At 71.6% G+C, this 55920-nt stretch carries 53 protein-coding genes (1 of these 53 cut by a window edge); 32 read left to right on the top strand and 21 right to left on the bottom strand.

Annotated features, from left to right (window positions below; translation table 11 throughout):
- Nucleotides 1-208 precede the first annotated feature (208 nt).
- The gene (locus H293_RS0100190; protein ID WP_020115862.1) at nt 209-964 is read right to left on the bottom strand and encodes a hypothetical protein; all 756 of its coding nucleotides are present in this window, start codon (nt 962-964) and stop codon (nt 209-211) included.
- A 73-nt stretch (nt 965-1037) separates the two neighbouring features.
- On the opposite strand from H293_RS0100190, the gene cobS reads away from it, so the two are divergent.
- Nucleotides 1038-1820: an adenosylcobinamide-GDP ribazoletransferase gene (gene cobS, locus H293_RS0100195; protein ID WP_020115863.1), complete on the top strand. Its 783-nt coding sequence runs from the start codon at nt 1038-1040 to the stop codon at nt 1818-1820.
- On the opposite strand, the gene H293_RS0100200 is transcribed toward cobS, so the two are convergent.
- Entirely contained in the window at nt 1817-2599 is a 783-nt protein-coding gene (locus H293_RS0100200) for an endo alpha-1,4 polygalactosaminidase (RefSeq protein WP_020115864.1), read from the bottom strand. The genes cobS and H293_RS0100200 overlap by 4 nt on opposite strands.
- Before the next feature lie 232 nt (nt 2600-2831).
- On the opposite strand from H293_RS0100200, the gene H293_RS0100205 reads away from it, so the two are divergent.
- The 3 genes from H293_RS0100205 to sucB all read left to right on the top strand — a co-directional run bounded on the left by H293_RS0100205 (nt 2832) and on the right by sucB (nt 7997).
- Nucleotides 2832-4367 (top strand): leucyl aminopeptidase, encoded by a 1536-nt coding sequence (locus H293_RS0100205; RefSeq protein ID WP_020115865.1) that lies wholly within the window; start codon nt 2832-2834, stop codon nt 4365-4367.
- Between the two features lie 380 nt (nt 4368-4747).
- The gene (gene lpdA, locus H293_RS0100210; protein ID WP_020115866.1) at nt 4748-6136 is read left to right on the top strand and encodes a dihydrolipoyl dehydrogenase; all 1389 of its coding nucleotides are present in this window, start codon (nt 4748-4750) and stop codon (nt 6134-6136) included.
- A 67-nt stretch (nt 6137-6203) separates the two neighbouring features.
- The gene (sucB, locus tag H293_RS0100215; RefSeq protein ID WP_020115867.1) at nt 6204-7997 is read left to right on the top strand and encodes a 2-oxoglutarate dehydrogenase, E2 component, dihydrolipoamide succinyltransferase; all 1794 of its coding nucleotides are present in this window, start codon (nt 6204-6206) and stop codon (nt 7995-7997) included.
- A gap of 58 nt (nt 7998-8055) precedes the next feature.
- On the opposite strand, the gene H293_RS0100220 is transcribed toward sucB, so the two are convergent.
- Nucleotides 8056-8727, bottom strand: coding sequence for a hypothetical protein (locus H293_RS0100220; RefSeq protein WP_020115868.1), 672 nt, complete (start codon nt 8725-8727; stop codon nt 8056-8058).
- Nucleotides 8728-8941: 214 nt separating this feature from the next.
- On the opposite strand from H293_RS0100220, the gene H293_RS0100225 reads away from it, so the two are divergent.
- The 4 genes from H293_RS0100225 (at nt 8942) to H293_RS0100240 (ending at nt 14162) form a co-directional block, all read left to right on the top strand.
- A complete protein-coding gene (locus H293_RS0100225) occupies nt 8942-9565 on the top strand; it encodes a GntR family transcriptional regulator (RefSeq protein ID WP_020115869.1) in 624 nt (207 codons plus the stop codon).
- Nucleotides 9566-9825: 260 nt separating this feature from the next.
- Nucleotides 9826-12528, top strand: coding sequence for a pyruvate dehydrogenase (acetyl-transferring), homodimeric type (aceE, locus tag H293_RS0100230; protein ID WP_020115870.1), 2703 nt, complete (start codon nt 9826-9828; stop codon nt 12526-12528).
- A gap of 84 nt (nt 12529-12612) precedes the next feature.
- Entirely contained in the window at nt 12613-13587 is a 975-nt protein-coding gene (locus tag H293_RS0100235; protein WP_020115871.1) for a helix-turn-helix transcriptional regulator, read from the top strand.
- A gap of 56 nt (nt 13588-13643) precedes the next feature.
- The gene (locus tag H293_RS0100240) at nt 13644-14162 is read left to right on the top strand and encodes a DUF4240 domain-containing protein (protein ID WP_020115872.1); all 519 of its coding nucleotides are present in this window, start codon (nt 13644-13646) and stop codon (nt 14160-14162) included.
- Nucleotides 14163-14209: 47 nt separating this feature from the next.
- On the opposite strand, the gene H293_RS0100245 is transcribed toward H293_RS0100240, so the two are convergent.
- On the bottom strand, nt 14210-14461 hold the full coding sequence (locus H293_RS0100245; protein WP_028807415.1) for a hypothetical protein: 252 nt from the start codon (nt 14459-14461) through the stop codon (nt 14210-14212).
- Between the two features lie 159 nt (nt 14462-14620).
- On the opposite strand from H293_RS0100245, the gene H293_RS0100250 reads away from it, so the two are divergent.
- Nucleotides 14621-15748, top strand: a complete 1128-nt coding sequence (locus tag H293_RS0100250; protein WP_020115874.1) for a lipid II:glycine glycyltransferase FemX — start codon at nt 14621-14623, stop codon at nt 15746-15748.
- A 20-nt stretch (nt 15749-15768) separates the two neighbouring features.
- Here H293_RS0100250 and H293_RS48850 read toward each other — a convergent pair whose 3' ends face one another.
- Complete coding sequence (locus H293_RS48850; protein ID WP_028807416.1) at nt 15769-16521, bottom strand: peptidoglycan recognition protein family protein; 753 nt, start codon at nt 16519-16521, stop codon at nt 15769-15771.
- A gap of 542 nt (nt 16522-17063) precedes the next feature.
- Between H293_RS48850 and H293_RS0100260 the strand changes: the two genes are divergently transcribed.
- Nucleotides 17064-18248: a MarP family serine protease gene (locus H293_RS0100260; RefSeq protein ID WP_020115876.1), complete on the top strand. Its 1185-nt coding sequence runs from the start codon at nt 17064-17066 to the stop codon at nt 18246-18248.
- A gap of 181 nt (nt 18249-18429) precedes the next feature.
- Here H293_RS0100260 and H293_RS0100270 read toward each other — a convergent pair whose 3' ends face one another.
- The gene (locus tag H293_RS0100270; protein WP_020115878.1) at nt 18430-18918 is read right to left on the bottom strand and encodes a GNAT family N-acetyltransferase; all 489 of its coding nucleotides are present in this window, start codon (nt 18916-18918) and stop codon (nt 18430-18432) included.
- A 74-nt stretch (nt 18919-18992) separates the two neighbouring features.
- Between H293_RS0100270 and H293_RS0100275 the strand changes: the two genes are divergently transcribed.
- Both H293_RS0100275 and H293_RS0100280 read left to right on the top strand, forming a co-directional pair.
- Nucleotides 18993-19886: a TIGR01777 family oxidoreductase gene (locus H293_RS0100275; RefSeq protein WP_199790115.1), complete on the top strand. Its 894-nt coding sequence runs from the start codon at nt 18993-18995 to the stop codon at nt 19884-19886.
- A 203-nt stretch (nt 19887-20089) separates the two neighbouring features.
- A complete protein-coding gene (locus tag H293_RS0100280) occupies nt 20090-21514 on the top strand; it encodes an NAD(P)/FAD-dependent oxidoreductase (RefSeq protein WP_020115880.1) in 1425 nt (474 codons plus the stop codon).
- A 98-nt stretch (nt 21515-21612) separates the two neighbouring features.
- Here the strand turns inward: H293_RS0100280 and H293_RS0100285 are convergent, their stop codons facing one another.
- Entirely contained in the window at nt 21613-23049 is a 1437-nt protein-coding gene (locus tag H293_RS0100285) for a hypothetical protein (protein WP_020115881.1), read from the bottom strand.
- 245 nt (nt 23050-23294) lie between these two features.
- Here H293_RS0100285 and lipB point away from each other — a divergent pair, with 245 nt between their 5' ends.
- The 4 genes from lipB to H293_RS0100305 all read left to right on the top strand — a co-directional run bounded on the left by lipB (nt 23295) and on the right by H293_RS0100305 (nt 26374).
- Nucleotides 23295-24095 (top strand): lipoyl(octanoyl) transferase LipB, encoded by an 801-nt coding sequence (gene lipB / locus H293_RS0100290; protein WP_028807417.1) that lies wholly within the window; start codon nt 23295-23297, stop codon nt 24093-24095.
- 74 nt (nt 24096-24169) lie between these two features.
- The gene (gene lipA, locus H293_RS0100295; RefSeq protein ID WP_020115883.1) at nt 24170-25135 is read left to right on the top strand and encodes a lipoyl synthase; all 966 of its coding nucleotides are present in this window, start codon (nt 24170-24172) and stop codon (nt 25133-25135) included.
- A 268-nt stretch (nt 25136-25403) separates the two neighbouring features.
- The gene (locus tag H293_RS0100300) at nt 25404-25604 is read left to right on the top strand and encodes an SCO2195 family GlnR-regulated protein (protein WP_007381532.1); all 201 of its coding nucleotides are present in this window, start codon (nt 25404-25406) and stop codon (nt 25602-25604) included.
- Between the two features lie 68 nt (nt 25605-25672).
- A complete protein-coding gene (locus tag H293_RS0100305) occupies nt 25673-26374 on the top strand; it encodes a DUF4191 domain-containing protein (protein WP_020115884.1) in 702 nt (233 codons plus the stop codon).
- A gap of 63 nt (nt 26375-26437) precedes the next feature.
- Here H293_RS0100305 and H293_RS0100310 read toward each other — a convergent pair whose 3' ends face one another.
- Nucleotides 26438-27694, bottom strand: a complete 1257-nt coding sequence (locus tag H293_RS0100310) for a lipase family protein (RefSeq protein WP_020115885.1) — start codon at nt 27692-27694, stop codon at nt 26438-26440.
- 171 nt (nt 27695-27865) lie between these two features.
- Complete coding sequence (locus H293_RS0100315; RefSeq protein WP_007381535.1) at nt 27866-28336, bottom strand: RDD family protein; 471 nt, start codon at nt 28334-28336, stop codon at nt 27866-27868.
- Between the two features lie 200 nt (nt 28337-28536).
- On the opposite strand from H293_RS0100315, the gene glnA reads away from it, so the two are divergent.
- The 5 genes from glnA (at nt 28537) to pspAB (ending at nt 33535) form a co-directional block, all read left to right on the top strand.
- Nucleotides 28537-29946, top strand: a complete 1410-nt coding sequence (gene glnA / locus H293_RS0100320; RefSeq protein WP_020115886.1) for a type I glutamate--ammonia ligase — start codon at nt 28537-28539, stop codon at nt 29944-29946.
- A gap of 131 nt (nt 29947-30077) precedes the next feature.
- Nucleotides 30078-30335 carry an SCO2583/SCO2584 N-terminal domain-containing protein gene (locus H293_RS0100325; protein WP_020115887.1) on the top strand — a complete coding sequence of 86 codons (258 nt, stop codon included), beginning with the start codon at nt 30078-30080 and terminating at the stop codon, nt 30333-30335.
- Between the two features lie 92 nt (nt 30336-30427).
- Nucleotides 30428-31903, top strand: a complete 1476-nt coding sequence (locus H293_RS0100330; RefSeq protein WP_020115888.1) for a hypothetical protein — start codon at nt 30428-30430, stop codon at nt 31901-31903.
- 121 nt (nt 31904-32024) lie between these two features.
- Nucleotides 32025-32948 (top strand): zinc metalloprotease HtpX, encoded by a 924-nt coding sequence (gene htpX, locus H293_RS0100335; protein WP_028807418.1) that lies wholly within the window; start codon nt 32025-32027, stop codon nt 32946-32948.
- A 2-nt stretch (nt 32949-32950) separates the two neighbouring features.
- Nucleotides 32951-33535: a PspA-associated protein PspAB gene (pspAB, locus tag H293_RS0100340; protein ID WP_020115890.1), complete on the top strand. Its 585-nt coding sequence runs from the start codon at nt 32951-32953 to the stop codon at nt 33533-33535.
- A gap of 10 nt (nt 33536-33545) precedes the next feature.
- On the opposite strand, the gene H293_RS0100345 is transcribed toward pspAB, so the two are convergent.
- Nucleotides 33546-33848 (bottom strand): hypothetical protein, encoded by a 303-nt coding sequence (locus H293_RS0100345; protein ID WP_020115891.1) that lies wholly within the window; start codon nt 33846-33848, stop codon nt 33546-33548.
- Between the two features lie 234 nt (nt 33849-34082).
- On the opposite strand from H293_RS0100345, the gene H293_RS0100350 reads away from it, so the two are divergent.
- Nucleotides 34083-35699, top strand: a complete 1617-nt coding sequence (locus H293_RS0100350; RefSeq protein WP_020115892.1) for an alpha/beta fold hydrolase — start codon at nt 34083-34085, stop codon at nt 35697-35699.
- A gap of 60 nt (nt 35700-35759) precedes the next feature.
- Here the strand turns inward: H293_RS0100350 and H293_RS0100355 are convergent, their stop codons facing one another.
- A complete protein-coding gene (locus H293_RS0100355) occupies nt 35760-37100 on the bottom strand; it encodes a DUF2252 domain-containing protein (RefSeq protein ID WP_020115893.1) in 1341 nt (446 codons plus the stop codon).
- A 256-nt stretch (nt 37101-37356) separates the two neighbouring features.
- On the opposite strand from H293_RS0100355, the gene H293_RS0100360 reads away from it, so the two are divergent.
- Nucleotides 37357-38550: a winged helix DNA-binding domain-containing protein gene (locus H293_RS0100360; RefSeq protein ID WP_020115894.1), complete on the top strand. Its 1194-nt coding sequence runs from the start codon at nt 37357-37359 to the stop codon at nt 38548-38550.
- A 48-nt stretch (nt 38551-38598) separates the two neighbouring features.
- Here H293_RS0100360 and H293_RS0100365 read toward each other — a convergent pair whose 3' ends face one another.
- Nucleotides 38599-38913: a hypothetical protein gene (locus H293_RS0100365; RefSeq protein WP_007381544.1), complete on the bottom strand. Its 315-nt coding sequence runs from the start codon at nt 38911-38913 to the stop codon at nt 38599-38601.
- A gap of 165 nt (nt 38914-39078) precedes the next feature.
- Here H293_RS0100365 and H293_RS0100370 point away from each other — a divergent pair, with 165 nt between their 5' ends.
- A complete protein-coding gene (locus H293_RS0100370) occupies nt 39079-39441 on the top strand; it encodes an arsenate reductase family protein (RefSeq protein ID WP_020115895.1) in 363 nt (120 codons plus the stop codon).
- 106 nt (nt 39442-39547) lie between these two features.
- Nucleotides 39548-40213 (top strand): RlpA-like double-psi beta-barrel domain-containing protein, encoded by a 666-nt coding sequence (locus H293_RS0100375; protein WP_020115896.1) that lies wholly within the window; start codon nt 39548-39550, stop codon nt 40211-40213.
- A gap of 2 nt (nt 40214-40215) precedes the next feature.
- Here H293_RS0100375 and H293_RS0100380 read toward each other — a convergent pair whose 3' ends face one another.
- A complete protein-coding gene (locus H293_RS0100380) occupies nt 40216-41106 on the bottom strand; it encodes an alpha/beta fold hydrolase (RefSeq protein WP_020115897.1) in 891 nt (296 codons plus the stop codon).
- A 67-nt stretch (nt 41107-41173) separates the two neighbouring features.
- On the opposite strand from H293_RS0100380, the gene H293_RS0100385 reads away from it, so the two are divergent.
- Nucleotides 41174-41623: a MarR family winged helix-turn-helix transcriptional regulator gene (locus H293_RS0100385; protein ID WP_020115898.1), complete on the top strand. Its 450-nt coding sequence runs from the start codon at nt 41174-41176 to the stop codon at nt 41621-41623.
- 198 nt (nt 41624-41821) lie between these two features.
- Here the strand turns inward: H293_RS0100385 and H293_RS0100390 are convergent, their stop codons facing one another.
- The 4 genes from H293_RS0100390 to glnII form a co-directional block, all read right to left on the bottom strand.
- The gene (locus H293_RS0100390) at nt 41822-42820 is read right to left on the bottom strand and encodes an NAD-dependent epimerase/dehydratase family protein (RefSeq protein WP_020115899.1); all 999 of its coding nucleotides are present in this window, start codon (nt 42818-42820) and stop codon (nt 41822-41824) included.
- 60 nt (nt 42821-42880) lie between these two features.
- Complete coding sequence (locus tag H293_RS0100395) at nt 42881-43435, bottom strand: winged helix-turn-helix domain-containing protein (protein ID WP_020115900.1); 555 nt, start codon at nt 43433-43435, stop codon at nt 42881-42883.
- A 77-nt stretch (nt 43436-43512) separates the two neighbouring features.
- The gene (locus tag H293_RS59765; protein WP_020115901.1) at nt 43513-43635 is read right to left on the bottom strand and encodes a hypothetical protein; all 123 of its coding nucleotides are present in this window, start codon (nt 43633-43635) and stop codon (nt 43513-43515) included.
- Nucleotides 43636-43778: 143 nt separating this feature from the next.
- Nucleotides 43779-44807 (bottom strand): glutamine synthetase, encoded by a 1029-nt coding sequence (gene glnII / locus H293_RS0100405; RefSeq protein WP_020115902.1) that lies wholly within the window; start codon nt 44805-44807, stop codon nt 43779-43781.
- 277 nt (nt 44808-45084) lie between these two features.
- Here glnII and H293_RS0100415 point away from each other — a divergent pair, with 277 nt between their 5' ends.
- From H293_RS0100415 to H293_RS0100425, 3 genes are all read left to right on the top strand, one after another.
- Complete coding sequence (locus tag H293_RS0100415) at nt 45085-46371, top strand: sensor histidine kinase (protein ID WP_020115903.1); 1287 nt, start codon at nt 45085-45087, stop codon at nt 46369-46371.
- Complete coding sequence (locus H293_RS0100420) at nt 46362-47015, top strand: response regulator (RefSeq protein ID WP_020115904.1); 654 nt, start codon at nt 46362-46364, stop codon at nt 47013-47015. The genes H293_RS0100415 and H293_RS0100420 overlap by 10 nt, the downstream gene beginning before the upstream one ends.
- Nucleotides 47016-47197: 182 nt before the next feature.
- Nucleotides 47198-48802, top strand: a complete 1605-nt coding sequence (locus H293_RS0100425) for a DUF1996 domain-containing protein (RefSeq protein ID WP_028807420.1) — start codon at nt 47198-47200, stop codon at nt 48800-48802.
- A gap of 59 nt (nt 48803-48861) precedes the next feature.
- Here H293_RS0100425 and H293_RS0100430 read toward each other — a convergent pair whose 3' ends face one another.
- Nucleotides 48862-49299 (bottom strand): hypothetical protein, encoded by a 438-nt coding sequence (locus H293_RS0100430; protein ID WP_007381552.1) that lies wholly within the window; start codon nt 49297-49299, stop codon nt 48862-48864.
- Nucleotides 49300-49392: 93 nt separating this feature from the next.
- Here H293_RS0100430 and H293_RS0100435 point away from each other — a divergent pair, with 93 nt between their 5' ends.
- The 3 genes from H293_RS0100435 (at nt 49393) to H293_RS0100445 (ending at nt 52699) form a co-directional block, all read left to right on the top strand.
- Nucleotides 49393-49929 carry a tetratricopeptide repeat protein gene (locus tag H293_RS0100435; RefSeq protein ID WP_199790116.1) on the top strand — a complete coding sequence of 179 codons (537 nt, stop codon included), beginning with the start codon at nt 49393-49395 and terminating at the stop codon, nt 49927-49929.
- Between the two features lie 49 nt (nt 49930-49978).
- Nucleotides 49979-51904 (top strand): hypothetical protein, encoded by a 1926-nt coding sequence (locus tag H293_RS0100440; protein ID WP_020115908.1) that lies wholly within the window; start codon nt 49979-49981, stop codon nt 51902-51904.
- A 78-nt stretch (nt 51905-51982) separates the two neighbouring features.
- The gene (locus tag H293_RS0100445; RefSeq protein ID WP_106968219.1) at nt 51983-52699 is read left to right on the top strand and encodes a TetR/AcrR family transcriptional regulator; all 717 of its coding nucleotides are present in this window, start codon (nt 51983-51985) and stop codon (nt 52697-52699) included.
- On the opposite strand, the gene H293_RS0100450 is transcribed toward H293_RS0100445, so the two are convergent.
- The 3 genes from H293_RS0100450 to pulA all read right to left on the bottom strand — a co-directional run.
- A complete protein-coding gene (locus tag H293_RS0100450) occupies nt 52696-53049 on the bottom strand; it encodes a 5-carboxymethyl-2-hydroxymuconate Delta-isomerase (protein WP_020115910.1) in 354 nt (117 codons plus the stop codon). The genes H293_RS0100445 and H293_RS0100450 overlap by 4 nt on opposite strands.
- A gap of 28 nt (nt 53050-53077) precedes the next feature.
- Nucleotides 53078-54697: a fused response regulator/phosphatase gene (locus H293_RS0100455; protein WP_028807422.1), complete on the bottom strand. Its 1620-nt coding sequence runs from the start codon at nt 54695-54697 to the stop codon at nt 53078-53080.
- A 73-nt stretch (nt 54698-54770) separates the two neighbouring features.
- A protein-coding gene (gene pulA / locus H293_RS0100460) for a pullulanase-type alpha-1,6-glucosidase (protein ID WP_028807423.1) crosses the window boundary here: on the bottom strand, nt 54771-55920 show its final stretch. It continues 4250 nt past the right edge of the window; the window shows 1150 of its 5400 coding nt (coding positions 4251-5400); the start codon falls outside the window, past its right edge; the stop codon is at nt 54771-54773.

Genomic DNA, 55920 nt, shown 5'->3' on the forward strand with positions numbered 1-55920 from the left:
CGCACCGTACCCGGCCACCCCCGCCCCCGATCAGCACCCGGCAGACGCCCGCAACCCGCCACCCCCACACCCCGCCAGCACCCGGCAGGCGCCTGCGGCTGACCAGGCCCCGCTCGCCCCTTCAGCATCCGAGCGTCCACAGGGGGACCGACTGCCAGGCCATCAGGCCTCGGGTGGGCTCAACCAGCCGAGAGAAAAGCCGAGCTGCTCAACGCCCGACCGGCCGTGCCGGGTCCGGTCTGCCGCCGATCAGGTCCTGGAATCTTCGGCGCGGGCCCGACCAGCGCTTGTCGTGGCGGTAGGAGCGCAGGGTGGCCCGGGCTCGGGCGCGCGGGCGGCGGCGGTAGAAGCGCCGGGCCCAGGGGGAGCCCGGGCGGGCCAGCCGGATGAGGCCGATCAGGCCGACGAGCGGGACGATCACGCTGAAGATCGCCATCCGGGTCTTGCCCTTGAGAAGGACGAGCATCGCGAAGAGGAAGTTGATGACCACGCTGGTGATGACGCCGCCGCGGTCCTGCGCCTCGCCCGTGGTCACGTCGTCGACGCCGAACGGCGAGAACCCGGCGAGCACCAGCCCGACCAGCGCCACGGTGAGGACGACGACCTCGACGCTCTTGCGCCCCTCCTCGCTCCAGTACACGTCGTCGAGATGCAGGATCAGCGCGAACTCGTCCAGCACCAGACCCGCGCCCATCCCGAAGACCACCGCGCACAGCCCCGCCCCGAAACCGTGCCGCCCGCTGGCGACCGCGCCGAAGCCGCCGATGACGGTGAGGACGACTCCCGGCACCACGTGGTGGATGTGCACACCGCCGGTACTGACGTTGCCGAAGGGCCCCTTGCCCGCCCGGATCAGCCGGGTGATGACCCGCGTGATCAGGAAGGTCAGCACGAACGCGGTCAGGGCGAGGAGCAGCGGCAGCTTGCCGGGTTCGACGATGTTGCGGTGCAGCCAGTGGCCCATGGACCCAGTGTCGGGTCGCGAGGGGTGGGCCGCCCGGCGGCTACGGCGTCCGGGCTACCCTGCCGACGTGTCCATGACCCCGCCCCCGCTCAACGGCCTCCGCTTCGCCTTCGGCACCCTCAGCGTGCTCCCCGTGAAGGTGACCCGCTGGGACCGTGAGGCGGCGCGCGGCGGAATGCTGTGCGCTCCGCTGGTCGGCGTGGTCCTGGGATGCCTGTCGGCGGCGGTGGGGCTCCTGCTCCAGTTCCTGGGCGCCTCCGCGCTGCTCGCCGCGGTGGCCACGGTCGCCGCACCGGCGGTCCTCACGCGCGGCCTGCACCTCGACGGTCTCGCGGACACCGCCGACGGCCTGGGCAGCGGCAAGCCCGCCGAGGACGCCCTGCGGATCATGAAGCAGTCGGACATCGGCCCGTTCGGGGTGATCGCCCTCGTCCTCGTGCTCCTCGCCCAGGTGGCCGCGCTGTCGCAGATGTACGGCGACTCATGGGCGCGGGGTGCGACGGCCGCGGTGGTCTCGGCGACGGCCGCGCGCCTGGCGCTGACCCTCGCGGCCCGCACCGGGGTCCCGCCGGCCCGGCCGGAGGGGCTGGGGGCCGCGGTGGCGGGGGTCGTCCCGGTCCGGGGCGCGGTCCTGACGGCCGCCGCCGTGACGCTGGGGGCGGCCGGGGCGGGGGCGCTCCTCGGGTCGTACGACATGGTCCGCGCGGTCTTCGCGGTCGCCGCCGCCGTGGGGGTGGCCGAACTGCTCCTGCGGCACTGCACGCGCCGCTTCGGCGGAGTGACCGGGGACGTGTTCGGAGGGCTGGCGGAGACGGCGGCGACGACCGCGCTGGTGGTCCTGTCGATGAACTTCTAGCAGGCCTCGCGCCACACCCCGAGCTCGTACTTCTTCAGCATCGAACTCAGCTTCAGCCGCCGGGACTCGGCGCAGAAGCGGCTGACAGGGAGTTCGTACTCGACGTGGAAGACCGCCTTGCCGGCCTTGACGAACGGTTCCATGTCCCCGCACTCGTCGTACTGCGCGCACTGCTCGTTGACCGCGAAGTCGAAGTCGCCCACCAGCTGCGGTATCTGGTCGAGGTCGTTCTTCAGGCCGACCGACATGCCGCGTTCGTGGGCCAGTCGCGCGATCAGGCGGTTGTAGCGGAGCTGGTCGGCCGCCGTCAGTGCGAAGCCCGTGCGGTTCTTGTAGCCGTCCATGTTGTCCGGCTCCACCGCGTCGAAGCCCTTCTCGCGGCACATGTCGAGGCGGTCCGCCATCAGCGGTTCCAGGACGTCGGTCGCGCGGATGTCGAGCCAGCGCTCCCCCTCCCAGCCGTTGCCGCGCCCGATCACCGACTTGGGGAACCTGCCGGCGTCGGGGCGCCAGTCCTCCCACGCGCCCGTGGAGAGGTAGCAGATGACCTTGCGGCCCTTGCCGTGCAGCGACGACACCACGGCCGCGGACTGGTCGAAGCCGTCGATGTCGTACACCGGCACGTCCACCGACGTGTCGACGCGGCCGGTCAGCTGCCACTGCCAGGCGATGCCGGGGCGCGGTCGCCAACGGGAGTCGGCGGACGGGGAGTCGGGGGTGGTCGTGCACCCCGTCACCAGGAGGAGCAGGCCGACGAGGAGGAGCAGGGGGCGTTTCAACGGACGGACTCCAAGGGGCGCGACGGGGTACCCCAGGAATGATCTCGCGTGCCGTAGCCGGAGGTACGCTCGGCCGACCCGAGCGTAGGCTCGTCCCGGGTGGTCGCCGACAGGGGTGAAGGCCCCGATCGGGATCCGGATCCGGACAAGAAATAGGGTCGGCCGTCGGGCCCGGTCGACCCCACCCCCCTCGACCCAAGCAACTTCACATCGGAAGCGAGAATTCACCACCGTGACTGCTCTCACTCTCAGCACCTCCGCGGCGCCCGGCCTGCGGGCCGACGCGATCGTGATCGGTGTCGCCAAGGGCGCGAAGGGCCCGGTCGTCGCACCGGGCGCCGAGGCCGTGGACAAGGCCTACGACGGCAGGCTCGCCGGTGTCCTGGAGACCCTCGGTGCCTCCGGGGCCGAGGGCGAGGTGACGAAGCTGCCCGCGCCCTCCGGGCTCAAGGCCCCTCTCGTCGTGGCGGTCGGCCTGGGCGCCGAGCCCGAGAAGGACTCCGCCTTCGACCCGGAGGCGCTGCGCAAGGCCGCCGGTGTCGCCGCCCGCGCGCTGACCGGCGCGAAGAAGGCCGCGTTCGTGCTGCCGCTGGGCGATGCCGCCGACGTCGGCGCGGTCGCCGAGGGCGTGCTGCTCGGGGCGTACTCCTTCACCGCCTACAAGGGGTCCGCGCCTTCGGAGAGCGCCGCCAAGGCCAAGAACGGCAAGGCTCCGCTGGCCGAGGCCGTGCTGCTGGGCGGCAAGCCGCGGGACGCCGCGTACAAGGCCGCGCTCGCCCGGGCCACCGCGGTCGCCGAGGAGCTCAACCGCGCGCGCGACCTCATCAACATGCCGCCCAACGACCTGAATCCCGAGTCCTTCGCCGCGATCGTGCAGACCGCGGGCAAGGAGCACGGCCTCAAGGTGCAGGTGCTCGACGTGAAGGCCCTGGAGAAGGGCGGCTACGGCGGCATCCTCGGCGTCGGCGCGGGGTCGGCGTCGGGGCCGCGGCTGGTGAAGCTGTCGTACACCTCGTCCAAGGCGAAGAAGCATCTCGCGCTGGTCGGCAAGGGCATCACCTACGACTCGGGCGGCATCTCCCTCAAGCCCGCGGGCCACAACGAGACGATGAAGTGCGACATGAGCGGGGCGGCCGCGGTGTTCGCGGCCGTGGTCTCGGCCGCCCGGCTCGGCCTTGAGGTCAACGTGACCGGATGGCTGGCGCTCGCCGAGAACATGCCGTCGGGGTCCGCCACGCGGCCCGGTGACGTGCTGCGCATGTACAGCGGCAAGACGGTGGAGGTGCTCAACACCGACGCCGAGGGCCGGCTCGTGCTCGCGGACGCGCTGTGGGCGGCGTCGGCGGAGAAGCCGGACGCGATCGTGGACGTGGCGACGCTGACCGGCGCGATGATGCTCGCGCTGGGCAGCCGGACGTTCGGGATCATGGCCAACGACGACTCCTTCCGTACGGCGGTGCACGAGGCCGCGGAGGAGGTCGGGGAGCCGGCGTGGCCCATGCCGCTGCCGGAGCACCTGCGCAAGGGGATGGACTCGCCCACCGCCGACATCGCGAACATGGGTGAGCGGTTGGGCGGCGGGCTTGTCGCCGGGCTCTTCCTGCGGGAGTTCGTGGGCGAGGGGATCCCGTGGGCGCACCTCGACATCGCGGGTCCCGCGTTCAACGACGGCGGGCCCTTCGGGTACACGCCGAAGGGCGGGACGGGGTCTGCGGTGCGGACGCTGGTGCGGCTGGCCGAGTTGACTGCCTCAGGTGACCTGGGCTGATGCCCGCCTAGGAGCTCGGCTCCCGAGGGGCGTGGGCGGCTGCGGGTCCGTTGTGGCTCGTCGCGCAGTTCCCCGCGCCCCTGGGTGTGTCACGGGGCCCTTCGTCCGCCTGTGAGCGTGGGGCTGGTCGCGCCCGCGCGGCGGAGCCGCACATCGATACAGCCCCGCGCCCCTGGGTGTCTCACCGCATCCCCCTTTCACATGTGAGCGTGTGGTGTCTCACACCCCGGCCCGGCGTCTCGTTCAGGGCCGACAAGTGCGAAGATGGGGCTCGGCAGGACAGGGCCCCCACCACAGGGCCGAAGAAAGAGCGGCCGGACACCAGCCGCCGCCCGGTCACTGCAGACCGGCGTACGGCGCACATGCATGGAGGACGTGACGTGGCGAACGACGCCAGCACCGTTTTCGACCTAGTGATCCTCGGCGGTGGTAGTGGCGGTTACGCCGCGGCCCTGCGCGGGGCGCAGCTGGGGCTTGACGTCGCCCTGATCGAGAAGGACAAGGTCGGCGGTACCTGCCTGCACCGGGGATGCATCCCCACCAAGGCCCTGCTGCACGCGGGCGAGATCGCCGACCAGGCCCGCGAGAGCGAGCAGTTCGGTGTGAAGGCCACCTTCGAGGGCATCGACATCGCCGGGGTGCACAAGTACAAGGACGGCGTGATCGCCGGCCTGTACAAGGGCCTCCAGGGGCTCGTCGCCTCCCGGAAGGTGCACTACATCGAGGGCGAGGGCCGGCTGTCGTCGCCGACCTCCGTCGATGTCAACGGCCAGCGCATCCAGGGGCGCCACGTGCTCCTCGCGACCGGCTCCGTGCCGAAGTCGCTGCCGGGCCTGGAGATCGACGGCAACCGGATCATCTCCTCGGACCACGCCCTCGTGCTGGACCGCGTTCCGAAGTCCGCGATCATCCTGGGCGGAGGTGTCATCGGCGTCGAGTTCGCCTCCGCGTGGAAGTCCTTCGGGTCGGACATCACGATCATCGAGGGCCTCAAGCACCTCGCCCCCCTTGAGGACGAGAACTCCTCCAAGCTTCTTGAGCGCGCGTTCCGCAAGCGCGGCATCAAGTTCAACCTGGGCACCTTCTTCTCGAAGGCCGAGTACACCCAGGACGGTGTCAAGGTCACCCTCGCCGACGGCAAGGAGTTCGAGGCCGAGGTGCTGCTGGTGGCCGTCGGCCGCGGGCCCGTCTCCGCCGGTCTCGGCTACGAGGAGCAGGGCGTCGCGATGGACCGCGGCTACGTCCTGGTCGACGAGTACATGCGCACCAACGTCCCGACCGTCTCCGCCGTCGGAGACCTGGTCCCCACGCTCCAGCTCGCGCACGTCGGCTTCGCCGAGGGCATCCTGGTGGCGGAGCGTCTGGCCGGTCTGAAGACCGTTCCGATCGACTACGACGGTGTCCCGCGGGTGACGTACTGCCACCCCGAGGTCGCCTCCGTGGGCATCACCGAGGCCAAGGCCAAGGAGATCTACGGCGCGGACAAGGTCGTCGCTCTGAAGTACAACCTGGCGGGCAACGGCAAGAGCAAGATCCTGAACACCTCCGGCGAGATCAAGCTCGTCCAGGTGAAGGACGGTGCCGTGGTCGGCGTCCACATGGTCGGCGACCGCATGGGCGAGCAGGTCGGCGAGGCCCAGCTGATCTACAACTGGGAAGCGCTGCCGGCCGAGGTCGCCCAGCTCATCCACGCCCACCCGACGCAGAGCGAGGCGCTCGGCGAGGCCCACCTGGCCCTGGCGGGCAAGCCGCTGCACTCGCACGACTGACCCTCGGTCACCTGCACGTCGTAGCGACGACTCAGACTTCCGCAATTCGTAAGGAGCAACCGAAACCATGGCGGTTTCCGTAACCCTTCCGGCGCTCGGCGAGAGCGTCACCGAGGGCACCGTCACCCGCTGGCTGAAGGCCGAGGGTGAGCGTGTAGAGGCCGACGAGCCGCTGCTCGAGGTCTCGACCGACAAGGTCGACACCGAGATCCCCTCCCCCGCCGCCGGCGTCCTGGCCTCCATCAAGGTCGCCGAGGACGAGACGGTCGAGGTCGGCGCCGAGCTGGCCGTGATCGACGACGGCACCGGCGCCCCGGCCGCTGCCCCGGCCCCGGCCGCCGAGCCGGTCGCCGAGCCCGCCCCGGAGCCGGCCGCGGCCGCTCCGTCCACCGAGCAGGCCGCCCCGGCGCCCGCTCCCACCGCCGAGGCCGCTTCCGGCGGCGGCTCCGCCGAGGGCACGGACGTCGTCCTGCCCGCGCTCGGCGAGTCCGTCACCGAGGGCACCGTCACCCGGTGGCTGAAGGAGGTCGGCGAGGAGGTCGCGGAGGACGAGCCGCTGCTCGAGGTCTCCACCGACAAGGTCGACACCGAGATTCCCGCACCCGTCGCCGGTGTGCTGCTGGAGATCGTGGTCGGCGAGGACGAGACCGCCGAGGTCGGCGCCAAGCTCGCCGTCATCGGCGCCCCGGGTGCGGCTCCGGCCGCCGCCCAGGCCCCCGCCGCTCCCGCCCCGGCCCCGGCTGCCGAGGCTCCGGCTCCCGCCCCCGCGGCTCCGGCGCCCGCTCCGGCTCCGGCCCCGCAGGCGCCCTCGGCTCCGGCCCCGCAGCAGCAGACGGCTCCGGCGCCCGACCCGGCGCCCGCCGCTCCGGCCCCGGCGCCCGCCCCGGTCACCCCGGCCCCGGCTCCCGCCGCGACCTCCGATGACGACGGCGCCTACGTCACCCCGCTGGTGCGCAAGCTCGCCGCCGAGAACGGCGTCGACCTGGCCGGCGTCAAGGGCACCGGCGTCGGTGGCCGTATCCGCAAGCAGGACGTCATCGCCGCCGCCGAGGCCGCGAAGGCCGCCGCCGCTGCTCCGGCTCCGGCCGCTGCCGCTCCGGCTGCCGCCGCCAAGAAGGCGCCGTCGCTGGAGGCCTCTCCCCTCCGTGGCCAGACCGTCAAGATGCCGCGCATCCGCAAGGTCATCGGCGACAACATGGTCAAGGCGCTGCACGAGCAGGCGCAGCTGTCCTCGGTCGTCGAGGTCGACGTCACGCGCCTGATGAAGCTGCGCGCCCGTGCCAAGGACGCGTTCGCGGCCCGTGAGGGCGTCAAGCTCTCCCCGATGCCGTTCTTCGTCAAGGCGGCGGCCCAGGCGCTGAAGGCGCACGCGCCGATCAACGCCAAGATCAACGAGGGCGAAGGCACGATCACCTACTTCGACACCGAGAACGTCGGTATCGCGGTGGACTCCGAGAAGGGCCTGATGACCCCGGTCATCAAGCACGCGGGCGACCTCAACATCGCCGGCATCGCCAAGGCCACGGCGGAGCTCGCGGGCAAGGTCCGCGCGAACAAGATCACGCCCGACGAGCTGTCCGGCGCGACCTTCACCATCTCCAACACCGGTTCGCGCGGTGCGCTCTTCGACACGATCATCGTGCCGCCGGGCCAGGTCGCGATCCTCGGCATCGGTGCCACGGTCAAGCGGCCCGCGGCCATCGAGACCGAGGAGGGCACGGTCATCGGCATCCGCGACATGACCTACCTGACCCTCTCCTACGACCACCGTCTGGTGGACGGCGCCGACGCGGCCCGTTACCTGACCGCGGTCAAGGCGATCCTGGAGGCGGGCGAGTTCGAGGTCGAGCTCGGCCTGTAAGCGGCTTCGCTTCCACGGTGCCCCCGTCCGGTTTCCGGGCGGGGGCTCCGGCGTTTCCTCACGTGGGCGTCAGCTGCTTGTCCGACCAGCCCCACAGTTCCTCCACCCACACATTGGGGATGGACAGCTTGGGCGCAGGGGTCAGATGGCGGGTCCGGTACGCCTTCAGGACGTCGTACGTGGCGTCCAGGCAGTCCCGCGAAGTGAGCTTGCCGGTCCTCGGGTCGACGCCGACGAGGAACCCGCGGGCCTCGACCTTGCTGATCATGGCCCAGGCCCGGTTCACGTCGTACGTCGAGGACTTGGTGCAGCGGTAGCGGCCGTACGGGTGCTCCGACGTGCCGGGGTAGTGCGCGTCCGTGGACATCTCGCTGAGCATGCGGTCGTACGACCCCTCGGCGTGCCAGGCCCCGATGTCGCCGCCCGGCGGGGTGTACAGCTTCTCGCTGGGGTTCTCGACGGCGCCGTAGACCCAGCGGCCGGTGCCTGGGACCTTGAAGCCCCAGCCGACGTGGCCGAACTTCTGCGCCCCGTCGGGCTTGCCGAAGACGCAGGCGGCACCCCTGCTCGGGGCCGCACCCGCCATGTCGGTGATCGCCTCGGCGCTGCTCGGTGCCGTCTCCGCCGTCTCCGCCGTCGCCCGTGCGGCCGACTGTCCGCAGCCCGCCACCGCGACGATCGCGCCGATCACGGCCCCGATCGCCGGTCCCCGTCGTCCCCCGATGTGCATGCCGTCCCCCTGCGGTGCGAAGAGGCACCCCGTGCGGGAACCCCTTGAGGGACGCGACACTTCTCAGGGCCGTGGGGTTCCGTGGCTTGACATAAGTCGTACGGCTGGGAGCGTGTAAGCCTCGTCTCACCTGCATGAAAGCGCCCCCGTGCGCCCCTCCCGGACGGGCCCTCGGCCTTATTGTCTAAACGTCAAACGCCCTTAAGGAGCTCTCATGACCGCGCCCGTCGTCCACTCGCTGCGCGAACAGATCCGCGAGCACATCGTGGAGGGAATCGTCAGCGGGCGCTGGCAGCCGGGCGAGCGGATCGTGGAGCGTCGTATCGCGACCGAGCTGGAGGTCAGCCAGACGCCGGTGCGGGAGGCGCTGCGCGAGTTGGAGTCGCTGCGGCTGATCGAGTCGGCGCCGAACAAGGGCGTACGGGTGCGGAACCTGACGGCGGCGGACCTGGAGGAGAGCTACCCGGTCCGGGCCGGGCTCGAAGCCATCGCGGCGGAGCTGGCGGCGGAGCGGCTGGCGCAGGACTGCTCGGCGCTCGAACCGCATGTCGCCGCGCTCTACGAGGCCGACCGGGACTCCGACGGGACCGGCCAGGTGCGGCACACCGTGGGTTTCCACCGCGAGTTGGTGCGGGCGGCCGGCAACTCGGTGCTGCTGCACACCTGGGAGGGCCTGGGCATCGAGGTCTTCACGGCGCTGTCGATCCGCTGGCTGGGGACCGTCCAGCAGTCGTACGCGGAGGAGCACGAGGAGCTGGTGGCGGCCTTCAAGCGCCGGGACCCGCGGATTCCGGAGATCGTGAAGGCACATGTCCTGGGATGCGCCCCGAGGGCCTGACGCAGCCGAGCACACCTATGCTCACCTGCGGAAACCCTGCGAAATCAAGGCACCCGGTGTCTCCGCCGAAGGCACCCCGTGCCTACTTTCTCGTGATCAAGAAGTTTTGCCCCTCAACCCTTTGATCGATCATCGATCAGCGAGTTAGAGTCGCCGATGGGCCTTTACCAGGGCCCTCCGCCCTGTCCTGCCAAAGACCAAGGGCACCCCCGAAACCCTGCCTGACTGAGGGAACCCCTTCGACTGAGGAAGGCGGCGACATGACCGACCCCCACGCCATCCAGGCCAGTGAGCTCGACCAGCTCCCCGACCGGGACCCCGAGGAGACCGCCGAATGGCAGGCCTCCCTGGACGCGGTCGCCCAGGCGGCCGGCCCGCACCGTGCCGCGTACCTGATGCGCCGCACCCTGGAGAGGGCGGAGGGCAACGGCATCGCGCTGCCGAAGCTCCTCGAAACCGACTACGTCAACACCATCCCCACCGCCGCCGAGCCGTCCGCGCCCGGTGACGAGGAGATGGAGCGGAAGATCACCGCGTGGAACCGCTGGAACGCGGCCGCGATGGTCACCCGCGGCTCCAAATACGGCGTCGGCGGCCACATCGCCACCTTCGCCTCCGCGGCCTGGCTCTACGAGACCGGCTTCAACCACTTCTTCAAGGGCAAGGAGGCCGACGGGTCCGGCGACCAGCTCTACATCCAGGGCCACGCCTCCCCCGGCATCTACGCCCGCGCCTTCCTCGACGGCCGGCTCGACGAGTCCCAGCTGGACAACTTCCGCCGCGAGTCGGGCGGCAACGGCCTCCCGTCGTATCCGCACCCGCGCCGCCTGCCCTGGCTGTGGGAGTTCCCGACGGTGTCGATGGGCCTCGGCCCGCTCTCCGCGATCTACCAGGCGCGCTTCAACCGCTACCTGACGGCCCGCGGCATCAAGGACGTCTCGCAGTCCCACGTCTGGGCGTTCCTCGGCGACGGCGAGATGGACGAGCCGGAGTCCACGGCGGCACTCGCACTCGCGAGCCGCGAGGGCCTCGACAACCTGACCTTCGTCATCAACTGCAACCTCCAGCGCCTCGACGGCCCGGTCCGCGCGAACTTCAAGATCGTGCAGGAGCTGGAGGCCCAGTTCCGCGGCGCCGGCTGGAACGTCGTCAAGTCGCTGTGGGGCAACGCCTGGGACGAGCTCTTCCAGCTCGACACCACGGGCGCGCTGGTACGACGGCTCCGCGAGGTACCGGACGCGCAGGTGCAGACGTACCAGACGCGCGACGCGGCCTACATCCGCCAGGACTTCTTCGGCAAGGACCCGGCGCTCGTCGAGATGGCGAAGCTGCTGTCCGACGACAAGATCCTCGAGTGCTTCCACCTCTCCCGCGGTGGCCACGAGGCGCGCAAGGTGTACGCCGCCTACAAGGCCGCCGTCGAGTTCAAGGGCGCGCCGACCGTGATCCTGGCCCAGACGGTCAAGGGCCACACCCTCGGCGAGGGCTTCGCGTCGAAGAACGCCAACCACCAGATGAAGAAGCTCTCGGTGGACGAGTTCAAGACCATGCGCGACCTTCTCGAACTGCCCATCAAGGACAGCGACTTCGTCGACGGCGTGGTGCCCTACGGCCACCCGGGCGCCGACTCCCCCGAGGTGCGCTACCTCCAGGAGCGCCGCGCGGCCCTCGGCGGCCCGGCCCCGGCCCGCCGGGTGCACCCGGTGGCCCCGCTGCCCGCGCCCGCCGAGAAGGCGTTCGCCTCCTTCGACAAGGGCTCGGGCACGCAGAACGTGGCGACGACGATGGCCTTCGTCCGCCTGATCAAGGACCTGGTCCGCGACAAGGAGACCGGCAAGCGCTGGGTGCCGATCGTCCCCGACGAGGCGCGCACCTTCGGTATGGAGTCGCTGTTCCCGTCGCTCGGGATCTACTCCCCCAAGGGCCAGACGTACGAGCCGGTCGACCGCGACCAGCTGATGTACTACAAGGAGGCCAAGAACGGCCAGATCCTCAACGAGGGGATCACCGAGGCCGGCTCGATGGCCGACTTCATCGCCGCTTCGACGTCGTACGCGACGCACGGCGAGGCGATGATCCCGTTCTACATCTTCTACTCGATGTTCGGCTGGCAGCGCACGGCCGACCAGATGTGGCAGCTCGGCGACCAGCTCGGCCGCGGCTTCCTCGTCGGCGCCACGGCGGGCCGTACGACGCTGACGGGCGAGGGCCTCCAGCACGCGGACGGTCACTCCCCGGTGATCGCGGCGACGAACCCGGCGGCACTGACGTACGACCCGGCGTTCGCCTACGAGGTCGCCACGATCGTGCGCGACGGCATCCGCCGCATGTACGGCGAGGCGGCGCCCGGCGAGGACCCGAACGTCTTCTACTACCTGACGGTCTACAACGAGCCGCTCCCGCAGCCCGCCAAGCCGTCCGGCCTCGGCATCGACGAGGGCATCGTCAAGGGCCTGTACCGCTTCAACACGGCGGAGTCCGCGGGCCTTTCCCCGGCCGCGAACGCCCCCCGCATCCAGCTGCTGGGCTCCGGCACGGCGATCCACTGGGCGCTGAAGGCACAGCGGATGCTGACCGAGGAGTGGGGCGTGGCGTCCGACGTGTGGTCCGCCACGTCCTGGACGGAGCTGCGCCGAGACGCGCTGGAGGCCGACGCCGGCCTGCTGCGCGGCGAGGAGCGGGTCCCGTACGTCCGTCAGGCGCTGCACGGCGCCGAGGGCCCGGTGCTCGCGGTCTCCGACTACATGCGCCAGGTCCCCGACCAGATCGCGCAGTGGGTCGAGCAGGACTGGTCCTCGCTGGGCGCGGACGGCTTCGGCCTCTCCGACACCCGCGAGGGTGCCCGCCGCCACTTCGGCGTCGACGCCGAGTCGGTCGTGGTCGCGGCCCTGGCCCAGCTGGCCCGCCGCGGCGAGGTCAAGGCGACGGCGGTGAAGGAAGCGCGCGAGAAGTACGGGCTGTAAGCGCCCGGGCTTCGAGGATTCGACGAAGGGGTACGGCTGCGGCCGTACCCCTTCGCTGTCAGTGGGCCCCGGCATCATGGCCGTATGCGTGCTGCCCGGCTCATCAAGATGGTGCTGTTGCTCCAGTCCCGGCCCTCCATGACCGCCGCCGAGCTGGCGCGGGAGCTGGAGGTGTCGGAGCGGACGGTGACGCGGGACGCGCAGGCGCTGTCGGAGGCGGGGGTCCCGGTCTACGCCGACCGGGGGCGGGCCGGCGGGTACCGGCTGATCGGCGGGTACCGGACCCGGCTGACCGGACTGGCCCGGAGCGAGGCCGAGGCGCTGTTCCTGTCCGGAGTGCCGGGAGCGCTGCGCGAGATGGGGCTGGAGGACGCCGCCTCCGCCGCCCGGTTGAAGGTCTCGGCGGCCCTGCTGCCGTCCCTGCGGGACGCCTCCCGTACGTCGGCCCAGCGCTTCCACCTGGACGCGCCCAACTGGTTCACCGAACCGAAGTCCCCCGAGCTGCTGCCCGCCGTCGCCGACGCCGTGTGGGACGACAGACGGGTCACCGCGCGCTACCGCGGCCGCGAGGGCGAGGTGGAGCGGGAGCTGGAGCCTTACGGGCTCGTGCTCAAGGCGGGCGTCTGGTACCTGTGCGCGCGTGTCCGGGACGGCGGTTCCTTCCGGGTGTACCGGATCGACCGTTTCACGGCGGTGACGGCGGGCGAGGCCTGTTTCGAGCGCGACGAGGAGTTCGACCTGCCCGGCTTCTGGGCGGAGCGCGCCGAACAGTTCGCGCGCTCGATCCTGCGGGCCGAGGTCGTCGTACGGCTGTCCGGGGACGGAGCGCGACGGCTTCCGTACGTGGTCGATCCGGCCTCCGCGCGGGAGGCGCTGGCGGCCGCGGAAGCGGCCCACCAGGACGGATGGCTGACGGTGACGCTCCCCGTGGAGTCCGAACAGGTCGCCCACACCCAGCTGGCGGGGCTCGGTCCGGAGGTGGAAGTGCTGGCTCCGGAGAGTCTGCGGGCACGCTTCGCCGAGGACGCGAGACGACTGGGCCGCCTGTACGGGACATAACAATCCGCCGCACTCCACGTGCGCCCCACCCTTTCAGGCCCGATGCTGGACCCGTGATGGACGAGACGGAGTTCTGGGAGCTGGTGGACGCCACCCGCGAGGCCGCCGAGGGCGACCCCGAGGAGCAGGCCGACCTGCTGGTGGACCGGCTGCTCGCGCTGGACCCGGAGATGGTCCTCGACTTCGCCCGTCACTTCGAGGCGCGCTTCAACCGCGCGTACACATGGGACCTGTGGGGCGCCGCCTGCGTCCTGCTGGACGGGGCGAGCGACGACGCCTTCGACTTCTTCCGCTGCTGGCTGATCGGCCAGGGCCGCGAGGTGTACGAGGGCGGGGTGCACGACCCCGACTCGCTCGCCGACCTGCTGGCCGACTTCGACGAGGAGATCGACGGCGACGGCGAGGAACTGGGCTACGCGGCCGACGAGGCCTACGAGCAGCTCACCGGTACCGTCGCGCCCGATCTGGGCATCCCGCCCGCGGCCTCCGAGCCGCTGGGCGCGCCGGTCGACCTGGAGAGCGACCGGGTGCTGGCGGAGCGGTATCCCAAGTTGTGGGACCGCTTCAGGGGCTGAGCGTCCTTCAGACCCCTTGCAGGCCGTCCCTTGCAGGCCGGTCCTCGTCAGGCCGCCGCGTTCCGGCGGCGGGTCGTGTCCGCCGGGATGTACGCCTGCGACTGGTCGGCCTTCACCGCGTGGCGCGTCGGGGCCGCGTTGGCCTGGTCGAGCGCGGACGCGGTGCCGGCGGCCGGACCGAGGACCACGGCCGCGACGGCGCAGACGACCGCCCAGGGGCCGCGGGCGGTCCAGAGCCGGCCGCCGGCCCGCTCCGTGGCGTTCGGGGTGTTCTTGGTGCCCATGTGACTGCTGTTCATTTCTTCCCCACCTCCAGTCAGTGCGTGTGCATGACGATAGGGCGGCTGTTTCGGCGTGGTCCTTGAGTCGCCTACGAGAAACCTGTGAGGGCTCGGGCTCTTGACCCCTGCCGTGACGCCCGGCGTACCGTGGCCGCCCCGAACAGGAGCACCCCGCCCATGACCAGCCCGTATGTGCGCGAGATCACGCGCGAGGAACACCTCGCCCACCTGCGGCTGCATCCCGACGCGAGCCATCTCCAGATCCCCGAGTGGGCCGACGTGAAGCCCGACTGGCTGGCGGAGAGCGTCGGCTGGTTCGAGGACGGGACCAGGACCGCGACGGCCCTCGTCCTGTACCGGCCACTGCCCGGCACCCGGCGCTGTCTCGCCTACCTCCCCGACGGACCGACGATCGACTGGCTGGGCCCGCGCCCGGAAAGCCTGCTGGATCCCCTGGTGGCCCACCTGGAGAAGCGCGGGGCGTTCTCGGTGCGGATCGGGCCGCCCGTCGTCGTCCGGCACTGGGACGCCGGGACGGTGACGGCGGGCCTCGCCGACCCAGACGTCCACCATGTGCGCGAACTGCCCGCGGCCGGTGTCGACGGGTTCGCGCTGGACGCCGGGGAGCGGCTGCGCGGGCTCGGGTGGCGGCGGTGCGCGCAGGACGAGGACAGCGGCTTCGGCCTCGGGCAACCGCGGTACGGCTGTCACATCCCGCTGGCGGGCCGCTCGGTGGACGAGCTGCGCGCGGCCCTCGCGCCGCACTTCGAGCAGTCCCTGCGCACGGCCGAGTCGGCGGGCGTCCGGGTCTCCTGGGGTACGGCCGCCGATCTGCCCGACTTCTACCGCCTCTACTCCGCCACCGCGGCCCGCGACGGTTTCCGGGTCCGGCCCCCGGCCTACTTCCGGCGCATGTGGGAGGCCCTGAACGCGGAGGACTCCGACCGGCTGCGGCTCTATCTCGCCGAGCACGACGGCGAGGTGCTCTCCGCCGCGCTGATGATCAACGTCGGCTCCCGGGTCTGGCACTCCTACGCCGGGTCGGGTCGCCGGGGGCGGGAACTGCGGCCCAGCAGCGCGCTGCTGTGGCGGATGCTGTGCGATGCGCGAGCGGCCGGCGCCGCGACGTACGACCTGCGTGCGGTCACTCCCTCCCTCGGCGAGGACCGGCTGCTGGGCCGGCTCCACTTCAAGACGGGGGCGGGGGGCCGGGTCGTGGAGTATCTCGGCGAGTGGGAACGGCCGGTGGGGCTCCAGGGGCGGGTGCTGCAGCGGGCGTTGGGGGTGTATCTCGGGCGCAGGTGACGCGTCCGGTGCTCGTCGGGTCATGTCCTGCCCTGGAGGTGGGCCGCCTTCTGTCTGATCTGCGGCAGCAGGGCGCGCAGGGCGGCACCGGGGCAGGTCGTCATGTAGGCGTCGCCGTGGGCCGCGAGGGCGGGCAGCGCCGCGGTGGTGCCGTCGGCGTAGCGGCTGAGGCTGTTGCTGGAGGTGAGGCGGACGGTGCTGCGCGGGTCGACGCCGGCGAGGCCGAGTTTCCAGGCCACCAGGGCGGCGATCGCGTCGGTCATCGCCCGCGGGACGCGGACGCCCGCGGTGAAGGTGCCGAGGGCGGCGATGCCCGCGGTGCGGTGGTTGAAGCCCAGGGTGTGGGCGCCGGTGACGGGGCGGTCGACGCCGCCCGCCCGGCCCTCGTAGATGGTGCCGCAGCGGTCGACGAGGAAGTTGTAGCCGATGTCGTCCCAGTTCCGGGCGCCTGTCTGGCCGGCGGCGAGGTAGCGGATGATGCGGGGGGCGTCGGCGCAGGCGTAGTCGTTGGGCGAGTCGGTGTGGTGCACGAAGACCGCGAGCACCTTGTCGTCGTAACTGGGGGGCGGCGGGGTACGGGCGGTGGAATTCTCCTCCCCGCCGACGGCCCACACCGACCTCGGCACGATGTGCGGCCTGACGGCCCCCCGCGAAACGACCCCGGGCCGTGCCAACGCGGCGCCCCCGGCACCCCCGGCGTCCACCGCCCGCTCGATCCCACTGACACACAGCACAAGCCCGAGAACAACAGCGAGCCCGGGAACACAGGCCAGCGGAAGGGAAAGGGCGCGGGGGGTACGGCGTGGTGGCGGAGCCCCCTCCCCTCCAGCAGCGGCAGGCTCGGCAGACGTCGCCGGAGCGACAGGATCCGCAGGCCCGGCAGAAGGCACGGACCCGCCAGGAGCCCCCTCCTCGACAGCCGCAGAGCCCGATGAGCTGACCGTGCCGGTATCCGGCTCGCGGGTCGCAGGTGCCGCAGGGGCGGCCGGGGCAGGTCGGGCGAGGGGCGGTCGCTTGCCGTGGCTGCGGGGGAGTCGGTTTCGCAGCGCGAGCCGGATTCGGCTCGCGGGGCGTATTCGGGCCGGCCGCTGCCTTCGCATCCCCCGGGCTCTTCGGACACGCATGGTCCCACTGTGGGACGGATCCGCTCCGCCCGCGATGTGTGCTGTGCCACCCGGTGGAACCATCGTCCTGGTCCGCGACGTTTTTCCAGGTGCACGCACGCGTGGCCGGTTCCCGGTGCCACGCGTGCGCGTAGCTGATCACTGGACGCCTCGCCTGCGTACTGAAGGTTCCGAGAGAGAAGGGCGGCTCCGTGGACGTGCTCGACATCCTGCTGTTGCTGGTGATCGCCGCCTATGCGGCCTCCGGCTACCGGCGCGGCCTGGTGGCCGGCTGCGTCTCGCTGGCCGGTTTCGTCGGCGGCGCGGTCGTGGGCGTGTGGGTGCTGCCGTGGATCATGGACCTGGTGACACCGGGGAGCACCGCCGCGACGGTGACCGCGGTGCTGACCGTGCTGGCCCCGGCAGCCGTGGGACACGAGCTGGCGGGGCGGCTGGCGCTCAGGCTGCGCAGGGAACTGGACCAGGGGCCGCTGAGAGTCGCCGACGGCGCCGGCGGGGCCGCCGCCAACTCCGTGGCCGTGCTCATCGTGGCCTGGGTCGCCGCAAGCGTCCTCGGCGCGTCCTCGTCCCCGCTGGTCACCACCGCCATCCGGGACTCCGCCCTGCTCGGCACCGTCCAGGACGCCATGCCGGACACCACGCCCTCCTGGTTCTCCCGGGCCACCTCCGCGCTCACCGAGGCGGGCTTCCCGCAGGTCTTCAACCCGTTCGAGAACGAGTCGACGGCCGAGGTCGCGAGGCCCACCGGCGACAGCGTCACGGCCGCCGCCACCAACGCCGCCAAGCTCAGCACCGTCAAGATCGAGGGCGCCTCCGGCACCCAGGGCCGCGAGGGCAGCGGCTTCGTGTACGCGCCGCAGCACGTGATGACCAACGCCCACGTGGTGGCCGGCATCGACGAGCCCAACGTCCGGATCGGCGGGGTCGGGCAGGCGTACGAGGCGCGGGTGGTGCTGTTCGACCCCGACAAGGACGTGGCCGTGCTGTATGTCCCGGATCTCCGCGCCCCGGTGCTCCGCTTCGACGAGGGCGCCTCCCGGGGCGACTCCGCGGTGGTCGCGGGCTATCCGCAGGACGGCGACCTGAACCTCCAGGCGGCCACGGTGGCCAACCGGGTGAAGGCGACCGGGCAGAACATCTACAGCGACGCCACCGTCACCCGCGAGATCTACTCGATCCGCTCGACGGTCCGCCCCGGCAACTCCGGTGGTCCCCTGCTGACCACCTCCGGCAAGGTCTACGGCGTGGTCTTCGCCCGCTCCACCTCCGACGACGAGACGGGCTACGTCCTGACCGCCGACGAGGTCGCGGGCGACGCCGAGAAGGCGGCGGCCGCCATCTCACCGGTGGACACGGGCGAGCTGGTCACGTCGTGACGCGGCGTCCTCCCGGATGATGGGGCCACGGTCCCGCACGGCACCGGTCCCGTACCGGTTCCGCATGGCTTCCCGGAGGCTCCCGTGCCCGTCTTCTTCCTGATCTCCCTGCTCGTGGCGGGGATCGCGCTCCACCTCGTGGTGCGCAGACGCCGTACGACCGCCGCGGCCGACCAGGTCCTCAGAGACGGCGCCCCATGAGCACGTCGTCGACGTACTCCCCCGCCAGCAGGAACTCCTCCGGCAGCACGCCCTCGACCGCGAAGCCCTCGGACTCGTAGAGCCTGCGGGCCGGGGTGTTGTGGCCGAGGACGCGCAGGGTGAGGCGGCGGGCGCCCCGGCGGCGGGCCTCCTCGGTGATCGCGCGGACCAGGGCCCGGCCCACGCCGCGCCCACGGGCCTGGGCGCTGACGACGAAGCCCTGGATCTGGCGCACATGGGCGTTCGCGTCGAGCCCGGTGGGGAAACCGAGACGGACGTACCCCAGGATGCGGCGGTCGGCCTCGGCGACCAGGCAGTCGCCGGGGAGGTGACGCTCGTCGAAGAACGGCCGGTAGGGCGGCCGCTGTTCGGGCAGGACCTCGTGCAGGGGCGACCAGGCGGCACGGTCGAGGCGGGCCAGCTCCTCTTCGTCGTCGGGGAGGGCGAGGCGTATGGACAGGTGGGACATGTCCGTCACCCTACGGGGGCGCGGGTAGCGGAACCAGACATCGTTTTTACGCACCCACCAGGCAGGATGAGGTCATGCAACTTTCAAGAATCGCGGTGGCCGGGGCGTCCGGACTGATCGGCTCGGCCCTGGTGCGCTCTCTCACCGCGGACGGGCACGAGGTGCTGCGCCTGGTGCGCCGGGAGCCTCGGGACGACACCGAGGTCCGGTGGGACCCCGAGGCCGGGCGGGTCGACACGGCCGGCCTCGCCGGGTGCGACGCCGTGGTCAACCTCGCCGGGGCGGGCGTCGGTTCGCGCCGCTGGACGGAGGCGTACAAGACCCGGATCCACGACAGCCGGGTGAACGGCACGAGGGCCCTCGCCGAGGCGGTCGCCTCCCTGGACGAGCCGCCCAGGGTCTTCGTGAACGGCAGCGCGATGGGGTACTACGGCGAGACCGGCGACCAGGTCGTCGACGAGGACTCGCCCGCCGGCCAGGGCTTCCTGCCCGAGCTGTGCGTGGAGTGGGAGGGGGCGGCCGCGCCCGCGCAACAGGCCGGCGTGCGCACCGCGTTCACCCGCACCGGCCTGGTGGTGGGTCGCGGGGGCGGGGCCTGGGGCAAGCTGTTCCCGCTGTTCCAGGCGGGGCTCGGCGGGCGGATGGGCGACGGTGGGCAGTACTGGTCGTTCATCGCGCTGCACGACGAAGTGGCCGCGATCCGCCACCTCCTGGAGACCGACGGGCTGTCCGGACCGTTCAACCTCACCGCCCCGCAGCCCCTGACGAACCGTGAGATCACCGAGGCCATGGGCCGCGTGCTGCACCGGCCGACGCTCTTCAGCGTGCCCGCGCCGGTGCTGCGGGCCGTGCTCGGCGAGATGGCCGGGGACGTGCTCGGCAGCGCCCGGGTGCGGCCGACGCGGTTGCTGGAGTCGGGGTTCACGTTCGCGTTCCCGGACATCGAGGGGGCGATCCGGGCGGCGTGACGAAACGCGCCGGGCACGCCTGTGCCGTACGACGCCCCCGGCGACCGTCTGTGACGACATGCGACCGGCGTGCGACCGTGCCCTGTCGATGCGCGACTGTTCCTGACCGGTCGCAGCCCTACCCTCGACCCGAACTCGGGTATCCCCGGAGCCTGTTGGGGGCATGACGTCCCCACCGGCCGCGCAACCTCGAGGAGGGGCACGTGCTTGAGCCCGCGTACCAGGCGGACGTCGTGATCGTGGGAGCCGGGGTTGCCGGACTCTCCGCGGCACATCGACTGACCAGCCAAGGAGTGACCGTCGCGGTATTGGAGGCCGCCCCCTGCGTGGGCGGCCGCATGTCGACGGAGAAGATCGACGGCTTCCGGCTCGACCGGATCGGACAGCTGCTGTCCACGGCGTATCCCGAACTGCGGCTGGCACCGGGACTCGACGGGCTCGTACTGCGCCCGTTCGCGCCGGGGGTCCTGCTGCACGGCGACGGGCGCCACCACCGGGTGGACGCTCCGGCGGGCGCCCGGAGCGCGAGGGGCGCACTGCGCGCGGTGCGCGCCCTGGCGAGCGCCCCTCGGGGGGTGCCGGGACCGGGGCTGGTGGCGGCGTCGCGGAGGGCCGCGTTCCGGGTGCTGCCCGGTGCCGGTCAGGGAACCGCGTCCCGGGTCGCCCGCGGGGCCGCGCCGCTCGGCGGTGCCGTCGATCAGGCCCGGCTCGGTGCCGCGCTCACCCGGCTCGCCCACGTGCCCGTCGAACGCCTCCTCGCCCGTCCCGAACTGCCCGCCGGGCAGGCGCTCGCGGCCCGGGGGCTGCCCGCGCGCACGATCGACGGGTTCCTGCGTCCGCTGCTCGCCGCGCTGCTGTGCGACCCCGCGCTGACGACGTCCAGCCGGTGCGCCGACCTCGCGCTGCGGGCCTTCGCGGGCGGGCGGCTGTGTGTTCCGGAAGGAGGCGCGGAGGCGCTTCCGGAGCTGCTCGCGCAGACGCTGCCGGCGGGGACCGTGCACACGGGGGTGCGGGTCACGTCCGTCGCGACCACGTCGGTGACCACCGCCGAGCACGGCGAGATCCGGTGCCGGGCGGTGCTGCTGGCGACGGACGCGGGGGCCGCGGCTCAGTTGCTGCCAGGACTGCGGGTACCGGACTTCCACCCGGTGACGGTCGTCCACCACACGACGGACGACCCGCCCCGCACGGGTTCCGTGCTGCTGCTCGACGCCGACCGGGGCGGCCCGGTGGCCCACACGGCGGTGATCAGCGAGGTCGACCCGAGCCGGGCCCCTTCGGGCCGGGCCCTGATCTCCTCGACGGTCCTCGGCACCCCTCCCCCGGACCTGGAGACGGCCGTACGCACCCACCTGGCCCGCCTGTACGCCACGCCGACGCACCGCTGGGAGACCCTCGCGGTCCACCACACCCGGGAGGCGGTCCCGGCCATGCCCGCACCCCACGACCTGCGCCGCCCGGTACGCCTCCTGGCCGGCCTCTACGTCTGCGGCGACCACCGTGACACGAGCACGGTCCAGGGCGCCCTGCACTCGGCCCACCGGGCGACAACGGCAATCCTGAAGGACCTGGGAGCAGCGGGCTCGATGCACAGGGCAGACCCGACTCCTACGGCTCAGGCAGCCTGACGGTCACCCCCGCGCCCCCTTGGGGCGCGGGGAACTGCGCGACAAGCCACGACGCAGCCGCAGTTGGCATACGGCGGTACGGAGTTACGGCGAGCTACCTACTGAAGAGCAGCCACCTTGTCCCGATAACTCCGAACCGGCGCCGCATCCTTATAGGGCTCCAACCGCCGCTCGAAGTCCCGCACGTACTCCACCGCCCGCACCGACCGCATCTCGGCCGCCTGCCCAGCCGCCTCCGCGGCCAGCGAACAGGCCTGGTCCAACTCCCCCAGCCCGAGCCTCGCAGAGGCGAGCACCACCCGGCAGAACAACCGACTGCGGGCGTACGCCGGCGCACGCAGCTGAAGCGAGCGCTCGGCGTGCTGCGCAGCCGCCCGGAACTGCTGCAGGTCCCGGTGGCAGTGCCCGAACTCGTCCGCCAGCTGCGCCTCGTCGAAGAACCGTGCCCAGTGCGGGACTTCGTCGCCGGGACGGGCCGCCTCCAGGGCCCGCTCCGCGCGGACCAGGGACGCCGTGCACGCCCGCACCTCCCCCAGCACACCGTGCCCCCGCGCCTCCGCAGAGTGCAGCAGCGCCTGGACGACCGGTGGGGCCGTCGTGCCGACGCCCTGCTGGGCCACTCGCGCCAGCTGGATGGCCTCCCGGCCGTGCCCCAGGTACACGGCCTGCCGGCTCATCGTGACCAGCACGTACGCCCCGTACGCCCGGTCCCCCGCGGCCTGCGCGAGCCGCAGCGCCTGCACGAAGTACCGCTGGGCGAGTCCGTGCGCCGCGATGTCGTACGACGTCCAGCCCGCGAGCCGGGTCAGGTCCGCGGCCGCGGCGAACAGCCTGCGCCCGGTGGTCTCCCCGTATGTGCCGCGCAGCATCGGCTCGCACTCGTGCTCCAGGTAACGGACCAGGGCCTGCCGGGCATGGCCACCGCCGTACTGGTCGTCGAGGGTGCGGAAGAGGTCGCCGACCGAGCCGAGGGCGGCGATGTCGCCCCCGGTGACCTTCTGACCGGGCCCGTGCTCGGCCTGGCCGCGCTGCCGGGGCACCACCGGGCGCCCCTGGGCAGGGACCCGGAGGGGAGGCTCGCCGCGGGCGACCCTGTCGTCGGGGCGGCCGATCAGCCAGTCGCGGCTGGGCACGACCAGTCCTGCCGGAGTGAAGGCGATCTTGCGGAGTTCGGCGTGGCTGCCGGAGTCCTTGCGCCACAGCCCGCTGACGATGTCGACGGCCTCCTCGGGTCCGGCGGCGAACTCCAGCCCGGCGTAGACGGGCGCGCAGGCGTCGAGGCCGAGGTCCTGCGCGGAGAGCCGGCGCCCGAGCCGGCGGGTGAAGACCTCGGCGATGAGGGCGGGCGTGGTGCCCCGGGGCTGCTGCCCGCGCAGCCACCGGGTCACGGAGGTCTTGTCGTATCTGAGATCCAGCCCGTGTTCGAGACCGAGCTGGTCCACACGTCGGGCGAGACCCGCGTTGGAGAACCCCGCTTCTGCGATGAGCGCGGCGAGCTGTCGATTGGGAGTGCGCTGCGCGGGTCGTTCCGTCATCTGCGGTGCGGTCTCCTGCCTTTCGGGCCGTCACGTGGTCACGTGGTGCCCGGATTGCCTGTGAGCAGCCCTTATGGCCTCTGCGAACGGCGCGAATGTAGCGGAGAGTGAGCAGACGATCGCACACTTCGACGCTCGTTCATCCGATCGTGTGAGGATTGCCCCCAGGGCTGACGCCCGCGGGCCGGACGTACAGTGGCGTAGGCACCTTTCGTGCCTTACGACCTTCTAGGGAGGCGCTTGCCGTGAGTGGGTTGCGGTTCGTCCGCATGGGGTTCGGTGCGGACGCGGTCGAGTACCGGGAAGCCTGGGACGAGCAGCGCCGGGTGCACGCGGCGCGGTTCGAGGACCAGATCCCCGACACCGTCCTGCTGCTCGAACACCCCCCTGTGTATACGGCGGGCCGGCGCACCGCGGACAACGAACGCCCCCTGGACGGCACCCCGGTCGTCGACGTGGACCGCGGCGGCAAGATCACCTGGCACGGCCCGGGCCAGCTGGTGGGCTACCCGATCCAGAAGCTCCCGCGACCGGTGGACGTGGTGGCGCACGTACGGCGTCTGGAGGAGGCCCTGATCCGCACCTGCGCGGAGTTCGGCCTGGAGACCAGCCGGGTCGAGGGCCGCAGCGGCGTGTGGGTGCTCGGCGACCCGGTCGAGACGCGTCCGGCGATCGGCGGGCTGTCCCTGGACTTCGACCCCCGGCTCACGGACGAGGAGTTCGACCCGCGCATGAACGGCCCGGAGTACGCCCCCTCCAACGCCGGGCAGCGCCGCGAGGACCGCAAGATCGCGGCGATCGGCATCCGCGTCGCCAAGGGCGTGACGATGCACGGTTTCGCGCTGAACGTGAACCCGGACAACAAGTGGTTCGACCGGATCATCCCCTGCGGCATCCGCGACGCCGGTGTCGCCTCCCTCGCCGGCGAGCTCGGCCGGGACGTGACGATCGACGAGGTGCTGCCCGTCGCCGAACGGCACCTGCGGGACGTACTGGAGAGCGCGGAACTCAAGCCGAGGGTGATCGAGAAGACACCGGCAGCCTGAACACCGCCACTGACTTTCAAATCAACGGGCGTACCCTGAACAACGCCGAAGAATCAATCGCTAGGGAGCCGGTCGTGTCCGCAGTCGCACCCGACGGACGCAAGATGCTGCGCCTGGAGGTCCGCAACGCTCAGACCCCCATCGAGCGCAAGCCCGAGTGGATCAAGACCCGGGCGAAAATGGGTCCCGAGTACACCGCCATGCAGAAGCTCGTGAAGAGCGAGGGCCTGCACACGGTCTGCCAGGAAGCCGGCTGTCCCAACATCTACGAGTGCTGGGAGGACCGCGAGGCGACCTTCCTCATCGGCGGCGACCAGTGCACCCGGCGGTGCGACTTCTGCCAGATCGACACCGGCAAGCCCGAGGCCCTCGACCGGGACGAGCCGCGCCGCGTCGGCGAGTCCGTGGTCACCATGGACCTCAACTACGCCACCATCACCGGCGTCGCCCGCGACGACCTGGAGGACGGCGGCGCCTGGCTGTACGCCGAGACGGTCCGCCAGATCCACGAGCAGACGTCTTCTCGTGAGGCGGGCCGCACCAAAGTCGAACTCCTCGCTCCCGACTTCAACGCCGTGCCGCAGCTGCTCCAGCAGGTCTTCGAGTCCCGCCCCGAGGTCTTCGCGCACAATGTCGAGACGGTCCCTCGGATCTTCAAGCGGATCCGCCCCGGCTTCCGCTACGAGCGCTCGCTGAAGGTCATCACCGACGCCCGTGACTTCGGCCTGGTGACCAAGTCCAACCTGATCCTCGGCATGGGCGAGACCCGCGAGGAGGTCAGCGAGGCGCTCCAGCAGCTGCACGACGCGGGCTGCGAGCTCGTCACCATCACGCAGTACCTGCGCCCTTCGGTGCGCCACCACCCCGTGGAGCGCTGGGTCAAGCCCCAGGAGTTCGTGGAGCTGAAGGAGGAGGCCGAGCAGATCGGCTTCTCCGGTGTGATGTCCGGACCCCTGGTCCGGTCCTCCTACCGGGCGGGCCGGCTCTACCAGATGGCCGTGGAGAAGCGGGGCACGTACGTCGCCTCGCAGGCCGTCTGAGCATCCCCCGAATGGCACGGAGTGCCACGCCAAACGTGTGAATCCGAGCACAAGCAACTACCGCTCGGTAGTGGCCGGTTGACGCGGTCCCGGACATCCCCGCAGATAGGGGGGTCATCGGGGCCGCGTCCGTGTTTTCGGGCGGAGCATCAGGGCTTCATGGGCGTTTGACCGGTCGGTCACGCCCTGGTAACACCAATCAGTGACCCTGGTTGTACACCCCGTGCATCACTCACCAGAGCCGCCATCCCGAGGGGGGACCCCCATCATGCAGGCCGCGCCGGTTCGCGCCACCGCCATTCCGTCCTTCTCCACTGCACTGCGTGCCGTCGAGTCGCTGCTCATGAGCAGCGGCCAGCGCACCGCCCGTCGCAACGCCTGGACCTCCGTCCTGGAGGACCGCCGCCGCGCCAAGGACCGGGTCGAGGTGCAGCGCGTGCTGGACCAGACCTTCACCGTCAGCTCCTGAATCCCTCCCCTTCCGAGGGGCGGACACTGCCGTCGTCGGCGTCTGCGGGGCCACGTAGACTTCGGGGCATGGCGAGAAGTGACAGTGCGGCGGATGCCGCGAACAGCGGGCGACTGAAGCAGATCGCCCTGACGTACAAGATGACCCGCAAGGCCGACAAGAAGATCGGCCTGGTACTCGCGGGTGTCTTCCTCCTCATCCTCGGCGTCTTTCTCGCCATCGGTTTCCTGATCGGCCACCCGGTCTACCTCGGCATCCTGGGCTTCCTGCTCGCCTTCCTCGGGACGGCGATCATCTTCGGGCGCCGGGCCGAGCGGGCCGCGTTCGGGCAGATGGAGGGCCAGCCGGGTGCCGCCGCGGCCGTACTGGACAACATCGGCCGGGGCTGGACGACCACCCCCGCGGTGGCGATGAACCGCAGCCAGGACGTGGTGCACCGGGCCGTCGGCAAGGCCGGCATCGTCCTGGTCGCCGAGGGCAACCCGAACCGGGTCAAGGGCCTGCTGGCCGCCGAGAAGCGGAAGATGAACCGCATCGTCGCGGACGTACCGGTGCACGACATCCTCGTCGGCACGGGCGAGGGCCAGGTGCCGCTCAAGAAGGTGCGGACCACGATGCTCAAGCTGCCGCGTGTGCTGACCGGCCCCCAGGTGACCGCCACCAACGACCGGCTGCGGGCGATGGGCGACCTGATGAGCAACATGCCGCTCCCGAAGGGCCCGATGCCGAAGGGCATGAAGCTGCCGAAGGGCGGCGGCAAGGCCCGCTGAGTTTTCTCGTACGACGATGGGGGCGCCCGGTGTGACACCGGGCGCCCCCATCGTCGTAGCGGATCAGCAGTCGTTCTGGGCGGACCTGCCCGCGAACCGGTCGCCGAGCCAGGAGACGACATCGCCGACGGCCTGGTTGTCGGTGAGCAGATGGTCGCCGGCGTAGATCTTCCAGCCGGTCCTCACGCCCGCCGCGCAGTAGGCGGTGCGGACGGCGTCCTCGGTGGCGGTGGGGATGACCTCGTCGAGGGCGCCACGGTACTGGAGGACCGGGAAGGCGATCTTGTGGGTCCCGAGGTTCACACCGAGTTTCTGGGCGTCCAGGACCTGGCCCCAGGTGCGGCCGTCACTGCCGCGCTGCTGGTAGAGCTGGTCGAGGCTGAGTCCGGCCGTGGTGAGGTCCTTGATGCGCTTGCCCGCGAGGGCGGTGACGGTGCCGGCCAGGCACACGGACTTGGCGGTCTTCACGGCCTCCTTGCCCTGGTCGTTGAGGAGCGAGTCGAGGGGCAAGGTGGGATAGGCGGCCTGGATCCCGACGGCCGCGTCGGCGAGGAACCCGGCGAAGGCGCTGCCGTCGAGCCCGGCCGCCACCTGCTTCAGATCACCGGGGATGCCGCCGGACGCGTCCCCGACCACGTTCAGGTCGGGTGCGTAGGACGCCGCCAGCTGGGCCGCCCACAGGCTGGCCGCGCCGCCCTCGGAGTAGCCCCACAGACCGACGCGGGCCTGCCGGGACAGGCCGCTGCCCGGTACGGCGGGGGCGGCGCGGGCGATGTCGAGCAGGGCGTGGCCGGAGTCGGTGCCGGCGACGTAACGGTGGGTCTGGCCGTCGAGGTAGCCGGGACCGTCGGTGGCGGCGACGGCGTAACCGGCCTTGAGCAGGGCCGCGATGTTGTCGCCCTCGTACTCGTCCTGGTAGGCCCCGGCGAGCTGCTTGGAGAACGCGCACTGGGGGCCGAGGCCGAGGGTGCCGGGGTGGAAGGCGACGACGGGGCGGGTGCCGGAGCCGGTCCAGGGCGCCGTGGGGACGGCGAGGGTGCCGGAGACGGCGACGGGCCGGCCCTGGTTGTCGGTGGAGCTGTAGCGGACCTTCCACGCGGACATGGCGATGGTGCCCGGCACCTGGTGCAGCGTCACGGAACGGCAGGCCAGCACGGTGCCCGGGGTGGCGGGGACGGTGGCGGGGGGTGCGTAGACGTCCGCGTCGGCGGCGGTGCAGGCGGCCGCGGCAGAGGCCTGCGGTGCTGCGGAGACGAGGCCGCCGCCCAGCAGAGCGGCGGTGAGGGCGGCGAGGGCCGTGACAAGGGCGGAGCTCTTCATCGGTCCGGAGGGTCCCTTCGCAACGGGGGAGGGTTGCTTGGGTGCCAGACGCTAGGAGCCCGAACCTACTGACCAATAGTCAGTAGCCGCGCATGTTCGTCGCCGGGACTGTCAGCACGCGACAAGGCCGCGACGAGGACGCGACAAGGACGCAGAAGACGCAGGACGTCGTCAGATCCGCACTTCCACGGTCTTCGCGAGCCGGTCGTGCAGGCCCCTGCCGTCGCGGTCCCAGATCAGGGCCGGGAGGGCGAGGCAGAGCAGGACCGTGCGCAGGAGGGCGCGCGCCGGGTTCACGCGGCCGGTGTCGAGGGCGACCACGCGCAGGCCGAAGAGGCGCTTGCCCGGGGTGAAGCCGATGGTGCCGACCGTGAGGACGCCCATCACGAAGAAGACGAGCAGCGACCAGTTCGAGGTCGAGGGGTCGCCGTAGCTCTGGGTGATCAACCGGGATGCAATCAGGACGCTCATCGCCCAGTCCACGGCGAGGGCGCCCAGCCGTCGCCCGGGGCGGGCGATCGACCCCGGTCCCTCCTCCGGCAGGCCGAGCTGCTGTCCGCGGTATCCGAAGTCGATACCGGCATCCTCGGCGGCCGCGCGGGGGCCGGAGAGCCACGATCCGATTGCATCCCTCTTGTCCACGCGTCCACGGTACTGCCAGCGTTTCGGGATACGGACAGGTGGGGCCGGGCCGACGATGTCCGGTTAACTTGTGCGAAACAAATGGGTCACGCCCGAGAAACCACCCGTCCCTAGGGTCGTGGACAGCGTGTGCCACCGCACTGGCCGCACGAACGAACTACCACCCCGGTCCAGGAACGGTCGGGAGTAGGAGGAGCTGGATGTTCCAGAACGCCGACGAGGCCAAGAAGTTCATCGCGGACGAGGACGTCAAGTTCGTCGACGTCCGATTCTGCGACCTGCCGGGCGTCATGCAGCACTTCACGCTGCCCGTCGAGGCGTTCGACCCGGACGAGGAGCTCGCGTTCGACGGCTCGTCGATCCGTGGCTTCCAGGCCATCCACGAGTCCGACATGGCGCTGCGCGCGGACCTGTCGACCGCCCGGGTCGACTCCTTCCGCCGTGACAAGACGCTGAACATCAACTTCTTCATCCACGACCCGATCACCGGCGAGCAGTACAGCCGTGACCCGCGGAACGTGGCGAAGAAGGCCGAGGCCTACCTCGCCTCCACCGGGATCGCCGACACCGCGTACTTCGGCCCCGAGGCCGAGTTCTACGTGTTCGACAGCGTGCGCTTCGCCACCGGCGCGAACGAGTCCTTCTACCACATCGACTCCGAGGCGGGCGCCTGGAACACCGGTGCGCTGGAGGACAACCGCGGTTACAAGGTCCGCTACAAGGGCGGCTACTTCCCGGTCCCGCCGGTCGACCACTTCGCCGACCTGCGTGCCGAGATCTCCCTGGAGCTGGCCAAGTCCGGCCTCCAGGTCGAGCGCCAGCACCACGAGGTGGGCACCGCCGGCCAGGCCGAGATCAACTACAAGTTCAACACGCTGCTCGCCGCGGCCGACGACCTCCAGCTCTTCAAGTACATCGTGAAGAACGTGGCCTGGCGCAACGGCAAGACCGCGACCTTCATGCCGAAGCCGATCTTCGGTGACAACGGCTCGGGCATGCACGTCCACCAGTCCCTGTGGACCGGTGGCCAGCCGCTCTTCTACGACGAGGCCGGTTACGCGGGCCTGTCGGACACCGCCCGCTACTACATCGGCGGCATCCTCAAGCACGCCCCGTCGCTGCTGGCCTTCACCAACCCGACGGTGAACTCGTACCACCGCCTGGTCCCGGGCTTCGAGGCCCCGATCAACCTCGTCTACTCCCAGCGCAACCGCTCCGCGGCCATGCGTATCCCGATCACGGGCTCCAACCCGAAGGCCAAGCGCGTCGAGTTCCGCGCGCCCGACTCCTCCGGCAACCCGTACCTGGCCTTCTCGGCCCTGCTTCTCGCGGGCCTGGACGGCATCAAGAACAAGATCGAGCCGGCCGAGCCGATCGACAAGGACCTGTACGAGCTGGCTCCCGAGGAGCACGCGGGTGTCGCGCAGGTCCCGACCTCCCTCCCGGCCGTCCTCGACCGCCTCGAGGCCGACCACGAGTTCCTCCTCCAGGGCGACGTCTTCACGCCGGACCTGATCGAGACGTGGATCGACTTCAAGCGGACGAACGAGATCGCCCCGCTCCAGCTGCGTCCGCACCCGCACGAGTTCGAGCTGTACTTCGACGTGTGATCGACGCGTAGGCCGTCCCACGGCGGTCTCACGGCTGTTCTACGGCGCCCCCGTCCCGGTTTCTCGGGACGGGGGCGCCGTCGTATGGTTTCTGGCACGACTGTTCGAGAAGAGTGACGGGGGTAGGGGCGATGCCCGAACAGGACGACACGGAGCGGGAGTTCGACCTCAGGTGGGCCGACGGGGCCGAGTTCAAGGAGCCCTCGGCACGGGCCCGGATGCTCGCCGCCCGCTGGAAGGAGAACCCGCCGAAGCCTCAGCCGTTCCGCGCCGATCCTGGGCCGCGGACGCCTCGCCGTTCGTCCTGGCGCTCGACGGCGATCGTGCTCGGGAGTGTGGCGGTGGTCATCCTGCTGCTGGGGTACGCGAACCTCCGGGCGTCGTACTAGCCGCGCCCCACAGGGGGTGAGCAGGCAAATCGCGGGGCGTTTCGCGCTTGCGCCGCCTACGATCTCCGGACACATCGAGGCCGGGAGCGGGCATGGGCGGGGACAGCGGGAACGGGGCAGCGGCGGCGGTGCGCCTCGCTGAGGGGGCAGCGCTGCGGGAGGCGGTCGACACGGCCGACCCGGCCGCCTGGACCGCGCTGGACGCCGGGGTACGGGAGATCACTCCGGGTCCGGACTGGCTGCCGGCCTGGGAGAGGACCGAGGCCGCACGGACACTGCCGGGGGCCCTCACCGGCGGCTCCGACGCCCGGCCGCTCAGTGCGGGGTGGCTCGCGCTCGGGCTGTGCCACCGGCAGGGCAGGATCCGGGCGGCGGCTCTGGAGCGCGCCGCCACGCTCCCTCAACTGCTTCCGCTCATGGTCGTGCGGTGCTCCGACTGGGTACCGCCGGTGCGTGCGGACGCCCGGCGGCTGCTGGCGGAGGTGCTCGACGCCGAGTCCGCGGTACGGCTGATGCCACTGATCCTGCGGATCGGGCGTCGGGACCGGGGCGACTTCGTCACCGACCTCGCCACCCGACTGCTGCGCGCCGCGCCCCGGGAGACGCTCGCGCCGCTGTACACCGACGCCGACCGGACCGCGCGGCGATACGCCTACCGCCTCGCCATCGAGGAGGGGTACCTCTCCCCCGCCGAGCTCGCCCGCGCCGCCGCCCGGGACACCGACCTGGTCATCCAGTCCCGGTGCGCGGACGCGGCCCTGGCGGGACTCGCGCGGAGGGGTGCAAGCGGGCAGGCCGGCGCCGTAGCGGATCGCGACGCCTACGACGACGTACTCGAACCGCTGCTCGGTGCCCGTGGGGCGCAGGCCCGGGCGGCCGGGGTCACCGCGTTGCGGCGGGCCGGGCGGAGCCGTCGGGCCGAGGGGTATCTCGGGGACCGGGCCGGGGTGGTGCGGGCCTGTGCCCGGTACGTCCTCCGGCAGGCGGGAGACGATCCGCTCACCTGGTACCGCGAGCGATGCGGGGCGGGCGGCCCCGCGCTGCCGGCCGGGGCCGTGAGCGGGCTCGCGGAGTGCGGGGAACGGGCCGACGCCGAACTGTTGCGGGCGCTCACCTCGCACGCGGTGGCGGCGGTGCGGGCCCGGGCCGTGGCCGGGCTCAGGGCGCTGGACGTCACGGACGTAGCGCGGATGCGGGAGCTGCTGGACGATCCCGCGCCCGGGGTCGTACGCGAGGCGGCCCTCGCGCTGCTGCCCTCCGCCCCAGTGCTGGACGAGCGGTGGCTGATGCGACGGCTGGCGCCGGAGCGGCCTCGGCAGGTGCGGGTCTCCGCGTTCCGGCTGCTCGACGCGCACGAGGGGCTCGTACGGCTGCGGGCGGCCGTCGCACTGATCGACGACCCGGACGACCGGCTGCGGTACCGGGCCCGGCAGTCCGTGCAGCGTTGGCGTCCCACGGCCGATGTGCCGCGCGGGTCGGCGGAGGTGGGCGAGCTGCTGGACCGGGCTCGTCTCCTCGACATGTACACCGTGCACAGGCTCAAGTGGGAGGCGGGGGTCAGGGCCTGAGGGGAGGCCGGGATCAAGGTCTGAGCCTTTGCTGGTCCTAGGGCTGATCGGGACCGCTTCATGGGCAGCGGCGGGTGCACACTGAAAGGTGGGACGAGTGCCTGACTGCGGGGTGGTGCAGATGCGGAGTCGTTTCCGGAGCGACCGGCGGCTGACCGTGCGGATGACGGTCACGATGTTCCTGCTCGGACTGCTGTACGTGGCGTTCGTCGTCGCGTTGATCGTGGTGCTGAAGTCCTGGCTGATGGTGGTGGGGCTGCTCGCCGTGATGTTCGTGGCGCAGTTCTGGTTCTCCGACAAGATCGCGATGTTCGCGATGCGCGGGCGGGTCGTGGGGCCCTCGGAGTATCCCGAACTGCATGCCGTGGTCGACCGGTTGTGCGCGCTCGCGGACATGCCCAAGCCCGTGGTCGCGGTCTCCACGATGGGCATGCCGAACGCGTTCGCCACCGGCCGCAACCCGGACAACGCCGTGGTGTGTGTGACGACCGGGCTGCTCGACCGGCTGGACCCCGCCGAGCTGGAGGGTGTGCTCGCGCACGAGCTGTCGCACGTGGCGCACAAGGACGTCGCCGTGATCACCATCGCGTCCTTCCTCGGGGTGATCGCCGGGCTGATCGTGCGGTTCGCGTTCTACAGTCAGCTGTTCGGCGGGCGGAAGGACCAGAACACCGCCGTGATCTTCGCCGCCGTGATGGGAGTCTCGGCGGCCGTGTACGCGCTCAGCTTCCTGCTGATCAGGGCGCTGTCCCGGTACCGGGAGCTGGCGGCGGACCGGGCGGCGGCCCACCTCACCGGCCGGCCCTCGGCGCTCGCGTCCGCGCTCACCAAGGTCTCCGGAGAGCTCGCCCGCATCCCCACCAAGGACCTGCGCACCGCCCAGGCCTTCAACGCCTTCTACTTCACCCCGGCCACCGGCAAGGAGCCCGGCATCGAGCGGATCTTCTCGACCCACCCGTCCCTGGAACAGCGGCTGGAGCAACTGGGGCGGATCTCGACGGAGTTGGGTGAGGCGGCGACGCCCGGGAACAGCAAGGCGGAGTGAGGATGGGGCTGCTGGACATCCTGCTCGGGCGCACGAAGCCCGTCGCGCCCGATCTCGACCAGCTCTTCGCGCTGCCGTCGGCGGCCGTCACGCTGGAGGCGGCCGCCTCCTTCACGCCGACCGGGCGCGGGGCGGTGTGCTTCGCCACGGTCGAGGGAGCGGCCTTCGAGCAGACGCACCGGGAGGTGCAGGCCCTGCTGGACGCGGACGCCGACCGGGACGGCCCGCCGGTGCGGCTCACCAGGGACGAGTTCGGCTACTCATGGCTGGTCTCCGAGCGCACCCCGGACCAGCTGCCTCAGCTGGTCAACGACCTGCACGCGGTGAACAGTTCGATGGAGGTCAACGGCTTCGGGCCGCAACTGCTGTGCTCGCTCGCCGGGTTCCAGGACACCGAGGGCCGTTCCCTCGCGCTGGTCTACCTCTACAAGCGCGGCACCTTCTACCCTTTCGCGCCGCTCCCCGGCGAGGGACAGCGGCGCGACAACCCGCTGGAGCTGCGGGTGAAGGCGGCGCTCACGAACGATCTGCGGATCGAGCAGGACCTGAACCGCTGGTTCCCCCTGTGGGGCGCCCCCGGCCTCTGAGCCCCTGGCCCTATCTCTCGCGCGTCTGCCGACGGGACTCCAGAGGACGCTCGCGGCGGTACCGGCGGTCCCACCTGGCCTGCTTGTCCCGGCGGTCGCGATAGGCCCGGTAGCTGCCGGGCACGGCCCCCGAACCACCGCCGGACGAACCGCCCGACGAGCCCGACGAGCCGCCTGACGAGGACGCCGAGGCACCGCCCCGGCCGTACTGCATGTACACGAAGAGCAGGGCTACGGCGGCGAGCCACCAGGTGTGGTTCCCGAAGCCCAGGATGACCAGGACGACGGTCCCGGAAAGGACGATGGTGCCCATGACGGGCCTCCGTGTGCGTGGGTGTGGTGTAGAAGACTAGCCCCCGATGCACGGGGTGATGCCTGCCCTGCGCGAAGAGGTGGCGGGAGGCTCCGTAACGCGTATCCAGCGTAGGGAATCGCTCACTCGGCGTGCATCTCCTTTTCCCGCGGCCCGGCGCGGAGGGCGCAAGTGCCGTGCGTGAATGGGAAGATGAGCGGACTCTCTCCTGTCACACCCGAGCCTGTCCCACCCATGCCTTTCGTCCAGGCACACGACGGTGAACGCCTCAGCGGGGTGTACGGCGGCGGTCCGGCCGCGGCCACCGCCGTGCTGCTGCACGGCGCGGGCAACGGCAGCAAGGAGCGGTTGCTGCCGCTGCTCGACATGTTCCTGGCACACGGCATCCGCGCACTCGCCTTCGACTTCTCCGGGCATGGTGAAAGCTCCGGCGGTCTGCGGGAGTTGAGTCTGCGCCGCCGGTTCGAGCAGGCGGTCGCCGTGATCGACGCGCACGTCCCGGCGGACGGGCCGCTGGTGCTGGTCGGCTTCAGCATGAGCGGGCAGACGGCGGCGGACCTCGCCCGGCACTACGGCGAGCGGGTGGCGGCGCTGGGGCTGTGCGCGCCCGCCGTGTACGCGGGTGAGGCCTGGGACGTGCCGTTCGGGCGCGGCGACGGGGAGTTCAGCCAGATCATCCGTCGGCCGGACAGCTGGCGGCGGTCCCCTGCGCTCGACGTGCTGCGGGCGTACGAGGGGCGGGCGGTGCTCGCGGTACCGGGCACGGACGCGGTGATCCCGCCGGAGGTGACCGAGGCCGTGCAGGAGGCGCTGGCTTCCCGGTCCCAGTGCACGCGCCTCGACCTGCCGGATGCCGACCATCAGTTGGGCCTACGGCTGCGTGATCACGCGGGCGAGCGGCGGGAGTTGGTGTCCGCGCTGCTGACCGGACTCGGCGACCGCGGGTGGACGGCGACGCGGGGCTGGGTGGCCAAGCAGCTCCCCGAGGGCCGTACGGTCGTCGACTCGGGCTGCCTGTCGGGAGGTTGGAGCTCCCAGATGCGCCGGCTCACCCTCGACGACGGCACCGAGCTGGTCCTGCGGTCGTTCGTGAAGCCGTTCTTCCGGCGGCACGCCCCCGGTCTGCTGAACCGCGAGGCCGCGGTCCTTGCACTGCTCGGCGACGCCGGAGGTGTTCCGGCCCCCGCGCCCGTCGCCGTGGACGCGACGGCCGAACACTGCGACCATCCCTCGCTGTTGATGTCCCGGCTGCCGGGGCGGATCCGGGTCGACGAGGAGGATCTCGAACAGCGGCTGGACCTGCTGGCGGCCCAACTCGTGCGGATCCACCGGGTCGTTCCCGAGGAGCGGCCGCGCAGCTATCAGGCGTGGACCTGGCCGGAGAAGGTGCGAGGCGTGCGGGGCCCGCTGTGGGAACGGGCCGTGGACGTGATCCGCCGCGACCCGCCCCCGTACGAGGGCCGCTTCCTGCACCGGGACTTCCACCCCGGGAACGTGCTGTTCACGGGGGCGGGAGCCGAGCTGCGGATCAGCGGGGTGGTCGACTGGGTGGAGACCTCCTGGGGACCCGCCGACCTCGACGTCGCCCACTGTTCGACGGCCCTGGCCCTGCTCCACGGCCCCGAACACGGCCTCTCCTTCCGGCAGCGGTACGAGGCGCACGGTGGACACCGGCTCGCCGACGGACGGGACCACTTGTACTGGCGGCTCCTCGACGCCCTCGCCTACTGCCCCGACGCGGCGAAGTTCGCCGGGCCGTGGCGCGAACTCGGACGCCCCGATCTGACACCGGAGGTGCTGGCCGGACGGCTGGAGACCTATGTGCGGGAGTTGGTGGAGCGGTACGGGTGACGTGAGCCGACGGGGCGGACACGGTTGGGCGCGCGGGTCGGTGCCGCCGCTCGCGGGCCGTCACTCGCCCGGGGCCGCCCTGACGACGCCTGCCGCGATGGCGGCGCACAGGGCCGCGTGGTCGGACGTGGTGCGGGCCGCGTAGGCGAGGGCGAAGTCGGCGATCGCCTGGTCGAAGGTGTCGGCGCCGCCCAGGTACGCGGCGATGGCGATGCGGTCTCCGGAGCGGGCGTGGGCGCGGGCCAGGGTGGTGCCGCACAGGCGGGCGTAGGCCCTGAGGTCGGCCGGGGGCATGCCGGCGACGTCCGCGGACCCCTTCGTGTCACGCAGTCGGCGCCAGTAGAAGGCCCGCCCCTGCGGTCCGCTCATCCAGCCCAGGAAGATGTCGCTCCTCGCCTGGAGCAGGCGCTGGCCCACGACCACACGGCGGCCGGGATGGACGTAGGGGCCGTTCGGCAGATGTTCCTCCAGTACGGACGTCCGCGCCTCCTTGAGCTGCAGGAACAGCGGGTCGTCGAGGTCCCGTCCGGCCAGCAGCACGATGAAGCAGCGCATGCCGACGCTTCCGACGCCGACGACCTTGCGGGCCGCGTCGACGAAGCGGTAGCGGTCCAGGAGCAGCCGGCGTTCGTCGGAGAGCGTGGAGCGGTAGTCGCTGAAGATCTTGCGCAGGCCGGCCATGTCGGGGCCGCCGGCCGGTTCGAGGAGCGGCGGGTCGTGGATGATGCGGCGGCGGCCGTCGACGACCTCCGTGAGCTTGCCGAGGGCCTGGAGGCTGGTGCGGCGGCGGGCGCGGGTGAGGCTGGAGTCCACGCGCCGGCGGTGGTGGCCGGAACGGACGAACGGCAGCAGGCTGTCGGCGTCGACGTCCGAGTACCACACCTCCAGCTCGCCCATGCGGGCCAGTCGGCGCATGGCCGTGCGGTACGCGGTGACCGCCTCCCCCGCCGCCCGGTGGGCCTTGTCCTCGCTGTGCCCGTTCTCGCGGGCGGCCACGGCGACGCTCGCGGCGAGCCGTTTGACGTCCCACTCGAAGGGGCCGGGGAAGGTCTCGTCGAAGTCGTTGAGGTCGAAGAGGAGGGAGCGCTCCGGGGAGGCGTACAGACCGAAGTTGAGCAGATGGGCGTCTCCGCAGAGCTGCACGGTGAGGCCGGTGTGGGGCTGGGCGGCGAGGTCGGCGGCCATCACGGCGGCCGCGCCGCGCAGGAAGGAGAAGGGGGAGGAGGACATCCTGCCGTACCGGATCGGCAGCAGTTCCGTGAGGCGGTCGCGGCCTTGTCGTTCCAGTACGGCGACGGGGTCGGGGCGGTCGGCGGAGGGGATCCAGCCGGCGTGGGCGGAGCGGGGGACGCGTTTGCGGGCCGCGCGACCGCGGTCCTGTGGAGTGCCGGGGATGCTCATGGGCCGTGTCTCTGCGTCACGCTCGCCTCCTGGTCGCCGGTGTCCTTCACCTCCTCCTCGCAGTGAAGGGCTGGAGGGGGATGGTGCGCATGCCGGATACGGCAATCGGGTGACCCGCGCTCCGTTGGATGTGCGGCGATGTGCCGTCCGGACATGCGGCCATGTGCCGTCGTTCGTCTGCGGCCGTCGTGGCTGGTCGCGCCGTCCCGGTGCTCCTGTCGGGCGCGTTGTCAGTGGCCTGCGTCAAGATGGGCCCATGGGTGACGGGGAGCGGTACATCGGGGTGGAGGAGCGGCGGGCTCGGCTGGCGCTGCGCCATCAGCTGGCGGGCGGCGCCCGCGTGGGGAGTCCCGAGGAGGTGGCCGACGCGCTGGTCGCGCTGCACGGGTCCGACCCGGCGACCGTGTACCTGGCGGTCGGCGCGCGGCTCGTGGATCCGGCGCGGACCGTCGCCGAGACCGAGCGGGCGTTGTACGAGGACCGGTCCCTGGTGCGGATGCACGGCATGCGGCACACCGTGTTCGCGTTCCCGACCGAGCTCACCGCGGTCGTGCACGCCTCGACCGGTCTCACGGTCGCCGCACGGGAACGGGCCGCGCTCATCAAGGACATGGCGAAGGCGGGTGCCCCGGACGCGGTCTGGCTGAAGGAGGTCGAGGAGTCGGCGCTGGCCGCGCTCGCCCGGCGCGGGCAGGCGACGGCGTCGGAGCTCACCGAGGACGAGCCGCGGCTGCGGGAGCAGTTCGTGTACGCGGCAGGGAAGAGCTACGAGGGCGTCCACACCGTCGTGAGCCGTCTGCTGAGAGTGCTCGGGGTGGAGGGCAAGGTGGTGCGCGGGCGGCCGCTCGGCACCTGGATGTCCTCGCAGTTCCGCTGGGCGGTGGCGCCGCCGCATCCCGAGCTCGATGCGGCCGGGGCCCAGGCGGAGTTGCTGCGGCGCTGGCTCGCGGTGTGCGGCCCGGCCACGGAGGCGGACCTGAAGTGGTGGACGGGCTGGAAGGTGACGGAGGTGCGCCGCGCTCTCACGGCGATCCGTGCGGTGCCGGTGACCGTCGACGAGGGCCCGGCCCACGTCGTGGACGGTGACGACGGTCCGGTCGCGGAGCCCGTGGAGCCCTGGGCCGCACTGCTTCCCGGACTCGATCCGACGGCGATGGGCTGGCAGCAGCGGGACTGGTATCTGGCGCCCGCCCTGCGGCCCGCCCTGTTCGACCGCAGCGGCAACGTGGGGCCGACGGTGTGGTGGAACGGCCGGGTGGTGGGCGGTTGGGGTCAGCGGCCCGACGGGGAGATCGTCTGGCGGTTGCTGGACACCGAGGGCGTGGGGCGCGAGGCGGAGGCGGCCATCGCGGTGGAGGCCACCCGGTTGCGGGAGTGGGTGGGGGCGACTCGGGTGCGGCCCCGGTTCCGGACCCCGCTGGAGAAGGAACTGGCCGAACCCGCGGGCTGACCGGAACGCCGGGCGCCCGTGGAACAGGAGGGCACCCGGCGCCACGGCCTACCGCGAGTAGCGCATCAGCGCCCGCACCATGTGGCACGTCGTGTCCGACGGTGGGTGGACGCCGATCATCTCCGCCGCGTCCCGGATCGTCTCGTTGCGGGCCTGGTTCGGCACGTAGACGCCGGAGTCGAGCAGGGCGATCGCGAGCCGCATCGCCTTGAGGCGGCGGTTGTGGGTGACATACCACTCGCGGGGACGGCCCGGCGGCAACGGGCGCTTCTCCACGGGGGTGTACGGCAGGTCGAGCAGCACGGGGTGCTTCGCGGTGGACTGGGTCGGGAACGGCTTCGGCTTCAGTGCGGCAGCGGGCACAGGCATCCTCCTGTCGCGGTAAGGACGACGGCCGGGGAGTCCGGCGACGCCCTCGAACACTGGTTTTATTCTACCGCCCGCCACTGACAAAAGCCCCTGGCCACAAGGGCTTTCGGGGGTGCTGTGACGCAGGTGGACAACGGGTTTTCGCGTACCGTGAGTGCCATGGAGATCTGGATCAATCCGGCCTGTTCGAAGTGCCGCAGCGCGATCAGCCTGCTCGACGCGGAGGGGGCCGAGTACACCGTCCGCCGCTATCTGGAGGACGTCCCGAGCGAGGACGAGATCCGCGGGGTGCTCGACCGGCTCGGCCTCGAACCGTGGGACATCACCCGCACCCAGGAGGCCGCCGCCAAGGAGCTCGGCCTCAAGGACTGGGCCCGGGACGACAGTTCGCGCGACCGCTGGATCGCCGCGCTCGCCGCGCACCCCAAGCTCATCCAGCGTCCGATCATCACGGCGGACGACGGCTCGGCGGTGGTCGCCCGTACCGATGACGCCGTCCAGGACGCTCTGTCCAGGAAGTAGCCGGATGTGACGCAGGTTACGTCACCCGCCTCCTGCGACCACTGAGTAACTTCGTTCGGTATCTCGTACATAGCGGCGTACGCTCCCCAACTCTCAGGAGTCGCGAATGTCGCGCAGGAGAACGCTCGGTACGAAGAAGAAGATCGCGCTGCTGGTGAGCGCGGCGGCGGTCGCGGGTGGTGGGGCCTTCGCGATGGCCAGCACCTCGAACGCCGCGACTCCGCAGACGGCGGCGGAGTCGACGGTCTGCCAGGGTCTCGCCACCGCGCTCGGCAACAACCAGCGCTTCATCGAGGGGCAACGGGCCCAACCCGACGCGCAGTCGGCGGCCCGGATCGCCAACCGGGAAGCGGTGATCGCGCAGATCAGGGTGCAGCAGAAGGCGTCCGGTTGTGTGGTCGGGGAGTCGGCTCAGGGCTCCCAGGCCGCCGCGGGACAGCCCTCGCAAGCCGCGCCCCCGTCAGCGCCCGCCGCCTCCCAGACCCCCTCGACCGGGAACGCCGCCCCCGGGAACGCCGCCTCCGGGCAGCAGGTGTGCAAGGGCTCGACCGTCACGCTGTCCGGTGAGGCCGGTGCGCCCGCCGCGTCCAGCAACCAGTTCCCGGCCGGTACGACGCTGAAGGTCACCAACCTGGACAACAACAAGTCCACGACGGTGAAGGTGACTTCGGTCTCCGGCAGCTGTGCGCTGCTCAACAACGCGGCCTTCGAACAGGTACGGGAGCCCGGCAAGTTCCTCATCCGCCGGGCCGTGATCGAGAAGGTGGGGTGAGGTCATTCGGAGCGTTCCGCTAGGAACTCGCTGAGGCGGTGGGCGAGTTCGGGAGGTGCGGACTGCGGCAGCGCATGGTGGGAGACACCGGGGACCACGTCGATCTCCGCCCGCGGCAGCAGTCCGCCCGCCCGGACCGCCACCTCGTAGGCGTCATGGGTCCTGCTGTTCGCGGCCACGAGCAGCAGGACCGGCGTTTTCAGGGCGCGCAGTGCGTCCGGGGCGGGGCGCGGGCCGGTGACCGGCCGGGCGGCGGGGAAGCCGGCGGCGGCCTCCTGGAGGCGGAGCCAGTCGGGATCCAGGCGGGCTCCACCCGTCTCGTCCGCCGGGGCGGCTCCCCCGGTCTCCCACTCCAGGAACGCGCGCACGCGGGCCGGCGTGGGGCGCAGCAGCATCGGCAGGGCGTGCAGCAGATACGCCGCCTTGAACCCGGCGAAGCACTGGGTCGGGTCCAGGAGGAACAGGCGGCGAATCCGGTCGGGGGCGCGCAGGGCGTAGTGCAGGGCGATCCAGGCGCCGTAGGAGTGCCCGCCGAAGTCGGCCCGGGTGACGCCGAGTCCGTCGAGGAGGGCGTCCAGCCAGGCGGCCAGGTCGGCGACCGTACGGGGGTGACGGCCGGCGGCCGGTGCGCTGCGGCCCGGGGCGCCGACCAGGTCGACGGCGAGGATGCGGCGGGTGCGGACGAGGGGCGCGGCCTGGGCGTACCAGGACGCGGAGGTCGCTCCCCCGCCGCCGGGCAGCAGGACGAGTGGGGGCGCGTCGGCCGGGCCGCACGCGGTGACGTACGTCGCGCCGAACGCGGTGGGCACCTGGATTGCCTCCCGGCCGGCGGGCCACTTGGTCAGCACCCTGTCGTAGGCGGCTTCGAACGCGTCGCCGTCGTATCGGCCCATCGATCCCTCCCGTATTATCTCGTCCAGCGAGATACTCGATGAGCGAGATAGTAGTGGGAGGTTGCACATGCCGTCCCAGGGACCCGAGAGGGAGATCGTCCATCTGCTGCGTGCGGTGACCGTCGAACTCGGCCTGCACAGCGCCCGGTTCGCGCAGCGCAACGCCATGCACCCGACGGACGTACGCGCCTTGATCGCCCTCATGGACGCCTCCCGCGCGGGCGAGGAGATGACGGCGGGACGGCTCGGCGCGGAGCTCGGGCTCAACTCGGCCGGGACGACCTCGCTGATCGACCGGCTGGAGCGGGCCGGTCATGTGCGGCGGGTGCGGGGGCGGGAGGACCGGCGCAAGGTGGTCGTCGAGGTGGACGAACGCGCGGTGGAACTGGGCCAGGCCTTCTTCGGCCCGCTGATCGGGCGGGCGGTGGAACTGCTCCAGGCGTACGACGAGGGGGAACGGGCGGCGATCCGGGGGTTCCTGACGGGGGTGCGGGAGGCGGCGGCCGAGGGAACCTGACCTCTCGCCACCGGGCCCCCACCCGGGACCCGCATCTCAGCCGCGCTCTCCAGCCGCGAGCGCCTTCGCCTCCGTCTCCTCGTCGACGCCCAGCACCGGGCGGTCCGGGCACTGCACCGCCAACCCAGGAAGCGGCGGCCCAGGGCACCCCACCCCCCACCACCCCCCACCACCCGGCCCCCACCCGGGACCCGCATCTCAGCCGCGCTCTCCAGCCGCGAGCGCCTTCGCCTCCGTCTCCTCGTCGACGCCCAGCACCGGGCGGTCCGGGCGCTGCGGGGCCACCCCGCCGGTCTCCCGCAGCCAGTGCCAGGTGTCGGCCACCGTCTCGGTGACGGGACGGCAGCGCAGGCCCGCGGCGGCTGCCCGGGAGGTGTCCGCGCCGTGGAGGGTGGTGTGCAGGTCGGTGTCCGGCGGGACCCACACCGGCAGGCCGGTCCAGGGGGCGATGCCCGCGGCGCGGACGGTGTCCGGGTCGGTCCAGCACAGCTCGGCCTTCGAGCCGGTCACGGTTACGCACGCGTCGAGGAGTTCGCCCATGGTGGTGTGGCCGCGCGGACTGACCAGGTTGTAGAGGCCGGCGTCCGCGGCGCCCAGCGTCCACTGGGCCAGGTCGCGGACGTCGACGTACTGGAGGGGAAGGTCCCGTGGTCCCGGGGCGAGGACCCGGCCGCCGCGGGCGATACGGCCCAGCCACCACGGCAGGCGGCCGATGTTCTCGTACGGGCCGAGGATCAGTCCGGCCCGGACGAGGAGGGAACGGTCCGCGCCGAAGGCGTCCAGGACGGCCAGTTCACCGCCCCGTTTGTCCCGGGCGTAGTCGGTCTGGTCCGCGTCGGCCGAGGCGCCCTCGACGACAGGCGCGTCCTCCGTGTACCCGGCCGGCTGCGGCCAGGTGTACACCGAGCAGCTCGACACGTACGCGTACCGGTCGGCGCGGTCCCGCAGCAGCCGTGCCGTGTCCCGGACCGCGCGGGGCTCCGCCGACCAGGTGTCCACGATCAGATCCCAGGGGCCCCCGTCGGCCAGAGCGGTGAGGCCGTCGGGCGCGGTGCGGTCGCCGTGCAGCGACCCCACCCCGGCCACGGGCGCGTGCCGTCCCCGGTGGAAGACGGTCACGTCCCAGCCGTGCTCCAGGGCCGCCTCGGCGACGGCCCGCCCGACGAACTCCGTACCACCCAGCAGAAGAAGTCTCATGCCGGTGACTGTGCCCGCCCGGGCGGCACGGGGGAACCCGGATCTGCCGTGGGCAGAGGGTCAGTCGCCGGTCGGCGGGGTGTACTTGTAGCCGACCCGCCGCACGGTCTGGATCGCGCCCCGGAAGTCCGCGCCCAGCTTGCGGCGCAGCCGGGCGATGTGGACGTCGACGGTACGGCCGTCGCCCACGTGGCCGTAGCCCCAGACCGTGGTGACCAGCTGGTCGCGGGTGTGCACCCGGTGGGGGTGCTGGACAAGGTGGGCGAGGAGCTCGAACTCCAGGTAGGTGAGGTCGAGTTCCCTGCCGTTCACCTCGGCGGTGCGCTGCACGGTGTCGATCCGCACGAGGGCGTCGCCGGCGTCCGTGGCCTTCGGCTCCGGCGGGAAGGGCGGGTGCTGGTCGGCCGGGACGAGCACCAGGTAGCCGATCATCGGGGGCTGGCCCGGCAGGGTGGGAAGGGTGTGCTGGGGAGCGGGCAGCCAGGTGGCGCCCGGCGGAAGGAACTCCGCCACGTGCGGTACCTCGTCCGGGCCGACGGCTCGCAGCCGGTGCCGTGCGCCGTTCTCGGACGGGGTGGGGAGGGTGGCGGTGGAGAGGGAACGAGTGGTCGCCATGAGGTCAGCTCTTTCGCGCGAGAGGATCGTCGGAGGACGTACGTCTGCGCGCTGGCCGAAGGCCGGGGTGTACGGCTTTAGAGGGCCGGCGCGTTCGTCGCGCGGCAACACACCCGGTCGAAGTCGTGGTGCTGACGGGAGGGCCAGAAGGGCTCAAGGTCATGGCGACCCGTCGCGGTGATCTTCTGGAAGCTGGCCATGAACCCATTGAAGCAGACACCGGCCCGCAGCAGGAGTCTCCTCTCACTGCTCGGACACTTCCCTGACGTGAAATCGGTGTGGCACAGCGCCGAGGGGCGCCCACCGTGGCCGGTGGACGCCCCTCGGGGAGCAGCGGCGGGGATCAGACCTGGCCGGCCTTCTCCAGCGCGGAGCAGCAGGTGTCGACGATCAGGCGCGTGACGACGTAGGGGTCGACGTTGGCGTTGGGACGGCGGTCCTCGATGTAGCCCTTGCCGTCCTTCTCGACCTGCCACGGGATACGGACCGAGGCGCCGCGGTTGGAGACGCCGTAGGAGTACTCGTTCCACGGGGCGGTCTCGTGCAGGCCGGTCAGGCGGTCGTCGATGCCGGCGCCGTAGTTCTTGACGTGGTCGAGCGGCTTGGAGCCCTCGCCCAGCGACTCGGCTGCGGTGATGATCGCGTCGTAGCCCTCGCGCATCGCCTTGGTGGAGAAGTTGGTGTGCGCGCCCGCGCCGTTCCAGTCGCCCTTCACCGGCTTCGGGTCCAGGGTCGCGGCGACGCCGAAGTCCTCGGCGGTGCGGTAGAGCAGCCAGCGGGCCACCCACAGGTGGTCGGAGACCTCCAGCGGGGAGACCGGGCCGACCTGGAACTCCCACTGGCCGGGCATGACCTCGGCGTTGATGCCGGAGATCGCGAGACCCGCCTTGAGGCAGTTGTCGAGGTGCGCCTCGACGACGTCACGGCCGAAGATCTCGTCCGCGCCGACACCGCAGTAGTAGCCGCCCTGCGGGGCCGGGAAGCCGCCCTTGGGGAAGCCGAGGGGGTAGCCGTCCTTGAAGAACGTGTACTCCTGCTCGATGCCGAAGATCGGCTCCTGGGCGGCGAACTTCTCGGCGACCTCGACCAGCGCCGCACGGGTGTTGGACTCGTGCGGCGTCATGTCGATGTTGAGGACCTCGCACATGACGAGGATGTCGTCGCCGCCGCGGATCGGGTCGGGGCAGGAGAAGACCGGCTTGAGGACACGGTCCGAGGAGTGGCCCTCGGCCTGGTTCGTGGAGGACCCGTCGAACCCCCAGATCGGCAGCTCCGCGCCCTTGGCGTCGTCCGCAAGGATCTTCGTCTTGGAACGGAGCTTGGCCGTCGGCTGGGTGCCGTCGATCCAGATGTACTCAGCCTTGAAGGTCACGGGCCACTTCCTTCGGGGATGTGTCTACGCACTGCGGGTGCTGCGGCGCTGCGGCACTGAAACGCCGCCACTTGGTGCCCGCGAGCCTGTCAACAGGCGATTTCCCGGTCATTGCTCGAATGTGAACCCCGTGTTACCTGGCGATGTTGTGGCGCGATTCACGGTGTGAGCGCGCCGAAAGGGGTACGCGCGCGTAGCAGGGGTGTACCTGGCACCACTTTCCGACCGGGCGGCCAGGCCCAGTGACCCGCGTCGCCTGCTCGACCAGACTGGCCGTATGACCATGGAGACGCGGAACGGCAGCTGGGGTACGAGGGCGCGGGGCATCGGGCTCGCGGCCGTGCGGGGGCTCGCACTGGCGCTGGTGACGCTGCCGGGGGCGCTGCTCGGATTCACGCTCAGCCTGGTGTCCATCTGCCTCGTCCCGGTCGGGATCGGGGCCTTCACGACCCCCTGGGTGCTGACGGGCGTGCGCGCCTTCGCGGACTGGCGGCGGGTGCTCGCGGCCGAGTGGTACGGGGTGCGGATCCCGTCGGCGTACCGGCCGATACCGGAGAACGCCCACGCCTGGGCCCGCACCTACGCGATGCTGCGCGACCCGGCGACCTGGCGGGATCTGCGGTGGCTCCAGGTGGACATGACGGCGGGGTTCGTGACGGCGCTGCTGTCGGCGGCGCTCGTCTTCTACCCGCTGGAGGGACTCGCGGTCGCGGCCGGGCTGTGGCGGCCGCTCGCGGAGACGGGTGGCTACTGGTACGGCTTCGTGCGCGTCGCCGACCAGACCTCCGCTCTCGCCGCGGGCGCCCTGGGCATCGCCCTGCTGGCCCTCACCCCGCTCGCGCCCCGTCTGCTGACCCTCCACTTCCGGCTCACCCGGGCCGTACTCGGCGCCGGACAGGGCGAGTTGGCCGAGCGCGTCCGCGTCCTCACCGAGACCCGGCGGGACGCGGTGGACACCTCCGCGGCCGAACTGCGGCGCATCGAGCGGGACCTGCACGACGGGGCGCAGGCCCGTCTGGTCGCCATGGGCATGGACCTCGGCACCATCGAGATGCTCCTCGACAAGGACCCCGCGCAGGCCAAGCGGCTCCTCGCGCAGGCCCGCCAGTCCTCCGCGGACGCGCTCACCGAACTGCGCGACCTGGTGCGCGGCATCCATCCGCCGGTCCTGGCCGAGCGCGGACTGGGCGACGCGGTCAGGGCGTTGGCGCTCAGGATGCCGGTCCCGACCGAGGTGATCGTGGATCTGCCGGGCCGGGCGGACGCTCCCGTGGAGTCCGCCGCCTACTTCGCCGTCAGCGAGGCGCTCACCAACGCGGTCAAGCACTCGGGCGCCGACCGGATCTGGATCGACCTGCATCACGTGAAAGAAGGGCACGTGAAAGAAGGGGCGGGGATGCTGCGGATCACCGTCACCGACAACGGCCGGGGCGGCGCGGTGATCGGGGCCGGTTCGGGCCTGGCCGGAGTCGAGCGGCGGCTGGGTACATTCGACGGCGTCCTGGCCGTCAGCTCGCCCGCGGGCGGCCCCACCATGGTCACCATGGAGATCCCTTGCGTGTAGTCCTGGCCGAAGACCTCTTCCTGCTGCGCGACGGTCTCGTACGACTCCTGGAGGCACACGGCTTCGAGATCGCCGCGGCCGTCGAGAGCGGGCCCGCGCTGGCCCGCGCGCTGGCCGAGCTGGAACCGGACGTCGCGGTGGTCGACGTACGGCTGCCGCCGACGCACACCGACGAGGGGCTGCAGTGCGCCCTGAACGCCCGGCGGGACAGACCCGGGCTGCCGGTGCTGGTGCTCTCGCAGCACGTGGAGCAGCTGTACGCGCGCGAGCTGCTGGCCGACGGCAGCGGCGGGGTGGGGTATCTGCTCAAGGACCGGGTGTTCGACGCCGAGCAGTTCGTGGACGCCGTACGGCGGGTCGCGGCGGGCGGCACGGCGATGGACCCGCAGGTGATCCGACAGCTGCTGGCCCGGCGGGCGGCCGACGACCAGCCGCTCGCCCGGATCACGCCCCGCGAGCGGGAGGTGCTGGAGCTGATGGCGCAGGGGCGGTCGAACGCGGCGATCGCCGGCAAGCTCGTCGTGACAGAACGGGCCATTGCCAAGCACACCGCCAACATCTTCGCCAAACTGGGCCTAGAGGTGTCGGACGATGACAATCGCCGCGTTCTGGCAGTGCTCGCGTTCCTGGACCGGGGCCGGTGAGCAGACCCTCATTCTCTGTAACTCCTGCTGCTCAAGCGGCTGTTGTCGCCCCGGGTCCCGGTAAACCTCTGATTTGTTTGTGGGACGGCTGAACACCCATGGGGCCCCCTGCGTATGGGAGGGCGCCGCTTCACTCCTGTCGGGCGCCTCGATGGCCCGGAAAAGGAAGTCAGAGGAGTTCCATGGGACGCAATACACGTAAACGCCGCTCGTCGATGGCCACGAAGGCCATAGCCGCGTCGGCGGCCCTAGCGCTCGGTGGGGGCGGGCTGATCTGGGCGAACTTCTACGCTTCGGCGCACGAGTCGAACAACAACGGCTGGTCCCAGAACCAGACCAAGGCCGCCGCCGCGCAGGTCGCGACCATCTCGTGCCCCGACGTCGGTCAGAAGCTGACGAACGTGCCTCAGAACGCGCGTCAGGGGGTGGCCACGGAGCTGGCCAACCTGGACAAGCAGATCACCGAGGCGTACGCCAGGCTCGCCTCGACGCGGCAGGCTCAGGCGAATGACTCGGGCTTCGTCCAGAACGCCATCGTCGGTCCCCTGAAGGAGAAGCGGGCGGCCACGATCGACCGGATCCGCATCGACATCCAGCGGGTCGGGGGTCAGTTCAACACCTCACTCAGCCAGTTGGCAGCCTGCACGACGCAGGCCGCGGCCCCGCAGACCAACGCCGGCGGTGGCCAGCAGCAGAACGGTGGTCAGCAGCAGAACGGTGGTCAGCAGCAGAACGGCGGCCAGCAGCAAAATGGTGGCCAGCAGCAGAACGGTGGCCAGCAGAACAACGGCGGCCAGCAGAACGGTGGTCAGCAGAACGGCGGCCAGCAGCAGGGCAACGGCGGACAGGGCGGCAACGGCCCGGTCGCGGCCGACTTCGTGGACATCACCAAGGTCCAGGGCAACGCCCAGCTCGGCGTGGGGGCCAACGGCCTGAAGGCCAACGGCAACTCGGGCTCGCGGGGCAGCTTCACCACGAAGTGCGGCACCAACGCGAACAAGAACCACAACACGGACAACGTGATCGTGGCTCCCGGTGTCGCCAACGGCGCCCACCACCTGCACGACTACGTCGGCAACCAGAGCAACGACGCCTTCGCGAGCGACCAGGAGCTGGCGGCGGCACAGTCCACCTGCCAGAACCAGGGCGACAAGTCCTCGTACTTCTGGCCGGTGCTGCGTCTGCAGAACGGCACGCAGGACTTCGACCAGAACAACGACGGCGGTGGCAAGGAAGGCAACGTCGGCAAGATCCTGCAGGCCTCCCAGGCGCAGATCAAGTTCGTCGGCAACAAGAAGGGCAACGTCGTCGCGATGCCGACCGCCCTGCGCATCATCACCGGTGACGCCAAGGCCTTCGTCAACGGCAACGCCAACGCCAACGTGAACTGGTCCTGCACCGGCTTCGAGAACAAGGTGCAGCTGCACGACAAGTACCCGATCTGCCCGCAGGGCAGCCAGGTGGTGCGCACGACCAACTTCCAGAGCTGCTGGGACGGTCAGAACATCGACAGCGCCAACCACCGCACGCACGTGGCCTTCGCCGCGGCGGACGGCTCCTGCGCCAACGGCTTCAAGGCGATCCCGCAGCTCCAGGTCCGGCTCGTGTACAACGTCCCGGCCCCGAAGCTGCAGAACGGCACGGTGGTCAACCCCTACGCGGTGGACACCTTCCCGGAGAACCTGCACAAGCCGATCACCGACCACAACGACTTCATCAACTTCTTCTCCCAGAACACGATGAACAAGATGGTCAACTGCATCAACACCGGCAAGAAGTGCCAGTGACGCACTGAGAAAGCCGGCGGTGAGAATCTCTCACCGCCGGCTTTCGCGTGTTCGCGTCCTCAGTGGGCCGAGTGCGTGGCACCCATCTTCGAGTGGTCCGTGCCCTCCTCGATGTCCCCGCCCAGCGTCTTGCGCAGCACCGTCACCGTCTTGGTGGTGTCACCGACGGCGACCCACTTGCGGCCGACCAGGAAGTGACCGCCGTAGTCCTTGGCGCCGTTGATCCACTCGCGCTGGCCGCGGTCGGTGGCGAAGGTGGCGAGGATGAACTTGCCGTCGGCGTCCTTGGACTTCTTGCACACGGCCTGGCGCAGCTCGTCGGCGTCGATCTGGATGTTGGGCGTGCACTTCACCTCGGCGGCCAGGTGCTCCAGACTCCCGGTGGCCGCGGACGGCACCGCGGCGACGGCCTTCGCGTCACCGCCGGATCCGCAGCCCGCGAGCGCCAGCACCGCGGCCGCGCCGGTCAGCGCGAGCATCGGTCGGGTCAACCTCATCTGTTCCTCCGGTCACGGGGTCACGTCGGACGGGCCCCGGCGGGGGTCCGTCTCCTCCCATACGGCTGCGGAGCGCGGGACGCTCAAATCCTGATGTTGTCACGGGTACGGCTGTGCGAAAGTGAGCCGGTGAACGATGACTGGGAGAAGCGGGTCGACGCCGCCTGGGCGACCTTCGACGAGTATCCGGAAGAGCGGGCGGCCGAGTTCCGGGCCGTGATCGACGCGCTCGTGGCCGAGCTGCCGGACGGCAGTCCGCTCGATCCGTTCGAGCGGGCCTGCGCGTGGGACTCGACGGGGCACTCCGACAAGGCGGCCCCGCTGTACCGGGAGGCCATCGCGAACGGGCTGTCCGGATACAAGGGGCGGCGCGCCAAGATCCAGCTGTCGAGCTCCCTGCGGAACATCGGGCAGGCGGAGGAGGGCGTCAAGCTGCTCACCCCCGAACTGGACGCCCCGTCGGACGAGTTGGACGACGCGGTACGCGCCACGCTCGCGTTGTGCCTGTCCAGCCTCGGCCGCGACCGTGAGGGGCTCTCGCTGGTCCTGGGCGCCCTCGCCCCCCATCTGCCGCGCTACCAGCGGTCGATGGCCAACTACGCGCGTGCCTTGGTCGACCCGGAGGGCTGATTCGCCCGGGCGGCGGTGACCAACCAACGATTCGCTCGTTCTGCTGAACGTGCAGTCACAGGATGTCGCCCCGCGCCCCGCACCCGCCTCCGGCTCCGCCGCCGACCCCGTCGTCGATGTCGAGCAGGCCGAGGCCGCGCTCGTCGAGCACTACCCCCGGCTGGTCAGGATCGCCTATCTGGTACTGCCGCCGGGCCTCGGCCGGGGCCGGCGGGTCCTGACCGCGCACGCCCTCACCCAGCGTGCCCTGCCGCGGGGCCGCACGGCGGCGCCCGTGATCCCGGCCCAGTCGGCCGGCCGCGAGGGGGACCCCGGCTACGCCTTCGTCCGCCTCCAGGTGGTGCGTACGGCGCTGGAGGCCGGCCTGCCGCTCAGGCGCCGGGCGTGGCCCAAGCGCTCCCAGCTCCCGCCACTGCTCCCCCAGGTGTGGGGCCTCAGGCTCTTCCCGCGCTCCGGCGGCGCCGACGAACTCGCCCTGGACCAGCGGCTGTCGGCCATGTCCGGACCGGCCCGCGCCGCCTGTGTCCTGCGCGGTCTGGAGAAGCTTCCCGAAGGTGACGTACGGGAGCTGCTGACGGCGGCGGGCGTGGCCGACGTGGACGCTGCGCTCGACGAGGCCGCCGGTGCCGAGGACGCGTACGCCCTCCTCGACTCCCCCGAGTTCGACCCCTGTTCGCTCCAGGCCCGCCCCACCGACCTGATGCGTCGCAGGCAGCACATGAAGGCCGCGCTCGCCGCCGCTGCGGCCGTCGCCGTGTGCGGGGCGCTGCTCGGCATGCCCGGCGATGGCTGGGGCCCCGACGGCGCCGCCGCGCCCCCCTACGCGCAGAACCCCGCCGCCCGGGCCGCCCTGAACCCGGCCCTGCTGCTCAAGGTCCCGGCCGCCGCGTGGGAGTCCTCGGCGCGCACCGACTTCTCCGTGTGGCCCGCGCGCGGCGACCTCACCGGCGACCGCGCCCTGCTGCGCCGCGCGCTCGCGGTCTGGGCCCGCCCCGGCGAGAGCGTCCAGGTCTCCGCGACCCCCGGCACCCCCTCGGGCGGCCCCTCCGGCCCGCCGCAGCTCCTGTACGCCGGGACCGTCGACAACGCGCGCGTGGTGCTCCTCTACGACGGTCTGCGCATCGTCCGCTACGCCGAGCCGCGGGACGGCACCAAGGGCGCCGCCCTCGACTTCGCCCGGGTCGACGGCGCGGACCGGGCCGGGGCGGGCGCGGTCGTACTGGGCCGGGCCGATGGCAACATCCGTTATCTGACGGCTCCTTGGGTGACGAAGGCCGCCGAGCGGGACCTGCTGAAGCCGAGTTCCGGTGTCATGGATCTCACGCTCACCGGCGGCGCCACCGCGCCCATGGCGGGCCCGGCGCAGAGCGGCGCCTGCACCTCCTGGAACGTGCTCCAGCTGACGGACGCCTCCGGCACCCGGCTGCTGACCGACCTGGGCGAACTGGTGCCGGCCCGCCTCACCACGGGGCGTCCCGGGTCCGTGAAGGACGCCTCCGGAGCGGGGGCGCTGCGCGCCTGGGCGCCGTACGCCTGCTCACTCGGTGCGATGCGCTCCTCGGGCGTGCGCAGTGTGAACGCCTGGGCGTACGCGTCGCAGCCGCTGCCCGACACGGGCGGGGCGGCCGACTGGGTGTGCACCCGTGCCGAGACCTGGCAGGGCGGCGGGGAGCGGGTGCTGGCCCAGTTCCACACGCCCGGCTCGACCTACGGGGCGGTCGCGGCGAAGGCCGAGAACGTGCCGGCGTGCGGGGCGAAGGATCCGCAGGTGCTGGCCGGGGTGCTGTGGAAGTCCGGGACCGGCTCCTGGTACCTGCTGGCGGCGGGCAGCCGGGGGACGTCGTCGATCAGTGCGACGGGCGGGGTGACGGGTTCCACCCGGGGCAACCTGCTGGCGGTGAAGGCCGAGCAGGGGGGCCAGGCCGAGCTGAAGGGGACCCTGGAGGACGGGCGGGCGGTCAGCGGGCTCCGGTAGAGAGCCGGTGCCGGACATGTGAACACCGCTGGCCGGACCGGACCGTTCCGGGCCGGATTCGATCGGTAAGGTGTTCGTATGACAACCGGGGTCCGTCGAAGAATGGGAGTCGAGGAACGGCGTCAGCAGTTGATCGGCGTCGCCCTCGAACTGTTCGCCCGCCGCTCGCCCGACGAGGTCTCCATCGACGAGATAGCGTCGGCGGCCGGTATCTCGCGACCGCTGGTCTACCACTACTTCCCCGGCAAACTCAGCCTGTACGAAGCCGCGTTGAAGCGGGCGGCGGAGGATCTCGCGAGCCGCTTCGAGGAACCGCACCAGGGCTCGCTGGGCGGGCGGCTGCTGCGGGTGATGCGCCGGTTCTTCGACTTCGTGGACGAACACGGGCCGGGTTTCTCGGCGTTGATGCGCGGCGGGCCCGCCGTGTCCGCGGGCGGAGCCCACTCGATGAGCCACGTCTCGGCGACGAACGCGCTCATCGACTCCGTACGGCAGGTCGCCTACGAGCAGATCCTGTCGCATCTGAAGGTGACGGAGCCGCCCGCGCGCCTGGAGCTGCTCATCCGCTCCTGGATCTCGCTCGTCGAGTCGACGGCCCTGATCTGGCTGGACGGCCGCCGTATCCCGCGTGCCGAGCTGGAGATCCAGCTCGTGCACGACTTCGCCGCGCTGGCCGCCGTGAGCGCGGCCTACGACGAGGAGATGACCGCGCTGCTGCGGCAGATGCTCAGGGACGAGCCGCACGACGGCCCGTTCACCGACCTCGCCGCCCGGCTGATCACGCTGGCCTCCTAGAGCACGGCCTTGGTGTAGGAGGCGTCCAGGTCGCGCACCTCTGCGGAGAGGTGCACGGTGACACCGTCCGCGGGTCCGACGTGCTTGCGCAGCAGTTCCACGACGGCCTCGGTCAGCTTCGCCTTGGTCTCCTCGGACCGTCCGGCGAGCAGGGCGATCGTGACGTTCACGATCGCGTGGTTCACCTTCTCGCCGCCGACCGCCTCGTCCTCGGTGCGCAGCACCCGGGTCTTGCACGCCTCCAGCTTCGCGGCCGCCGTCTCGACGACGACCGGGTGCAGCGCCAGGGCGAACTCCTCCCAGTCGACATGGTCGAGATACGGGGAGCGTTCGATCGTGATCTGCGGCATGGGCACTCCTGTTCTACGACGGCACAGGTCACCCTAGCCGCAGTGCCAGCATGGCGATGTCGTCCTCCCGGTCGTGGCCGAAGGTGTCCAGGAGGGTGTCGCACAGCGCGTCCAGTCCGGGCAGGGCACCCGCGGAGGCCGCGCGCAGGTGTTCCAGGGAGGCCGTGAGGTCGGTGCCGCGGGTCTCGATCAGGCCGTCGGTGACCATGAGGAGCCGGTCGGTGGGTTCGAGGAACAGCTCGGTGGCCGGCGGATGGGGCAGGCCGATCCCGAGCAGCGGACCGGCCGCCTCGGCGTAGTCGGCGGTGCCGTGGTCGCGGACGATCAGCGGCGGGATGTGACCGGCGTTGGCGATCCGGGTGCGCCCGGTGTCCGGGTCGATCAGGGCCAGGCAGACGGTGGCCGTGGTGTCGGGGTGGTAGCGCCGCAGGGTCCGGTCGAGGCGCTCGGCGAGCACGGCGGGGTCGCTCTCGTCGACCGCGTAGGCGCGTAGCGCGTGCCGGAGTTCGACCATGACGGTCGCCGCGTCCAGCGAGTGCCCGACGACGTCGCCGACCGCGGTCAGCACGCCCTCGTCCACGCGCAGCGCGGCGTAGAAGTCGCCGCCGATCTCGGTCTGCCGGGAGGCGGGGACGTAGCGGACCACGACGTCGATGCCCGGCAGGTCGGGCAGCCGGTGCGGCTGGGGCAGGAAGCTGTGCTGGAGGGTGAGGGCGACATGCCGCTCGACCTTGTACATGAGCAGCGGCTCGGCGGCCAGCGCGGTGGCCTGCGCCAGCTGGGCCAGCAGGGCCTCGCCCTCAAGACCCACCCTGCGCATCCCGCGCGCGGGCGCGGCCAGGCACACCGGGGCCCGGCCGTCCTGGCTGACGACGAGCGCGAGGCGGGCGTCGTGCTGGACCCCGGGCCGGAAGAACCCGGCGGGCCACAGCGGCGCCGGCACGGTGGTGAGCTGCACTCCGGCCTGCCCCCGGGTGAGCCGGCGCAGCAGAGTGCTGACGGCCCGGTCGGCGGCCTCGTCGGGCAGTGCGACGGGGATGCGGTCGCGGGACAGGCCGCGGTAGAGCTGGTCGTCCTGGTCGAGGACGAAGACCGCGGCCGGGGTTCCGGTGAGCCGCGAGACCCCCTCGGCGGCCGCGTCGGACAGTTCCTGAAGGGTGCGTGCCGACTGGATGGTGACGATCGTCTCGGAGAGCAGGGTGAGCCGTCGTACGAGCGCCCGGTCGCCGGCCCGCAGTTGCGCGTTGCGTACGGCGGCCCGGACCACCGCCTCGATCTCCAGGGGCTCGGCGGGCACCTTCAGATAGGCCTCGACGCCCCCGTCCAGGCCCTGGCAGAGGTCGGCCGGGGGCGAGGCCGCGGCCGAGAAGTGCACGACGGGCATCCCGGCCGTGTGCGGACGCTCCTTGAACAGTCGGCACAGGTCGAAGCCGCTCATGTCGGGCAGCCCCACGTCGACCAGCGCCACGTCCGGCAGGGTGCCCTTGAGCAGCCGGGTGTCGAGTTCGGCCAGGGCCTCGCCGCCGGTGGCGACCGGTACGACCCGGTGGCCCGCGCGGCTCAGCACGCTGCCCATGGCGTACCGGCTGGCCTCCATGTCATCCACGACCATCACGGTCGTGCCTGTCAGCTTGCCTCTTGCATCCATCTGTCAGCCCTCGGGCAACACCGGTGGAGCAGACCGGGGTTCGGGGTCTGCTCCACCAAGGTAATGCGTTCAGCTAGAGATGGCGGATGAAAACAGCCACGGTCCGTGCCGGAACGGCGAACGTACCGGATTCCTTCGCGTAGGACGCCTCCTTGACGGTAGAGTCCGCCCCTGCCCGCTGCACGGGGTGCAGCCGGTAGGTGCTTCCGGCCAGGGCGTCGACCCGCTGGCTCTGTGTCTTCGGCGTCGCGTTGAAGACGACGACGAGATCACCGAGTTCCATCGTGATCACACCGGGCGTCTCGTCCTTGCCGGACAGCGGGAAGGACAGCCGCGACCGCACCTGCTCCGCCGTGCCGAGCGAGAACGCCTTCTCCGTCGTACGGATCCTCAGCAGGTCCCGGTACGCGGCCGACGCCCCCTCGATCTGCGCGCAACCGATCTTCACCGAGCTCAACAGCGGTTTGGCGTACGGCCACTTGGAGGCGTTGTCGGCCGCCATGGGCAGTCCGCGGCCGAAGCCGTTGCCGTCCCGGCAGTTCCAGTGGATCGCGTTGAACCAGTCGCCGCTGTCGAAGGAGTTGCGGTCCAGGGACTTGGAGCGCAGCAGGTCGGTGCCCGCCTGGGAGAGCGCCGGGCCCTGCGAGAGGGCGGCCGTGGCCAGGGCGAGGACCTGCATCCGGGCCCGGTCGGAGGCGCTGGTGCCGACGGGCAGTTTGTACGTCAGCGCGTCGAACAGCGACTCGTTGTCGTGCGCGTCGGCGTAGGCGAGGGCGTCGCCGGGCGCGTCCGCGTATCCGGCGGGCTGCCCGTTGTAGTCGACCTGGGCGCCCGTGACCTCCTTGCCGTCGGTGTCGGTGAAGGCGAACTGCTTGAGGTTGCCGGACAGGCCCACCTTGATGAGGTCCTGGTAGTGGAGCAGACGGGCCTTCTGCTGCGCCTCGGTCCCGTTCGCCGTGGAGGTGTTGGGGTCCGTGTACAGCCCGGACGCGAAGCCCTGGACGCCGGGGTCCTCGTCGAAGGGGCCGCCGCCGCGTACGGCGTCACGGGCGCGGTCGGAGAAGGTCGCGATCCCGGTCCCGGCCATGTTCTTCTGCGTGGCCTGCACGAAGCGGGCGTCGTCGGCGACCTCGCCGAAGTTCCAGCCCTCGCCGTAGAGGATAATCTTCTTGCCGTCGACGCCGTCCTTCTTGAGGGTGAGCGCGTCGAGGGCCTTGCGCACG

Origin of the sequence: Streptomyces canus 299MFChir4.1 (genome assembly GCF_000383615.1) — a bacterium.
Taxonomy (GTDB): Bacteria; Actinomycetota; Actinomycetes; order Streptomycetales; family Streptomycetaceae; genus Streptomyces; species Streptomyces canus_C.

Coding starts and splice junctions, on each gene's coding strand:
- H293_RS0100325 (WP_020115887.1), top strand. CDS start 30,078: ATGCCCGAACAGGACGACACGGAGCGGGAGTTCGACCTCAGGTGGGCC.
- pspAB (WP_020115890.1), top strand. CDS start 32,951: ATGGGGCTGCTGGACATCCTGCTCGGGCGCACGAAGCCCGTCGCGCCC.
- H293_RS0100225 (WP_020115869.1), top strand. CDS start 8,942: ATGACCGCGCCCGTCGTCCACTCGCTGCGCGAACAGATCCGCGAGCAC.
- H293_RS0100430 (WP_007381552.1), bottom strand. CDS start 49,299: ATGAGGTTGACCCGACCGATGCTCGCGCTGACCGGCGCGGCCGCGGTG.
- H293_RS0100190 (WP_020115862.1), bottom strand. CDS start 964: ATGGGCCACTGGCTGCACCGCAACATCGTCGAACCCGGCAAGCTGCCG.
- H293_RS0100300 (WP_007381532.1), top strand. CDS start 25,404: ATGCAGGCCGCGCCGGTTCGCGCCACCGCCATTCCGTCCTTCTCCACT.
- H293_RS0100385 (WP_020115898.1), top strand. CDS start 41,174: ATGCCGTCCCAGGGACCCGAGAGGGAGATCGTCCATCTGCTGCGTGCG.
- H293_RS0100235 (WP_020115871.1), top strand. CDS start 12,613: ATGCGTGCTGCCCGGCTCATCAAGATGGTGCTGTTGCTCCAGTCCCGG.
- glnA (WP_020115886.1), top strand. CDS start 28,537: ATGTTCCAGAACGCCGACGAGGCCAAGAAGTTCATCGCGGACGAGGAC.
- H293_RS0100275 (WP_199790115.1), top strand. CDS start 18,993: ATGCAACTTTCAAGAATCGCGGTGGCCGGGGCGTCCGGACTGATCGGC.
- H293_RS0100380 (WP_020115897.1), bottom strand. CDS start 41,106: ATGGGCCGATACGACGGCGACGCGTTCGAAGCCGCCTACGACAGGGTG.
- H293_RS0100395 (WP_020115900.1), bottom strand. CDS start 43,435: ATGGCGACCACTCGTTCCCTCTCCACCGCCACCCTCCCCACCCCGTCC.
- H293_RS59765 (WP_020115901.1), bottom strand. CDS start 43,635: ATGGCCAGCTTCCAGAAGATCACCGCGACGGGTCGCCATGACCTTGAG.
- H293_RS0100450 (WP_020115910.1), bottom strand. CDS start 53,049: ATGCCGCAGATCACGATCGAACGCTCCCCGTATCTCGACCATGTCGAC.
- H293_RS0100390 (WP_020115899.1), bottom strand. CDS start 42,820: ATGAGACTTCTTCTGCTGGGTGGTACGGAGTTCGTCGGGCGGGCCGTC.
- H293_RS0100250 (WP_020115874.1), top strand. CDS start 14,621: ATGACCAGCCCGTATGTGCGCGAGATCACGCGCGAGGAACACCTCGCC.
- cobS (WP_020115863.1), top strand. CDS start 1,038: ATGACCCCGCCCCCGCTCAACGGCCTCCGCTTCGCCTTCGGCACCCTC.
- H293_RS0100375 (WP_020115896.1), top strand. CDS start 39,548: ATGTCGCGCAGGAGAACGCTCGGTACGAAGAAGAAGATCGCGCTGCTG.
- H293_RS0100360 (WP_020115894.1), top strand. CDS start 37,357: ATGGGTGACGGGGAGCGGTACATCGGGGTGGAGGAGCGGCGGGCTCGG.
- H293_RS0100270 (WP_020115878.1), bottom strand. CDS start 18,918: ATGTCCCACCTGTCCATACGCCTCGCCCTCCCCGACGACGAAGAGGAG.
- H293_RS0100330 (WP_020115888.1), top strand. CDS start 30,428: ATGGGCGGGGACAGCGGGAACGGGGCAGCGGCGGCGGTGCGCCTCGCT.
- H293_RS0100245 (WP_028807415.1), bottom strand. CDS start 14,461: ATGAACAGCAGTCACATGGGCACCAAGAACACCCCGAACGCCACGGAG.
- H293_RS0100345 (WP_020115891.1), bottom strand. CDS start 33,848: ATGGGCACCATCGTCCTTTCCGGGACCGTCGTCCTGGTCATCCTGGGC.
- H293_RS0100310 (WP_020115885.1), bottom strand. CDS start 27,694: ATGAAGAGCTCCGCCCTTGTCACGGCCCTCGCCGCCCTCACCGCCGCT.
- H293_RS0100445 (WP_106968219.1), top strand. CDS start 51,983: ATGACAACCGGGGTCCGTCGAAGAATGGGAGTCGAGGAACGGCGTCAG.
- htpX (WP_028807418.1), top strand. CDS start 32,025: ATGCGGAGTCGTTTCCGGAGCGACCGGCGGCTGACCGTGCGGATGACG.
- H293_RS0100415 (WP_020115903.1), top strand. CDS start 45,085: ATGACCATGGAGACGCGGAACGGCAGCTGGGGTACGAGGGCGCGGGGC.
- H293_RS0100350 (WP_020115892.1), top strand. CDS start 34,083: ATGCCTTTCGTCCAGGCACACGACGGTGAACGCCTCAGCGGGGTGTAC.
- H293_RS0100220 (WP_020115868.1), bottom strand. CDS start 8,727: ATGCACATCGGGGGACGACGGGGACCGGCGATCGGGGCCGTGATCGGC.
- H293_RS0100240 (WP_020115872.1), top strand. CDS start 13,644: ATGGACGAGACGGAGTTCTGGGAGCTGGTGGACGCCACCCGCGAGGCC.
- H293_RS0100435 (WP_199790116.1), top strand. CDS start 49,393: ATGTTGTCACGGGTACGGCTGTGCGAAAGTGAGCCGGTGAACGATGAC.
- H293_RS0100355 (WP_020115893.1), bottom strand. CDS start 37,100: ATGAGCATCCCCGGCACTCCACAGGACCGCGGTCGCGCGGCCCGCAAA.
- H293_RS0100305 (WP_020115884.1), top strand. CDS start 25,673: ATGGCGAGAAGTGACAGTGCGGCGGATGCCGCGAACAGCGGGCGACTG.
- sucB (WP_020115867.1), top strand. CDS start 6,204: ATGGCGGTTTCCGTAACCCTTCCGGCGCTCGGCGAGAGCGTCACCGAG.
- H293_RS0100370 (WP_020115895.1), top strand. CDS start 39,079: ATGGAGATCTGGATCAATCCGGCCTGTTCGAAGTGCCGCAGCGCGATC.
- aceE (WP_020115870.1), top strand. CDS start 9,826: ATGACCGACCCCCACGCCATCCAGGCCAGTGAGCTCGACCAGCTCCCC.
- H293_RS0100455 (WP_028807422.1), bottom strand. CDS start 54,697: ATGGATGCAAGAGGCAAGCTGACAGGCACGACCGTGATGGTCGTGGAT.
- H293_RS0100285 (WP_020115881.1), bottom strand. CDS start 23,049: ATGACGGAACGACCCGCGCAGCGCACTCCCAATCGACAGCTCGCCGCG.
- H293_RS0100425 (WP_028807420.1), top strand. CDS start 47,198: ATGGGACGCAATACACGTAAACGCCGCTCGTCGATGGCCACGAAGGCC.